Annotated in this window: 41 protein-coding genes (2 of these 41 running past the window's edge); 14 read left to right on the plus strand and 27 right to left on the minus strand. The window is 50.7% G+C overall.

Translation table 11 applies throughout. The features are described from left to right. Positions 1-279, minus strand: partial view of a M28 family metallopeptidase gene (locus AC27IB_RS12265; protein WP_487121179.1) — the 5' portion only. 1,338 nt of this gene lie to the left of the window's left edge; the window shows 279 of its 1,617 coding nt (coding positions 1-279); the start codon lies at positions 277-279; the stop codon falls past the left edge of the window. A gap of 228 nt (positions 280-507) precedes the next feature. Here AC27IB_RS12265 and AC27IB_RS12270 point away from each other — a divergent pair, with 228 nt between their 5' ends. Next, complete coding sequence (locus AC27IB_RS12270; protein ID WP_296047487.1) at positions 508-861, plus strand: hypothetical protein; 354 nt, start codon at positions 508-510, stop codon at positions 859-861. Here the strand turns inward: AC27IB_RS12270 and AC27IB_RS12275 are convergent. From AC27IB_RS12275 to AC27IB_RS12305, 7 genes are all read right to left on the minus strand, one after another. Beyond that, positions 858-1,634, minus strand: coding sequence for an IclR family transcriptional regulator (locus AC27IB_RS12275; protein ID WP_487121181.1), 777 nt, complete (start codon positions 1,632-1,634; stop codon positions 858-860). The genes AC27IB_RS12270 and AC27IB_RS12275 overlap by 4 nt on opposite strands. 55 nt (positions 1,635-1,689) lie before the next feature. Beyond that, positions 1,690-2,538: a 5-dehydro-4-deoxy-D-glucuronate isomerase gene (gene kduI, locus AC27IB_RS12280; protein ID WP_487121183.1), complete on the minus strand. Its 849-nt coding sequence runs from the start codon at positions 2,536-2,538 to the stop codon at positions 1,690-1,692. A 28-nt stretch (positions 2,539-2,566) separates the two neighbouring features. Next, positions 2,567-3,331 carry a 2-dehydro-3-deoxy-D-gluconate 5-dehydrogenase KduD gene (kduD, locus tag AC27IB_RS12285; protein WP_487121185.1) on the minus strand — a complete coding sequence of 255 codons (765 nt, stop codon included), beginning with the start codon at positions 3,329-3,331 and terminating at the stop codon, positions 2,567-2,569. A 185-nt stretch (positions 3,332-3,516) separates the two neighbouring features. Then, the gene (locus tag AC27IB_RS12290) at positions 3,517-4,863 is read right to left on the minus strand and encodes an oligogalacturonate lyase family protein (protein ID WP_487121187.1); all 1,347 of its coding nucleotides are present in this window, start codon (positions 4,861-4,863) and stop codon (positions 3,517-3,519) included. After that, positions 4,864-6,360, minus strand: a complete 1,497-nt coding sequence (locus tag AC27IB_RS12295; RefSeq protein WP_487121189.1) for an MFS transporter — start codon at positions 6,358-6,360, stop codon at positions 4,864-4,866. Positions 6,361-6,394: 34 nt separating this feature from the next. Then, entirely contained in the window at positions 6,395-7,501 is a 1,107-nt protein-coding gene (gene bglB / locus AC27IB_RS12300; RefSeq protein WP_487121191.1) for a beta-galactosidase BglB, read from the minus strand. A 280-nt stretch (positions 7,502-7,781) separates the two neighbouring features. Further along, complete coding sequence (locus tag AC27IB_RS12305; protein ID WP_487121193.1) at positions 7,782-10,502, minus strand: exo-rhamnogalacturonan lyase family protein; 2,721 nt, start codon at positions 10,500-10,502, stop codon at positions 7,782-7,784. A gap of 201 nt (positions 10,503-10,703) precedes the next feature. Here AC27IB_RS12305 and AC27IB_RS12310 point away from each other — a divergent pair, with 201 nt between their 5' ends. Continuing rightward, entirely contained in the window at positions 10,704-11,495 is a 792-nt protein-coding gene (locus AC27IB_RS12310; RefSeq protein ID WP_487121195.1) for a DUF1961 family protein, read from the plus strand. Positions 11,496-11,841: 346 nt separating this feature from the next. Here AC27IB_RS12310 and AC27IB_RS12315 read toward each other — a convergent pair whose 3' ends face one another. From AC27IB_RS12315 to AC27IB_RS12355, 9 genes are all read right to left on the minus strand, one after another. Continuing rightward, positions 11,842-12,480: an RpiB/LacA/LacB family sugar-phosphate isomerase gene (locus AC27IB_RS12315; protein WP_487121197.1), complete on the minus strand. Its 639-nt coding sequence runs from the start codon at positions 12,478-12,480 to the stop codon at positions 11,842-11,844. A gap of 296 nt (positions 12,481-12,776) precedes the next feature. Further along, complete coding sequence (rhaM, locus tag AC27IB_RS12320; RefSeq protein ID WP_296047463.1) at positions 12,777-13,091, minus strand: L-rhamnose mutarotase; 315 nt, start codon at positions 13,089-13,091, stop codon at positions 12,777-12,779. Beyond that, on the minus strand, positions 13,091-15,226 hold the full coding sequence (locus AC27IB_RS12325; RefSeq protein ID WP_487121199.1) for a beta-galactosidase: 2,136 nt from the start codon (positions 15,224-15,226) through the stop codon (positions 13,091-13,093). Before AC27IB_RS12325 ends, rhaM begins: the two co-directional genes overlap by 1 nt. Before the next feature lie 69 nt (positions 15,227-15,295). Next, positions 15,296-18,304, minus strand: coding sequence for a TonB-dependent receptor (locus AC27IB_RS12330; RefSeq protein WP_487121201.1), 3,009 nt, complete (start codon positions 18,302-18,304; stop codon positions 15,296-15,298). 393 nt (positions 18,305-18,697) lie between these two features. Next, on the minus strand, positions 18,698-19,555 hold the full coding sequence (locus tag AC27IB_RS12335) for a sugar phosphate isomerase/epimerase family protein (RefSeq protein ID WP_487121203.1): 858 nt from the start codon (positions 19,553-19,555) through the stop codon (positions 18,698-18,700). Beyond that, positions 19,555-21,162 carry a rhamnogalacturonan acetylesterase gene (locus tag AC27IB_RS12340; RefSeq protein ID WP_487121205.1) on the minus strand — a complete coding sequence of 536 codons (1,608 nt, stop codon included), beginning with the start codon at positions 21,160-21,162 and terminating at the stop codon, positions 19,555-19,557. Before AC27IB_RS12340 ends, AC27IB_RS12335 begins: the two co-directional genes overlap by 1 nt. Positions 21,163-21,198: 36 nt before the next feature. After that, positions 21,199-22,281 carry an SGNH/GDSL hydrolase family protein gene (locus AC27IB_RS12345; protein ID WP_487121207.1) on the minus strand — a complete coding sequence of 361 codons (1,083 nt, stop codon included), beginning with the start codon at positions 22,279-22,281 and terminating at the stop codon, positions 21,199-21,201. A gap of 397 nt (positions 22,282-22,678) precedes the next feature. Further along, positions 22,679-23,665 carry a glycoside hydrolase family 43 protein gene (locus tag AC27IB_RS12350; RefSeq protein WP_487121209.1) on the minus strand — a complete coding sequence of 329 codons (987 nt, stop codon included), beginning with the start codon at positions 23,663-23,665 and terminating at the stop codon, positions 22,679-22,681. 284 nt (positions 23,666-23,949) lie between these two features. Then, positions 23,950-25,101 carry a helix-turn-helix domain-containing protein gene (locus AC27IB_RS12355; RefSeq protein WP_487121211.1) on the minus strand — a complete coding sequence of 384 codons (1,152 nt, stop codon included), beginning with the start codon at positions 25,099-25,101 and terminating at the stop codon, positions 23,950-23,952. Between the two features lie 362 nt (positions 25,102-25,463). On the opposite strand from AC27IB_RS12355, the gene AC27IB_RS12360 reads away from it, so the two are divergent. From AC27IB_RS12360 to AC27IB_RS12395, 8 genes are all read left to right on the plus strand, one after another. Further along, a complete protein-coding gene (locus AC27IB_RS12360; protein WP_487121213.1) occupies positions 25,464-28,019 on the plus strand; it encodes a glycoside hydrolase family 3 protein in 2,556 nt (851 codons plus the stop codon). A 393-nt stretch (positions 28,020-28,412) separates the two neighbouring features. After that, positions 28,413-31,391, plus strand: coding sequence for a TonB-dependent receptor (locus AC27IB_RS12365; protein ID WP_487121215.1), 2,979 nt, complete (start codon positions 28,413-28,415; stop codon positions 31,389-31,391). Positions 31,392-31,510: 119 nt separating this feature from the next. Continuing rightward, a complete protein-coding gene (locus AC27IB_RS12370) occupies positions 31,511-32,239 on the plus strand; it encodes a SapC family protein (protein ID WP_487121217.1) in 729 nt (242 codons plus the stop codon). Then, positions 32,226-33,248, plus strand: a complete 1,023-nt coding sequence (locus AC27IB_RS12375; RefSeq protein ID WP_487121219.1) for a cupin-like domain-containing protein — start codon at positions 32,226-32,228, stop codon at positions 33,246-33,248. Before AC27IB_RS12370 ends, AC27IB_RS12375 begins: the two co-directional genes overlap by 14 nt. Continuing rightward, entirely contained in the window at positions 33,245-34,729 is a 1,485-nt protein-coding gene (locus tag AC27IB_RS12380) for a tryptophan halogenase family protein (RefSeq protein ID WP_487121221.1), read from the plus strand. Before AC27IB_RS12375 ends, AC27IB_RS12380 begins: the two co-directional genes overlap by 4 nt. A 217-nt stretch (positions 34,730-34,946) precedes the next feature. After that, complete coding sequence (locus AC27IB_RS12385; RefSeq protein WP_487121223.1) at positions 34,947-37,499, plus strand: carbohydrate-binding protein; 2,553 nt, start codon at positions 34,947-34,949, stop codon at positions 37,497-37,499. Positions 37,500-37,614: 115 nt separating this feature from the next. Beyond that, entirely contained in the window at positions 37,615-39,126 is a 1,512-nt protein-coding gene (locus AC27IB_RS12390) for a glycoside hydrolase family 30 protein (protein WP_296053621.1), read from the plus strand. Between the two features lie 2 nt (positions 39,127-39,128). Next, a complete protein-coding gene (locus AC27IB_RS12395) occupies positions 39,129-39,860 on the plus strand; it encodes a DUF6445 family protein (protein WP_487121225.1) in 732 nt (243 codons plus the stop codon). 72 nt (positions 39,861-39,932) lie between these two features. On the opposite strand, the gene ybiA is transcribed toward AC27IB_RS12395, so the two are convergent. Beyond that, positions 39,933-40,400, minus strand: coding sequence for a riboflavin biosynthesis intermediates N-glycosidase (gene ybiA, locus AC27IB_RS12400; protein ID WP_487121227.1), 468 nt, complete (start codon positions 40,398-40,400; stop codon positions 39,933-39,935). Between the two features lie 124 nt (positions 40,401-40,524). After that, positions 40,525-42,633, minus strand: a complete 2,109-nt coding sequence (locus AC27IB_RS12405) for an RICIN domain-containing protein (protein WP_487121229.1) — start codon at positions 42,631-42,633, stop codon at positions 40,525-40,527. 386 nt (positions 42,634-43,019) lie between these two features. Between AC27IB_RS12405 and AC27IB_RS12410 the strand changes: the two genes are divergently transcribed. Both AC27IB_RS12410 and AC27IB_RS12415 read left to right on the plus strand, forming a co-directional pair. Beyond that, positions 43,020-44,552, plus strand: a complete 1,533-nt coding sequence (locus AC27IB_RS12410; protein WP_296053261.1) for a tryptophan halogenase family protein — start codon at positions 43,020-43,022, stop codon at positions 44,550-44,552. 9 nt (positions 44,553-44,561) lie between these two features. Further along, positions 44,562-46,031 (plus strand): tryptophan halogenase family protein, encoded by a 1,470-nt coding sequence (locus AC27IB_RS12415; RefSeq protein WP_487121231.1) that lies wholly within the window; start codon positions 44,562-44,564, stop codon positions 46,029-46,031. Here the strand turns inward: AC27IB_RS12415 and nhaC are convergent. The 3 genes from nhaC to AC27IB_RS12430 form a co-directional block, all read right to left on the minus strand. Next, a complete protein-coding gene (gene nhaC / locus AC27IB_RS12420; RefSeq protein ID WP_296053257.1) occupies positions 46,028-47,443 on the minus strand; it encodes a Na+/H+ antiporter NhaC in 1,416 nt (471 codons plus the stop codon). The two genes, AC27IB_RS12415 and nhaC, sit on opposite strands and share 4 nt — an antisense overlap. Before the next feature lie 208 nt (positions 47,444-47,651). Beyond that, entirely contained in the window at positions 47,652-47,900 is a 249-nt protein-coding gene (locus AC27IB_RS12425; protein WP_296053256.1) for a hypothetical protein, read from the minus strand. A gap of 9 nt (positions 47,901-47,909) precedes the next feature. Further along, positions 47,910-48,056, minus strand: coding sequence for a hypothetical protein (locus AC27IB_RS12430; protein WP_487121234.1), 147 nt, complete (start codon positions 48,054-48,056; stop codon positions 47,910-47,912). Positions 48,057-48,316: 260 nt separating this feature from the next. Between AC27IB_RS12430 and AC27IB_RS12435 the strand changes: the two genes are divergently transcribed. Further along, positions 48,317-50,446: a hypothetical protein gene (locus tag AC27IB_RS12435; protein ID WP_487121236.1), complete on the plus strand. Its 2,130-nt coding sequence runs from the start codon at positions 48,317-48,319 to the stop codon at positions 50,444-50,446. 17 nt (positions 50,447-50,463) lie between these two features. On the opposite strand, the gene AC27IB_RS12440 is transcribed toward AC27IB_RS12435, so the two are convergent. The 4 genes from AC27IB_RS12440 to AC27IB_RS12455 all read right to left on the minus strand — a co-directional run bounded on the left by AC27IB_RS12440 (position 50,464) and on the right by AC27IB_RS12455 (position 55,313). Next, entirely contained in the window at positions 50,464-50,832 is a 369-nt protein-coding gene (locus AC27IB_RS12440; RefSeq protein WP_296053792.1) for a hypothetical protein, read from the minus strand. A gap of 133 nt (positions 50,833-50,965) precedes the next feature. Further along, entirely contained in the window at positions 50,966-52,504 is a 1,539-nt protein-coding gene (gene ilvA / locus AC27IB_RS12445; RefSeq protein ID WP_487121238.1) for a threonine ammonia-lyase, biosynthetic, read from the minus strand. Continuing rightward, positions 52,501-54,351, minus strand: a complete 1,851-nt coding sequence (gene ilvD, locus AC27IB_RS12450; protein ID WP_296049283.1) for a dihydroxy-acid dehydratase — start codon at positions 54,349-54,351, stop codon at positions 52,501-52,503. The genes ilvA and ilvD overlap by 4 nt, the downstream gene beginning before the upstream one ends. 29 nt (positions 54,352-54,380) lie before the next feature. Continuing rightward, positions 54,381-55,313 carry a branched-chain amino acid transaminase gene (locus tag AC27IB_RS12455; RefSeq protein ID WP_296049282.1) on the minus strand — a complete coding sequence of 311 codons (933 nt, stop codon included), beginning with the start codon at positions 55,311-55,313 and terminating at the stop codon, positions 54,381-54,383. A 509-nt stretch (positions 55,314-55,822) separates the two neighbouring features. Between AC27IB_RS12455 and AC27IB_RS12460 the strand changes: the two genes are divergently transcribed. Further along, positions 55,823-57,334, plus strand: a complete 1,512-nt coding sequence (locus AC27IB_RS12460) for a YifB family Mg chelatase-like AAA ATPase (RefSeq protein WP_487121241.1) — start codon at positions 55,823-55,825, stop codon at positions 57,332-57,334. Here AC27IB_RS12460 and ilvY read toward each other — a convergent pair. Further along, positions 57,316-57,671, minus strand: the final stretch of a protein-coding gene (ilvY, locus tag AC27IB_RS12465) for an HTH-type transcriptional activator IlvY (RefSeq protein ID WP_487121243.1). The gene runs 508 nt beyond the window's last position; only the last 356 of its 864 coding nucleotides appear in the window; its start codon lies off the right edge, out of view; it ends in the stop codon at positions 57,316-57,318. The genes AC27IB_RS12460 and ilvY overlap by 19 nt on opposite strands.

The raw sequence follows: 57,671 nt of genomic DNA on the forward strand, positions 1-57,671 counted from the left end.
CTGACTGGCGGTAATTTTGGCCAGCGGCACTGGCTGGATATAGCTATCACCAAATGCCGGCCGCAGGCCCATCTCACGAAACTGTTTTACCAGATACGCCACGGTTTTTGTTTCACCGTCGGAAAGCGGCGCACGCCCCTCGAATTCATCACTGGCAAGGGTTTTCACATCCTGCCGGTAATTATCCAGATTGATGCTGTTACCGATATCCGCTGAGATAGCCGCGAGGCTGGCAAACGTACAAAGCAGTGCGCTGCTCAAAATGAGAGTTTTTATCATGCTGTTCATAAGTAAAATTGAATTAACCAGAGACTACCCAATAACGCCGGGTCGCTCAAACCATTAAACTTGCCGTAGCTGTTGTCGCCTGCATAAAAAGCGTATTTTTTGCGCTCGGAATACTGGCGAAATGATCGGGTTTTAGACTATATTTAATCAGCGGCGTGGTTGGCCGCTTTCGGCTCAGGAACGGAGCAACAAGCCTATTAAGCAGTGCAAGGAGGCACTATGATGAACCTGACTATCAGCACCAAAGGGATCAGTACTTTCTTTTTCGCCGCCGGTTTTTTACTTTTCGTGCAGGCGTTTTATGTTTCTTCCATGACCACAGGTACGTCTGATTACCTGTTTAATCTGCACGATATTCAAAACGAGCAATATACCCGCCTCGGCTTAAAGCAAAGTAAAGTAGTGCTGCGCAGTGAAGTGATAAGAGAAGTTACCGAGCGCTTCACCAGCCATAATTTTCATGCGGTAGTCGCCATGAGTATCGCAGGCGTTATCTTCCTGTTGCTCGGATTGTTACTCAGTCGCTACCATGTAAATATCAGCGAGCTGCCAGCGAATGAACGAAAACCCTAAGCACCCAGGCGTTTTTCCGATAACTGATAAGTATCGCGATAAATGCCCCGGGCTGCTTCCTTAGCAAATTCAGCCACTGCCGGAATTTGTGATTTGGGGAAGGTCACCGCAGGTGCGGTAACGCCGACAGAAGCCACCACTACGCCGCGGTTGTCTCTTACCGGTACTGCCAGACAACGTACGTCTTTATTGTATTCACGCTCGTCTACCGCATAACCTAAGGCTTCTACCCGTTTGAGTTCTTCACGAAGTTTATCAATGTCGGTAATGGTGTATTCGGTGTGTTTCTCCATGGGGTGTTCCTGCAGGATCAACTCGAGGTTGTCATAATACAGAAACGCCAGAAACACTTTGCCGCCGGCCGAACAATGCAGCTGAGCCTGCACGCCGGGGCGCTTAGAAACCATCAGCGGGTTAGGACTATCCACCACTTCAACAATCAGAATACTGCCGTTATTGGGCACTGCTAGGTGGGCCGTGTGACCGCTTTTAAGCGCTAGGCGTTGAATGTGCGGGATCGCCAGTTGGTGCATTCGATCGGAGTTGATAATGTGTAACCCCAGCTTCATCAAATCGGTGCCGCAAAAGTAGCGTTTGCCCCGTTTTTCCAGCATCTGTTCATTGCACAGGGTGCGCAGCAACCTGAATAAGGTAGTACGAGGTAACTCCAGCGCCACCTCCATCTCGTGCATGGTCATCCCCTCCGGCGCATTGGCCAGGGTTCTGAAAATCTGACAGGCATGGTTAACACTGGGGATCAGATAACGTTCCATAATCACTTCCGGGTTACATCATTAATCATACTATAGGACTCAGGCGAAATAGCTACTAACGAAGTTGATCCGGCGGGTAGCTGTCCATGTCGCCGTAATCGAGGTTTTCACCTGCCATCCCCCAGATAAAGGCATAGTTTGACGTGCCCACACCGCAGTGAATAGACCAGGGTGGAGACAACACGGCCTGCTCGTTCTGCACAAAGATATGCCGGGTTTCATGAGGTTCTCCCATGATGTGGCACACCGCCTGTCCTTCATCGAGATCGAGATAGAAGTACACTTCATTACGGCGATCGTGCTGATGGGCAGGCATGGTATTCCACACGCTGCCCGGCATAAGACGGGTGAGTCCCATTTGTAACTGGCAGGTTTCCACCACGGTGTTAATCATTAACTGATTAATGTCCCGTTCGTTAGAGGTATCCTGGCCGCCGAGATGTAATACCTTGGCATCACCCTTAGCAATTTTTTTGTTGCTATAGGCATGATGGGCTGGCGCTGAGTTTAAATAAAACTTGGCTGGTTTTTCCGGATCGTTGGAATAAAAGGTTACCGTTTTATTTCCCTTAGCGAGATACAGCGCTTCTTCGCGGGCCAGGTTGAACTCTTCGCCATCGGCGACTACTGTGCCGTCGCCGCCAATGTTAATAATGCCCAGCTCGCGGCGATCAAGAAAATGCTCTGCCTTGAGCGCATCCAGCGTTTCCAGCACCAACGGCGAGTCGGTGGGTACCACGCTGCCCAGCATAAAGCGCTCGTAATGGCTGTACACCCAGTAAACCTTGCCGGGTGTCATCAGTTTGTCGACCAGAAAGGTGTCGCGCAGCTCGGTAGTGTCGTACCCCTTTACCTCGCGCTGCCCTACTGCATACCTGACTTCATATTCAGTTTTGTTAGACATAATAGTAATCCCTTAAATGAATTCGAGACTATCGGGCCAGAAATCCACCATCAACAGCGAGTACATGCCCATTAATGTAGTTACTCGCGGCACTGGCCAAAAATACCGCCGCCCCCTGTAAATCAGAAGTTTCGCCCCAGCGGGCAGCCGGGATACGCTTGAGAATTTCATTACTGCGTTCGGGGTCGTCCTGTAGCGCCTGAGTGTTGTCAGTACGGATATAACCCGGCGCGATGGCATTGACCTGCACGTTGTGCTGGCCCCATTCGTTTGCCAGCGCTTTTGTTAGTCCGGCAACGGCGTGTTTACTGGCGGTGTAGGCGGGTACGGTAATGCCACCGCTGTAGCTCAGCATCGACGCAATATTGATGATTTTGCCGTGGTTACGCGCTACCATTTTTTTACCTATTTGCTGACATAACAAAAAAGTGGCATCCAGATTTACCTGCAACACGTGCTGCCATTGATCTAACGGAAACTCTACTGCCGGGCTGCGATAAATCGTGCCGCCGTTATTGACCAGAATATCAATTTCACCGAACACGCCCTGTGCGCTCTCGGCCAGCGCCATCACAGCGTCGGTATCAGACAGGTCGGCCGCCAGTTCCACCGCTTCACCACCGGCCTGTTTAATTTGGCTAACGGTTTCTTCGCTGCCGCCAATACGGCTGCTGGCACAAACCACTTTGGCGCCAGCCTGAGCTAAACCCATCGCCAATGCCCGGCCAATACCACGACTGGCACCGGTCACCAGCGCAACTTTATCAGCTAAACCAAAATCTGGCTGACTCATAGATGCTGTCTCCTGTTTGTTGATGACTTTGCCTCGCTCGTGCCGCGAGGCTTTAAGTTAAGTAGTGTGGTCACTGTCCCATATATGAACAAGTAATCACCATTACCGCGGCTGAATACCCGCCATTTATTTCATATCTGAAACAAAGTCGAACTGTGCGCTACTTGTAACGCGTAATCTGTGCCTTATTCGATCTCCGGGGCAACGGCAACCGCGTAAACATGCACCGGACCATGCATGTTAGAACGAAATACCACCCACTTGCCGTCCGGCGTAAATGTCACATTGGGTTCAAGCCGGTAATCATGGTTTTGCATATTCACCAAACGTGTTGCCTTTAATACGCCGGGCTTTATGAGATCAGCCGCATTGGGCGCGCTGATCCCGGCTACGTCATTGATAGGTTGCGACTCAAATAAGTAAATCCATTTACCCTCTTGGGCCCGGGCCACCATTTCCGCATCACCGCCGTCGCCAGCAAACAGGTTGCCATCCGGTGAAATATTAAAATGCACCGACCAGTAGTCCCGGGGCATGTGTCGCCAGACCCGTTCTTTGGTCTTCATGTTATAACTGGCGAGCCAGAACACCTCGCCGCGCGGGGTTTGCAAGTCATAAAAAATGCGTTCACCACTGGCGTCAAAAAACTCATGACCGGCAATTTCCATATTCATGGTTCGGTGGTGCACTTTTTGATTGTCACTGCCGTCAACACGCATGGTCCAGATGCGGTCGACCTTATGCCATGGGCCTTCATGGCAATACATCAACTGACCCGGATCGCCAGGTGAGAACTGAATATGATTTAACCAGTCGGTCGCTTCGTGCACTGTTTGTTGCTCACCGGTGGAAATGTTAAAGGTAAACATTTGCATGGGAATGCGGGCTTCCAGACGCTCGTTAATACGCACTTCTTTAGCCTCGGCGAAACTGAGTGGCTTACCGTCCGGTCCAAGGGCTTCATAGCGCGCTTCAAAACGGCTGTTGCGAGGACCGGATTCCAAATTGTGCTCGCGCTCGGCCACTGCGCCGGCTAAAAGCGTTTCATTACTGTTGATGGTGTGAATTTTACCGGCCGGGATCGCGCCAAGCTCTTCAACGGCACCGGTATCTATATTTACCCGTAATAGTTCGGTAGGCTGCTGCAATTCATTTTGCGGATGCACTTTCTGGCCGTTATCACCAGTAATGCGGGTGAGATACACATTGCGGGTTTGTTTACCAACAAACAAAATACCCACATCAGGGTGTTCATACAGGCGCTTTACCGACCAGTCGCTTAAATCTACTACGGCTACCCCATTTGGATTGGTCACCGATATGACCATTTTGTCGCCCTCTGCGGTGTAGGCATTCTGATGGAAATATAGCGACCGTGAACCGGGCTCTTCTGACACCCTAACAATCCGGTGACCGGTGTCCTTGTCGATCCATGATTTGGCGATACCGGCCTCGCTGTTGCTTTGAGTAGATGCTGAACAGGCCGTCAATAAAAGGGTGGCGCCTGCCACTATTGTGATGAGTTCTTTCATTTATCGACCCACCGTGTTATTGCCCCACAGCTTGTCATACGACCAGCCCGACAAATCTTCTACGATGGCACGGTTTTCGTTACTGAGCGGTGCGTCCTGCCCATTTTTAAAGCGCTCAATTTCGGTCATGAGCACCTCATGGGTTTCTTTACTGAGCTTAAACTTGGTGGACACCCAAAAACCAAATAACAACACCACCAGCGGACCCGCGGCCAACATAATTACGATGGTTGAGATGGCTTCATTGCTTTGTAATTCTTCACCCGAGGCAAATCCGCCAGCCTCAAGAATAACCCCCACCGACATTACTGCAATGGCCTGCGTAGCCTTGCGGATAAACGTCATAACACCGGCAAAGCTACCTTCACGACGACGGGCGGTGACAATCTGATCCACGTCGGCCATATAGTTATAGGTATTCCACGGAATGTAATTTAACGCACCGCGACCAAAGCCGGCCACAACCACCCCGGCGCCCAACCATAGCAAGCTGAATTCGTTGGTCATAAAGAACATTGCCAGCAGCAGTAAGATCCCCGCAAAGTAGAATACAATAGCTACCCGGTAGCTGGGTGCAGGGCCAAAGCGCATCACCAGCGGAATGGCCAGGGCCACCGCCACTAATTGTGCTATGTAGGTCACGGCCATCATTTCTGAAGCAATAACCACCGTACCGCCAATCGCAAATACCACAAAATAGGTAAACACGGCATTAAACACATCCTGACTAATATAACCACCCAGGTACATGCCCAAATGTAAGCGGAAGGCACGGATACGCATTGTCGAAGACAGATTTCTAAACAGGGTTTTAAGGGTGCCGGTAACGGTCCAGTTCTCATCTTTGGTGAGCTCCTCTTCGCTCAGCTCGCTGGCGTCACGCTCCCACGTAAAGAACCACACGCCAAAGACCACCAGCATGAAGACAACGGAGAAAATCGACCCCATGATTAAAAACGTTGATGCGGACTCTTTACCGCCGGCAATGCTGACAATCCAGCTGGGCAAAATGCCGGCGAAAATAGCCGACACCTGACCGGTAAGAATGCGCGCGCCAGCCAGTTTGGCCTTTTTTTTGTAGTCATCGGTCATCTCGGCAGCGAGTGTCTCATAAGGGATGAGCACCGAGGCATACACCAGCTCGAAAAACACATAGGTGACTAAGTAGTACCAGTATTCCTGGCCGCTTACCCACATCAGGGCAAAACTGGGCAGGAGCGGAATAGCGCCGATTAAGAACACCCGTCGGCGTCCAAACCTGCGACCAATTTTGGTCCGCCCGAGGCCATCTGAAATATGCCCAATCAGGGGGCTCGCCACGGCATCGAGAATGCGCGCAATGGCAAAAATAGACGCGGCCTGAACGGCTGATAAGCCACAAAATGTGGTATAGAAAAACAGGATCCAGCCGCTGATCACGGCCATCGAGCCTGCACCTAAAATATCGTTAAGCCCGTAAGCAATATAGTTGACCGGCTTGAGTTCACGACGGGTCATAACACACCCTCCCAGTTAACAGATTAAATACTGATTAGATGTAGCTATTCATAAATTCAACGAGGGCAAAAATAGCCATCGATTGCCCGTAGGGCATTGAGGTCAATGGAATATCGCGATAGCCCTGCAAGTCGTCAAAGACCGGCGTGCCAAAGGACACCTGTTGCAATTCACCGCTGTCGTCAATGTTTGCCAGTACCGCTTTGATAGCCTTAATAGCACAGGGCTGGTACTCGGCGCTGATGTAGCCTTTGCGCACCGCTTTTAAGATGCCATAGGCAAATCCGGCGGCAGCCGAGGCTTCCAGATAAGAATCAGGATCATCCAACAAAGTGTGCCACAAGCCATCCTCGTGCTGCGTTTTCACCAACGCTTTTACCTGAGCTTCGAGCGTTTCAATCAGGAACATACGCAGGCCGTCGGTTTCCGGCAGGTCAAGCAATTCAATGAATTCAGGAATGGCAATAGTTACCCAGCAGTTACCGCGGGCCCACAGGGCATCGGCAAAATTATGTCGACCATCGAAGGTCCAGCCGTGAAACCATAAGCCGGTCTTACGGTCAGCCAGGTATTTAATGTGCAGCATAAACTGGCGCTTGGCTTCTTCTACATAGTGCGGGCGATTGAGCAGCAAGCCAATTTTAGCCAGCGGCATAACCGACATCATCAGCGTGTCATCCCACAGCTGCTGATAGTTTTCTGAGTTAAACACAATATGCTGAATGCCATTTTCTTCGGTACGTGGAATACCATCCATGATCCACTCAGCCCATACATCCAGGTATGGCAGGTAGCTGCGATTGCCGCAGCGCTCCTGCATGTAAGCCAGGGTTAAAAACGGCGACATCGTGTTAACGTTTTTAGTAGGCGTGCCTTCGGCGAAGCGATTGGCAAACCACTCCTCAATGATTACCCTGGCTTTTTCGTCACCGGTGATATCCCAGTATTTCAATAAACCGTAAAGGCCAATGCCATGTGTCCATTCCCAGTCGTTCCAGCCTTTGGTATCGATTACCCGGCCATCATCGAGCTTAAGCAGAAATTCACCGGTATCGTCAGTAATGTTGACCAGGTTATCAATAAGCTTATCAATGCTTTGCGTAACGGTGGCGAAGTCAATGTCGTGAGCAATTGCAGGCATGTTAAATCCTTCTACTTGTATTGGTTTCAAAATAAACCGGGCGAGGGTCTTAACCCTTGAAAAAAACGACTGTCGCCAACGGTTTCAAATAAGATTGCGCTGAATAATTGACGTCACTGTACATCAATTTACATAATATTAACGCGATTTAACGTTTTTGTTTCAAATGCGAAATAGACGTTCAAATATGAAATGACGCAAAAAGAATAGAGCGTAAATTCAATACCTTACCTCTATATGATCCGAACCACCTCGCGGCGGTTCGGATCCTTTTTGCAGACTAGTCGAGGGCGTCGGGTACCAACGCCAGGTTTTGAATAGCGGCCAATCCCCACTGTGAGGCATCGTTTGTCGACACCCAGGGCGCTTCATCAATCGGGTTCAGCACAGCCGGTCCGGTGACATGGGTAGTACTGAGACGGTCCTGTTGACCAATGATGCTGGCAAATTCCTGGGTGCGGCCAAACTCCTGCCAGGCCCGGCGGGCCAATTCAGGATCGCCCGTTTGGTATGCCGTATAAGCAGTCAACCGCGAATGCGCCGCAGACAGGTTCGGCCGCTTAGACATCCCCAGCGCCGCTTCCTGGGTGGCTTGATCGGCATTATAAAGCCGGCCGTACTTCAGCCAGGCTGCTTTATAAGCCGGCACATCCAGCAGTTGATTCAATTCGGTATTCACTTCAATTAAGCCAAATACCGCGCTTAAGTGGGAGATCCCCGGCTTAACATTATCGTAGGGCAACAGTTTTTGCTTATCGACGTCGTAACCAAAAGCGCCGGCGAAAAAGCCCAGCGGATGCTCGCCAATGACTCGCATGGCATCGAGCAGACGATCGCGGTATCTGACATCGCCGGTGCGCTCCCAGGCCGTCAGCCAGTTAGCTGCGGTAGCACTCCAATCGGTACCAGCACCAATTTTAGCCATGCCGGGCATGGGATTCTGGCGCGCCACTTTGCGGGTCGGATTGAGCACGCCCAGTGCCTTGTCGGCATCTACCACCTCGTTAAGTACGTCGCCGGTACGATCGTCACCAGTAATATAATAATGGAAACGACGGTAGGCAGCGGTACTGATCCGTAGTTGCTTGGCACTACAGCCCCAGTGTTGCACGTTGTGGCGGGTACCCAGCCCCTTAAAGCGACCGGCATGGTAAATATCCACATCGCGATTATGCCGGGTCATGTTTTCTGCCAGATGAAAAGTGGTGGGATCACCACTGCGCAAAAATGAATACCACAGCCATAAATCCGGTGATAACTCTGAATTATCCCAGGCGTAACCGCCAATATCGTAGCGCCACACATGACGGTCGACATCGTAGGTGTGCATAACATCACCGAAGTTCCAGAAGCCATACCAGTGGCGCTGTTCCACCTGGCTGCAATAATATTTGACCTGAAAATCGAGCCGGTCCTCAATTCCTGCTTTCGCGGGTGTTGAGCGGTCGGGCAGTGTCCATAAACCACCAAATACATTGGTTGCCAGATAATCGGCCGGAGCCGCCACAACCTGAGGCGGCTGCGCGATGCTACTGGCCATCTCCACGGTTTTCTGGCGGCTGGGCGTTGTATCCATAATGCCCAAGGTAAAATCGGTGGTGCGGGCTACGCCATAGGCAGAGCCGAATTCAGGCTCGTAGTCTTCATAGATAATATTCAGTGCATCGAGCTGTTCATCGTAGGTGTCCTGACCCATGCCATCATGGTAAAAGCGAACATCCATGGCGGGCGCTTCAGGCGAATAAAACCAAAGGGTGGCCTCAGCCACCTCTGCACCGGCATTGCGTATGTCGACCTGAACCGGGTGTAACTGCCAGAAATCCCGCATGCCAAACACAATGCCACCCGATGTCCCACCAAGATAACTCACACCTGACGCGCGCTGGCCCTGATCAGAATCAATCCAGGCATGGCCAGGTTTGGTGCGCTTTTTAATGGCAAAGCCATTGGCCGATAATTGCGACAGGGTAAAGTCGTTCCACACCGGTATCCAGTGCATACGATTGCTTACCCTCTCATCCCATTCACTTAACGGCGGGGTTGCCACGCCGGCAATTTGCGCATCGCGTACCGCCTGGCCCGGATCGCGTCGCAGGCCGGTTATGCCTTTAACGCCCTCTCCCCACAGGCCTTCATCCTGCCCCACAAAGCGAATATGACGGTTATACAACTCATCGCGCTGAACCACGTTAAAGCGCAAGCCTAACCCGCGAATGAAGTCGTTTTGATCGTCGCCATCGTAAATAAAAGTATGACTCAACCTGATTGATTCACCGCCCGCATATCCATATACACGCAGTGTGAAGGGTAACCAGCTGCGCCCGTTGGGCAATTTGTGTTTACCGGTTATTTTCACCACACTGCGTACCGGACCACTTTGCTCAACCGTCACGCTCTCAACATTCGACGCAAAAGCAGTTACCTCGGCAGGTTGTTCAGGTTCGTTAACCGGCGCATCCTGCACCAGCCCAACCAGCCGTGCTGACTGACCTATGGTTTTTCCATTGCGACGCATTAACCGGATAATATCCCGGCCCTGCTTACCTATATGAAGCTCTACAACACCGGTATCCAGCACAAAGTGATCCGACTGTTCAGTCACAAACGTGGCGGCCGCTGGTTGCGGGCCATTGCCTGGCAGTATCTTAAAATGGTTGCCTGGCTGAGCTCCGGCGGGGATTGCGTGAGCTGTCCACTTTACGCTGCCGTCGGGCCAGTAGGCCGTTGGCCAGCTTTGCAGTGGAATAGCCGTGCCGTCTTCAGCGATGAGCCTGAGTGCATCCGAAGGTTTACGCTCGCCTTGTTTCCATGGGTAGCCCCAGGTAGCGCCGCTTTGATAATCGGGTGCATTACCATCAACCCAACTTAGTGTGCCCGGAACGCGTTTTACGTGGGGTGTTTCAGCCACCTTACTGACAGTGGTACTACACCCGCTTGCTGATAATGCCAACGGCAATGACGCCGCCATGCTGCCCTGTTTTAAAAAAGTGCGTCTGTCCATTGTGTACTCCAGCGCTGTATTACATCCACTCAAATTATGATTGACATTGAGCGATTTGTTTAACATTTTGTTAATTTATGATTAATTAGTATCATAAAATAATCAAATTGCGATAAATAAGCCGAAGATTATTGGTTTAATTGATTCACATATGAAACTCGCGCAGTAGTTTGGATTTTCAACCCAGAGGAACTCATCGTCATGAACACTCGTTACCCGCGTTGGCTTGTTTGCCTGTTATTGGTGACTGCCGCTGCAGGTTGTTCAAAGCAGCCGGCAACAAGCAGCAACAACACACCCACCGCCACCGAATCAGCGTTAACCGGTACGGTGGAAAAAGGTGCTCTGCTATACAGCAATCCTTTGTCTAGCCCTGCCAGCATTGCCGATTGGGTGATGGAAGGCCCTGGTGAGCTGACCTTTAAGGATGGTTGGATGCAGATGTATTCACCGGATGAAGCCATGCACCATGTGTTTTGGTGCCCGGAAGAGTTTCCGGATAGCTTTATTGCAGAATGGCAGGCACAACCACTAACAACCGATGCCGGCCTGACCATTGTATTTTTCGCCGCCAAAGGGGTCGATGGCGAAAGCATTTTTGACCCGTCGTTACCCGCCCGTGACGGTACCTTTAGCCAGTACACTGAAGGCCGGATCAACAGTTATCACATTTCTTATTACGCTAATGCCGCACATAACCCGGACCGCGGCCATGCCAATTTACGCAAAAACAACACGTTTACCTTGTTACAAGAGGGCAAGGTAGGGATCCCGACCTACTCAGATAAAGTGCATCAGGTTAGATTGGTTAAGCACCATAACCACATTCAGCTCTTTGTTGATGACAACAAAGTGATTGATTACACCGACAACCAACCGGTTATCGACGGAGTCAATACCGGGGCGCCCTATACCAGCGGCCACATTGGTTTCAGACAAATGCAATGGACACACTTTCAGTATCGCAACTTTAGTGTCTGGGCAATTGAATAATAACGAAGGATATGCCGAAAGGGTGGTGATTATACCAATCCGCATAGTAGTTTACCCACTCAGCAAGACTGTCGGGCTTTCTGGCTAGGCTTGGTTGCACAGGTTTGGTGGTTCCAAATCAAGCAAGCGTAACAACGCCAGAAAGTCTGCCAGCTCACCCTCAGGGAATTGCCCAAAGGGAGTGGCCAAAACGACTTACCTCTGTGTTGCGTCCTCTGGACATAGAATGACTATGCCGCAGAGAACGCGTCGTGATCTAAGTCGTTTTGTTTCACTCTGAGAGGGTAAACTACTATGCGGATTGGTATTAGACGTGAGCGGGCGTCACCACGCCCGCTGCAATAGCTTACGCGACCAGACTTTTAACGTATTGATTAAGCTCGTCATCCTGGCTGTTATCAAAAAGACAGCGCTGAAAACGTTCACCGGTGAAGGCAACTTTAACCAGCTCCTGGTCTATTTTACGCAAGGTATCAACATAGCTGTCTGCCGCTAATGCGGTCTTTAACTCGGCAAGAATACCTGCATTCTTAACTTGCGGTTCACGTCTTTCAACAGGATAGCCCTCACCGCGGCCACCGGTCAGTGACTTTTCAAAAATGTACCGAGCGTTAAGTTCAGCACCCCAGCCAAATCCCTTAGCAAAAGGCAGGGCTAATGCATTGCCGTTATTCACCTGATTAAACAAAAAGGCATCAGACGGATCGATACAATAACCACAATACACGCCAGGCTGAGCATTGAGCGACATCAGAGCTCCCTGACCTGTACCGCAACCAGCAAAAACAAAATCGACTGCATTAGCGTTCAGCAACGCGCCGGCCATAATGCCTAAATGGACATAGGTAAGATGATGATCATCTTCGCTGTTCATTCCTACGTTGTAGACTTCATGACCTAACTCATCTGCAACATTTTGCAGCTCGTTTAGCACTATTGAATTTTTTGACGCCTGGCTATTTTCCATCATCAACGCTACTTTCATGGCAACCCTCAAGCTTGTATAACTTTAAAGCACGGACGCTATCATCATTGTTCAGCAAATAATACGCGAACAGGGCTTTAACGCTTTTAATTTTCATATCTGAAATACCGGCAGCGCAAAACGCAAACTTCACTACTCCCGGCGTTGATTGGTACCCGCTTCACCCGCTAGGATGGCAGGCAAACCGAGGAAGGGCGAAAGGATAAAACAGGCTTTACTTCTTGTGCACATTGAGTGTTAATACTAATCCGCATAGAAGTGCGCTGTTCCAGTCACCCATTTTTCAAACCGCTCTGTCAGGGTAAATGAAATACCCGGGTGAGCGGTTGCGTTACCGGGCTGTTATCACTGTTATGAGCCATAATATCGCCCATATACGCCCACCATTTCTGCATTATCCCGGTAGCGGGTAAATCGTCCATACCATGCTCATCACTACGCCACAAAACACCAAACAGCTGTAGTGTTTCGGGGTGCAAAAAAATGGAGTAATCCTCTATACCCGCGGCTTTGAGTTCGGTTACCAGTTCCGGCCAAATCTCATCGTGGCGACGCTCGTACTCTTTTTCACAGCCGGGGTTAAGCTGCATAACAAAAGCAATTTTTTCCATCAGGCCTCCTGATTGGTGTTAATAATTAATCGGGCGTAAGGGCTCAGCAATGTGGAGGGGCCCAGTGTTCGACCACTGAGCATATCGGTAGCCCCAGCGGGTAGCGAAACGGTTTTGCTCTCATTGAGCATATTCAGCACTATCCACAGCAGTTTACCCTGCGAGCTTTTTCGCGGCACTATGACTATGCCCTCAGGTACATCAAAGTGCATTTTCACCCCGGCCTGCTGAGCATAATGCCTAATCAGCCGGTTGAGCATTGCATCGCTGTTATCCCCATGGGGTTGCGCGCCTAACATTACCAGCTTGCCTTTGCCTATTGGGCGCTCGGTGGCAAAGGCGAGTCCTTTGGCACGACCTTTGGTGATGGTACCTACAATACTCGTACCTGCTTTCGCTTTTACCGCGGCGCACCAACCACTCAGCTCACTTTCCACACCCAGCAATTCACCTTGGGCTTTGGTGCCAGTAAGTGGTAGTAAATACTGGGTGCTCACACCGGCCATTTTCTCCAGTAAGCCAAGACCCGCCTCTACCGGCACCGTATGTTCTTTGCCGCGCGTGCCGGTAACAGGTCCGGCAATCCAAATCCCGCCGCGCCGCATAAAGGCCTCAGCACGAATTAAAAATGCCTCACTCACATAGGGCATGGCAGGGGTAATCAGTAGCTTTAATCCGTCTAAGGATGCGCCCTCAAAACGGGCCTCGCGATGCAGGCCTGCATCCAGTAGCTGTTTATGCCACATTTCGACAATGCCACGATAACGATTAGGGAAACCGGCACGCTTATCCAAAGGTTCGGTTTCAAACATAGCGCGGGCATGATCCGAGTAAGTCACCGCCACTTCAGGGGTAATCAGTGTTGAACTGAGCAATGTTGGTTCAAGTTGCTGTTTAGCTTCACTGACTTTTTTCACTTCGTGATAGCCGATAGATGGTGCGTTCCAGGCACTTTTTACGGCGCTATGGGGAAGCTCCGCGCCGCTGCGTTGCTGACGCCATAACCAGTAGCAAAACCCTTCTCCACCAAGGGCATAAATCAAACTGGCCTCTGCGGCCAAGAACCCCGCCGGGTGAATGGGCTGATGATTGCCCAACCAGCCATTGTGGGCCACGCTGGTTTCCATGAGCCAGAATGGCCGGCCGGGAATAGCGGCTCGATACAGGTCAGAACGAAATACCAGTGTCGACCATTGCTCAGCGGTTGGATAGGCATCATAGGCGGCAAAATCCAGCGCCTGCATGGAGCGTTCATGATGAATATTAAATGCCGGGTTGTCGTTGTGCGTAATCGGCAAATCCGAAAACTCGCGGATGACGTTACGCTGCGCCAGCATAAAATCCGCTACACTCTCGCGGCAAAAGAGTTTATACGCGGTGATGAGCGAGGCATTATGCAAAAACGGCGTCGTCACCGGCGCGGGCACCTGGTCAAAATTATTGTAATGCTGACTCCAGATATGGGTGCCCCAGGCTTCGTTAAGTGCCTCAATGGTACCGAAGCGCTGTTGCAACCACTTACGCCAGTTGGCAATAGCGGCATCACTGAAATCTTCTGCCACATGGGCTTTCATTTCGTTATCTAATTGCCAGCCAATCAGCGCCGGGTGGCGGCCGAGTTCATGGGACATGCGGCGAATGATACTAAAGCAGGCTTCGCGGACCGCCGGGTGCTCATAGCTGGCGTGCTGACGCGCGCCATGACTCATGACTGTCCCCTTGGCGTTTTTATGGCATCGTTCGGGATGATTGTGAGTCAGCCATGCGGGAGGTGTTGCGGTTGGTGTACAGAGCACCACATCAATCCCGGCGGCATGCATTTTATCCATCACCGTTTTAAATAACCTAAAGTCATAATCGCCGGGCGTGGTTTCCATGGTCGACCAGGCAAACTCGGCCATGCGTACCAGATTGATGCCTAACGATTGCATTTCGGCAATGTCGGCATCCACATCGGCATCCGGCCATAACTCTGGGTAGTACGCCACACCATGAATGAGCTTGTTGATTTTATACGGGCGCGAAACAGCCGCAGCAGCCGCCAGTGCATTGTGCGATAAAGGCGCCATGAAAGCGCCTAACACAGCACTTTTACCGGCCAGACAAAATAGATCGCGTCGTGAAAATGAAGGCATAGAGAATTCCTTGATTAACCGCAAAAGGGGCATCAATGATGCCCCTGCTTAAATCACTGTTTATGCTGCTTAGAACTGATAAATCACACCTACCGAGTACTCGCGGCCAGCCCATTGCAGGTCGGACAGGCGGCGCGGGCCAGCGTTGTATGATTTCACTTCGCCGGTGAGGTTACGGCCATCTATATAGGCGCGCAAATCATCAGTAATGTTGTAGATAAATTTGGCATCCATATACCCTGAGTCGTCAACAAAAACCGGGTTACCAGAGCGGTCAGCCGGATTAATCAGGTATTCGTCACGGTAGTTATAGGCAACCCGGAAACTCCAGGTATCCGTTTCGTAAAACGCGGTGACGTTGTAGCTGTTTTCAGACTGTGACGGGAAGGGCAGTTCCTTACCGGTTAACTGGTTGAACAAACCCACATCATCGGCGGTCATATGGGTGAAGTTTATCGCGCCCCCGAAGCCATCGAATGGCTCTGGCAACCAACTAAAGATGGTTGAGGCCTGCAGCTCAAAACCTTTGGTGGTGACACCACTGCCATTGATTTTTTGGCGTACATCAAAAGAGCGTCCGTCATTAAAGAAGTCCACATCAAAGCGGGTAGTCGGATCAATAACCCAGCTGTTGATATCTTTAACAAAGTAGGCACCCGAGATAATAGTATCTTCATTGGGATACCAGTTCAGAGCGATATCAAACTGTTTGGCACGGTAGGGTTTTAATGCCGGGTTACCTGCAGTACAGTAGTCCCGCAGGTCATCCAGCTCGTTGCGCGAGGTACGATAAATGGTACAGCTGGCGTTAACGTTGAGGTCGGTAATTTTAGGTCGCGACATCACTTTGGCGGTGCCAAAGTACAGTACCAGTTCGTCCTCAATGAGCGCTAAGTTTACGTTTAAGCTCGGCAGAAAGTCGTTGTACTCTTCTTCAACCGTTTTACGGCCGTTAAAGGTATCCGGGTGATCGGTGTCTTCGATGCCTGGTAAAGGCTCGCCGGTAACCGGATCGGTCAGGACATTGCCGTCGTCATCTACCTGGTCGACGATAATCCGCTCAAACACGTCTCCGTTCGCCGCCGTTTGGGTTTCAACATAACGGGCACCCACGTTACCCCACAGGCGCATCCCGCCAATGTAGGTTTCGAAGTTAGTTTGCAGGTAAATCGCCTGGGTATCGACCTCTACATTGTAGTTACCCGTGCGCACATCTAAGTCCTGACGGGTAGTAAAGTCGTTCGCGACCGCCTGAATATCTTCAATAAAGGGGTATGTGTCCACCGCCTGATAGTTACCAATGGTGTCTACCCCAAGGCTGTAACCATCAAACAGAGTCGGCGACTGAAACGTATTGCCGGTAATCAGGGCTATTTGGTCTTCCATGGTCCATTCCATGGATTCGCCGGTTTCCGGGTTTTCGTAGGTACTGCCTACATCACGAATAATGTTGTACTGGAAGTTAGCATTTTCGTAACCCTGGTTACGCACCTGCACACCGGCTCTGATGAGCGTAAGGAAATCTGAATCGGGGATATAGGTCAGATCCAGCTTGGCCATGGTTTCGTCAGACTCGTCCTGGCTGGGCGCATATTTATATCGTGAGCGAGACACATAGCTGGCCGGATCGTTGACATCAAAGCTATTTGACGTATCGGTAGGATCATCAGGGTTAACAATATAACCGGTGTTAAAATCCCATTCCGGCGCGCCGCGGCTATCCAGGTCAACCTGCACCCCGGCAACACCATTAGCGGTAATATGGGTATCCCGTGAGTCAATATCCTGCTCGGCCAGCGAGTAAGCCACCTGGCCTTCTACTCGCCAGGCATCCTTGCTGTACTCAAAGCCGGTCTCGTACATTTCGGTGGTTTGATCCCAGCCGAACTCCAGCGTCCGGTTGGTCACTGTGGCAGCCGCCGTTTCAAAGTAGGTCACATTGTGCTGATCATCCACTATCACCGAATCCGGGTTGATACGCGCAGCAGATTGCGATTCTAAGTGCAGGTTTAAGTCCAGCGCTTGTTTATCGCGGGTATTGTGAGTGTAGCTTGCGTGAGTTTGCAGATTGTCAGTCAGACGATACTGCACAACCACGTTAGCACTAAGACGGTCTTCCTCACGGCCCCAGATGCCATAGCGAGGCAGACGCGGCGAAAAGTCAAACCACTGCTGCTCACAAGCGGCCTGGTCAGCGGTGTCTGTACAGGCAGCTTTATCGGTTACGTCGGCAAAATTGGCATCTTCAAAGGTCTTTTCCGGTGAGTTGTCGTAGTCGGCAAAACGGGCCCATTCGGTATTACGCAAAGCATGGATCATGGTGTTTTTGGTTGATCCGGTTACATTGACCAGCACACCCAGATCGTCGTTAAACTTATACACGCCGGTGGCATTCCATTTGTTACTTGGATCGTCGATCAGGTCGTTATACTGGCCTTCAGCATTGACCGACAGGAAGTTTTCATCAAACTCATTCGGCTTACGGGTATTAACCTGTACGGTACCGCCGATACCGCCTTCAGTGAGGCGCGCTTCAGACCCCTTTATGACATCAACAGATTTAACCAGCTCAGCCGCCATGTCACGAAAATCTACCGCGCGACTTCCACTAAAGCCCTGCGCCGAAACATTGTTTACCTCAACGCGCAGCAGGCCCGGCTCAACACCACGAATACTGATCCCCTGACCTTCACCAAAATCACGGTCGAGCTGAACACCCGGAATACGTTGTAAGGCTTCACCGACGTTTTTGTCCGGGAACATGCCGATATCTTCGGCCACCAGTGAATCGGTAATAGTGCCAGCCATTTTTTTACGATCTAACGCGCTGCGCTGACTAAAACGAATACCTTTCACTTCGATAATCTCGGTATCTTCGCCCTCGGCGTCTTTATCTTTTAACTCGTCAGCCTGTTGCTGCGCGACAGTCTGATCTGACTCCTGTGCCCATAGCGGCGCGCTGGCAAAACAGGCTCCGGTTAGTAAAATGGTAGAAATACTGGTGGCAATCAGTTTGCGCGATGTATTTATCGTAGCTTGAGTGGCTGTTGTGATGTTGCGTTCCATGACGTTTTCCATAGTAACCTCGTTCGCTTTTCAAAGGCTGGCTTCGGCGCCAGCCAAAGTAAACATTATTTTAATATTTTGTTTACAACTGCATTTATCCTAGTAACCGACAGAGGCCTTCGTCAACACAAAACCATCAAAACCACTCACCAATATGCATAAACAATCATTTAATTTCATATATGAATAAATCGCCCTGAACTGACCGTATATTTTGGGTGGTTCATCTGCTTATACAGCGCGCTTCTACGCCTTAAAGTCAGCAAAAATGAGGGCCACCTGACACCTGTCCAATCTGCCACTAAGACCAACAGAATAAGCCTTTCAGCCTTAATTCAGAAAAGCAAAATACCGCTGCAACGCGAGTTGATACGGATGTTCAATAAGCAGGGGATAACAAAACAATCAAAAGCGGTTTTCGACCACACACTGATTGAGTAAATTGAGTATCTTAGTCACATTGTTTTGATTGGTACTTTCCAAAATTATGTGCACATAAGGTTTATTTTGCTCGATTAGACGAAACAGATGAGCGTGATCCATTTCACCGGTACCTGAAGGTAAATCTCCCGTTTTGCGGCCATCATTGTTAACAAAATCCTTACAATGCACAGCAACAATATGTTCGCCGAACCGCCTGAACGCGTCATCCATCAACTGCTGTTGCTGTTCGCATTGGTCTGGCGGAAAGAAATTCACCGGGTCGTAGATCACTTTTACATTCGGCGAGTTAACCCTAATCAATAGCTGCTCCATTCGCTCGTAGGTATTCACTGTATGGTGATGTGCCACACCTTCGATGCCCACAAAGACTCCGTGTCGCTCTGCCACACCGGCGAGCCGCCTGACACTAACGACCAGCTCTTCAAAGGCTTGCTCCGACTGGTTATCCGGATGATAGGTACAATCGGCATTGCGGGAGCCGGTTTCGGTGCCCACGATGGCACAACCAAAATCCCGGGCAAAAGTGAGGTGCTCTTCAAAGCGTTGCAGAGAGAGTTCGCGCAGCACCGGGTCAGGATGAATCGGGTTGATATAACAACCCAACACGGCAATGTTGATATTTTGCCGGGCAAATTCATCACGCACGTGATTAGCAAACCCCGGGGTAAGTTGCCCCGGGTTTTCACTTATAAACGGGAAAGACTTAGCGGGCGCCAATTGCACACAACTTACCGGATACTGGCCGATGATACCGGCGATTTCTGCCGGTGTACCCTCACCATAATCGTGGGCACGAACCCCTAGATTAAGTGCATTCATTATTCCACTCCCTGAATATCTTCTGCCAGACTGTCTACAACGGCTATTCCCAACATCGGCGCAAGCTGTTGGGCAACTATCTCAGCCGTGAGTTTAGCGCCTGCCAGGCTGGTATGGGTACGTGCGTCAGCAAACAAGGCATTGACCTGCTCTTGTCCCAGACTGTCATAGTGACTGGCAACATATTGATGCAGATCTATCAGGGGCACCTGAGCTTGTCGGGCCACCAGAGTTGCCCATGTTGGATAGCTGTTTGTGGCGCGGGCAATGCGTAGCCCGTCCGTCTCCCACACCTTGCGCGGCACAGGTGTGCAGATTACCGGCAGCATGCCCCGAGCACGCGCCTCACCGATCATTTTGCGTAAATACCAACCATAGCTGTGTACAGTTTCGGTTTTGCCTGTGAGCAGGTTATCGATGACCACCTGTTCATGGCCAATGCCCCTGATGGTGCCCCGGGCCCGGCTGTCATCATTTAGTGCGCCAGCATCATTGTGGCCAAACTGAATCAATACGATGTCGCCTGGGCTCATCATGTTCAGTGCCCGCGCCCAATGGCCTTGCGTAACATAGGTTCTTGAACTCAGGCCGCCTACCGCACGATTGACAATGTTAAGTGGCGGGTTACCTAACCAGTCGGCAATAAAATCACCCCATCCCCACTGACCATCACGGCCGTCGCCCCAGCCGTTACGTACGGTTGAATCACCCACCAAAAATACACTCTTGCGATCTTTGACCGCTTTTACCGGCAACCGAACAAAGCTCCAGTCGTAGGCTGCAACGGCTTGTCCCTGCGCTGAAAAATACGATTTGTCGAGACCCGGGCGCAATCCCTTTAGCGCTGCAACAATGTGCCTGGCATGCAGCTCTGCCCCCGCATCGTTATAATGGGTATGATCTTTAGGGTACAGCGCGGCAGTAGCCTCACTCCCTAACAATTCCAGCTCATCAGCCACGGCATTAGTTAAATCGATGTAGGGCGTATCCAGTTCCCAGGCTAACTGATACATCCAATAGCCATACTGACCCGAACCACGCTCAATGCGATGCCCCTGCCAGATATTACGTACGGTCAGTGACATCAACACCGGCTTAGCGCCTTTAGCCTTAACGTCGCTGACCATTTTACGTATGTAATAACCAAACGAGAATACACGTTCTTGCTTTCCGGTAAGCTGGTTGTCGATATCAACAAAGTCGTCACTGATACCACCGATGGTTCCGCGGGCACGACGCTCATCGTTAATGGGGCTGGCATCGTTATGACCAAATTGAATAATCACTACATCGTTTGCTTTAACGTCAGCAAGTAAATCATCCCACAGCCCTTCGTTAATAAAAGTACGGGTACTGCGTCCACCACGAGCGCGGTTATCGATGTTCACTTTGTCGCTAAAAAACTGATCAAACATCGCCCCCCAACCCTGATGCTCCGCATTTTTATAGGTGGCTGCTGTGGAGTCTCCGGCAATAAATATCGTGGCCGGAGCCAGCACATCGGCTTCGTTGGCCTGGGCGCCCAACGAGCTAATCAGTAAAAATGCACAGACACAATGAACACTGCTACGCAGTGCATAAAGAAATTTATAAGATAACCATTTCATGGCAACAGAGTCCTATCCTTCCGGGTATAGCAAATTTCAACGAGAGATAACGTATTCGGCCAGCGGCAACTGCCGGCGAGTAATGTCTTCTACCAGCATGCTGGCAAAGAGATGTGCCCCGGCCTCATTGGAATGAGTACGATCCTTTGGCACAAAAAACTGTTGAGCAGCCATCTGGCCTAGCTCGGTCACCCACGCATCTGAGAGCGCCATAAGGTCGATCAAGGGGATGTCCTGTAACTGACTGATCTTTTGTAGCGACCGTCGTACGTCGAGCTGCGGCCACTGGTGCTGTTGAGCCAGGTTGATCCCCTGGTTGCGGATCATCGGCGACACCAGTATGGGTAGCGCGCCACGAGCTTTAATAAATAGCAACAAGTCACTAAGGCGCTGCTCATACACGGCTGCTGAGGTGGTTTTATCGTTGTGACCGAGCTGAATCAGGACGATGTCCTTTTCTCGTAGTTGTTCGGCAATGGGCGCGAATAACTCGCCGTCTTCGATATTAAAGGCCTGGGTACCTTCGCCGGAATCAGCATAATTGACCACTGATACCTGCTGGCTCAGATAAGCCGGTAATACCTGACCCCAGCCGCTGTATCGGGCGATAGCAGGCTTCTCCCACTGCGGATTTTGATCGCAAACCGTAGAGTCACCAAGAATAAACAGTCTTTTATCAGGCGTTGTCGCTGTAATAGCGATCTGTTCGATTTCGTGTAATTCACCGGGTAACCATAACGTTAGCCCAGGTGAACCCTGGTAGGTATCCTGCTGCAATGGCTGACCATCAGGATGACGGGTATTGACTAAAAATGACAGGTTTTGTTGTTCAATTGCTATGGCAGATGAATGCATTAACCGACGGGATTCTGCATACACCCAGGGCGTGCTTGCTGGTTTAATGATCATTTCCACCCGATAATGGCGGGCATCACCGATGAGTGCCGGCGCAAAATCACAACGCGCAGGTGTAGCGCCATTAGCGGGCTGGCACTGCCTTACCAGAGCGGCCTCGTCGAAGACCCGAACATCGTGCTGAGTAACCTGACTCGCACACCCAGCCAATACAATGGCGGTTGTGCACAACAAAACCGAGCGGATAAACCAGTTGAGCCACATATTGTAAAACCTGAATTAAACTAATGTAAAAAACATTAACACTCAGATTCAATCACGAAAACAATCGATGACTACGTCGTATCAGATATCAATAAAATATCCCGTATATGAAACTAGGGGCTGTTGATCTTTGCTGTACACTTTTGCAGCAGTCTGTGTATCATTTAGACAAGGCGACTGTTTGCAGGTCTAGTGGGCTAAATCAAAAACAGTCAACACAGTATAAATGATACACAGGCGCTGCCCGAAGGGGTCGTCATGAAAGCATTTTACTCATTGTCACAGCCCTTTGACGTAGAACAACTATGCCTTCAGGACTGCTCCGCGATTAAAATGCTTTCATATAGACCAAAAATCGTACAGCAAAGATCAACAGCCCCTAATTATAGCTATCGACTTACCTTAATACCGACAGTTCCTCGCGGGTAATCTTCACTATCGAACCATGACGACTCCCCTGGGGCATATTTAATTGCTCGGTCAGGTCTTCCCATTCCTTAAAGTCGCGGGTGCGCATTACCCCAAAACTATGCTCTGTATACTGATCAAAATACACGTAATACCAACCATCCAGTTCAATAATGGCGGGGCCTTCAACCCATACATCAGCTGGCGAAAAAGGCGCTTGCTGTAACTGCCAGGGGCCGTGAATAGTGTTGGCGGTTGCGACCAGCAAGTGTTTGGCCGGCGGATAGCGTGTTTCATCTTTGACCAACATGGTGTAGTTCTCCCCGGTATTCACAATCGCCGCATCAATGACATTAAAACCGGGCTGGTAGAATAACTCAGTTGGTGTGAAGGTAGTGAAATCTTTAGTAGTGGTGGCAAATATGCGGTGATCCCAGCCTTTGTCGGCTTGCTTTTCGGTGTCCGGGTAGGTGCCCGGGATCGTCGATGCCCAATAGATCCAGTATTGCTGAGTAGCGTCATCCCAGTAAATTTCTGGTGCCCAGGCATTCTTTGCAGTCGGAAAGTCTTTCATTACCGGTACTAATACCTGTTCGCTCCAGTCACGCAGATTATCAGAGTGGGCAAAGCCTATGGCGGCGTCTTCCCAGCCAGACGTCCACACCATGTGAAAACGATTATCCGGCCCGCGGATAATCACCGGGTCACGCATTAATTTTGTGCCAACCTGTGGGGCCAAAACGCTTTCGTCATTATTCAGGACGGTCCAGTTAAGGCCATCTTCGCTATATGATAAGTGCAGTCCGTCCTCACCATTACCCCGAAACGAAGCAAACAATAAAATGTCGCTTCTTTCGCTATTGCCAGGTTGCTGGGCTGTGATTACTTCGCTGGCGGCTTGTTCAGCTCTGTTTTGTGGCTGGCAGCCGGTTAACAGCAGGCTGAAAATGAGACTAATAAACAGTATTCTGACCATAATGAAGACGTCCTTGATGCCGGTTATCCGGCAAATTCTTACTGAAATCGGCCGATTGTCAAAACCTAACCCCGGATTGTTTCACATAAGAACCTTCCTGACAGCTTTACAACGGCTTAATTCAGGGATTGTATTAAAGCCAATTGCAACCAGCGGCCAATCAAACGTTATCAAGTCCACATGACAACGCCGTAGCGATTAACCAGTTGGTATCAGTGAAACAAGCTACCGGCAATTTCGTTGTTATGCGTATTATCGGTGGGCTTGTGTTGAAGCTTATTATGTTAAGCGGTTTGTTTCGCCAGTTGCTGTTTAAAGTCTTTGCGATACTGACTGGGCGTTTTATTAAAACGTTTTTTAAACAAAGTGTTGTACACCGATTTACTATTAAAACCGGCATCATAAAACACGTCAGTAATACTTTTATCAAACTGCTCCGGATCCTCCAGCAGGCGCTTTGCCTCCAGGATCCGGTAGTTATTAATAAACTCGTAGAAATTGACTTCGTAATAACGGTTGATGGTGTTGGAAAGCTCTTTGACCGGAATATCCAGCTTTTCGGCCAGCCGTTCAAAGGATAAATTTTGATTGAGATAGGGCTGTTCCGCTTTCATGGTTGCCTCCAGCTTTTCCACAATCGCCATGTTGACCGGCTCTTTTTCTGCCGGTTTAGGCTTGATGGTCCCGGCACTTAAAAAGTGCGAAGCCGCCATAAACAATACCGCATTGATCAGGGCAAACTGCATGTAGTAGGAAGCAAGCCCTACATACTCAACAATGTCGTAATTAGGTAAAACGTAGAGCGAGTGATACACCTTCAGCATACTTAACAGCATTTCCCAAATCAGAATACCGGTAAAGGCCATCAATACTTTGGGCAGCCATTGGGGCACGTTGAATTTTTGAGTGACCTGCGGTTCGGCCTTGTGTAAATAATAAACTGACAGACCAGCAAAAACGACCCGGGTCATTTTGGCGATAAAATCGACCAGCACATAATTAAAATCAGCGAAGGTGTAGTCTTTTATCAGGGCGTATTTTTGCTCAAAGGACAACGCGTAGAAATGAAAATAAATAAACACGGCAAACATTAGCACCGGCGCGGCCAGCGCCGCATGCCAGCGCTGCCACCGGAAATGATTGCGGGAAATCGCGCCAATAAACAAAAACAACAGCGGGCCGTCCAGCCAGTAAGTAAAATCGAGTATGAAGAAAAAGTTAGGGGAGGCTTCCAGCACCCAGTAACGGAACGTACTGCCCCACAACACCAGCTCATTCAGGGCGATCCCGGCATGCACAGCAAAAAACGCAATCAGCAGGGTAGTGGGTATACTTTGTTTAGGACGATTAAAGCCAATATAAACAGACACAGCCAGGCATTCAAAAGCAATTAGCAGCAACACTAAGTCATGTAGATTGAACAGGGTTTTATCCATTCTGTGCAGCGCCCGAAGCTTGTTATTATTGTGTTAAGAGATCGGAATATTATCGACTCTCCCTGCTGAAATCAAACACAGAAAACAGCCAAAATCGCCGAGACGAACGTTCGCCTAAGCGCTAACTGCGCTATTGTGGCATAACCGGCTCTAACCAAAGGCACTTTCAACGCCCGCACCCAACACCAAAAAGTTCATAATATTCATAGCATTACCAGTTCTCCCCAAAAAAGAACGTTCGAGTTACGCCAACCGCTCCCCTGTAAACGACTTCCCGTGCGCGACCCCCTACACTGCTTAGCCTCTTTTAACGCTGTGAGCGCAGCATCCACATTTAAATGATAAAACTTAAGGAGCATATTTTGGCAACAGCATCGCTTACACAAGGTGTTATCGCCGCGAGCCTGATACTGGTAATATCGGCTTGTTCGCCGTCTTCCTCACCTCCGGAGAATCCCTCTGTAGGGATTCTTCATCCGCACAAGTGGCCAAAAGTTACCAGCCCGGTTAGCCAGGATCCGCACACCGAAGCGCAAATCAATACCTTGCTCACTACCATGACCATTGAGCAAAAAGTGGCGCAGATGATACAACCAGAGATCCGCGACTTTACCGTAGCTGAGATGCGCGAGTATGGGTTTGGCTCCTACCTGAATGGCGGCGGCGCATTTCCTAATAATGACAAGTACGCCAGCATGGAAGACTGGGTGACATTAGCCGATAAGATGTATGCGGCTTCGGTAGACGACACGCTCGATGGCAGTACCATTCCCACCATGTGGGGAACAGACGCGGTTCACGGCCACAATAACGTAATTGGCGCGACCATTTTTCCGCACAATATTGGCCTTGGCGCCATGCATGATGCTGAACTGATGGAACAAATCGGTGCTGCTACCGCAACCGCAGTGCGCGTAACCGGCATTGACTGGCTGTTTGCGCCCACCGTGGCGGTTGTTCGCGACGACCGCTGGGGGCGCACCTATGAGGGCTACTCAGAAGATCCGGCCTTAGTACGTGACTATGCCTCTGCTATGGTCCGAGGTATTCAGGGCGTGCCCGGCGAGAGCTTTTTAAATGATCACAAGGCGATTGCTACCGCAAAGCATTTTCTCGGTGACGGTGGCACTCAGCACGGCATTGATCAGGGCAACAACCTTGCTTCGGAACAGGCGCTCATCAACATCCACGCTCAGGGTTATATAGCCGCCATCGAAGCGGGCGTACAAACCATTATGGCGTCGTTCAACAGTTGGCACGGCACTAAGATGCATGGCAACCAGACCATGCTCACTGATATATTGAAAAACCAGATGGGATTCGATGGCTTAGTGGTTGGCGACTGGGATGGTCACGGCCAGGTTCCCGGTTGCAGTAACAGTAGTTGTGCACAGGCAATTAACGCCGGAGTAGACATCATCATGGTTCCCACCAACTGGCAAGCCATGTTTCACAATACCGTGGCCCAGGTGAACAGCGGTGAAATTAGCATGAGCCGTCTCGACGATGCGGTTCGACGCATATTACGGGTGAAGTTTCGCGCGGGTTTATTTGATGGTGTCGCACCGAAAGCCCGCGGTCTGGCCGGTAAACAAGCACTGATCGGCAGTGATACACATCGTAAGATTGCCCGTGAGGCAGTGCGCAAATCACTGGTATTACTCAAAAACCATCAACAATTACTGCCTCTTGCTCCGGCTCAGCACGTGCTGGTTGCCGGGTCAGGCGCCAACAACATTGGTAAACAATCCGGTGGCTGGACGATTACATGGCAAGGCACCGGCAATGAAAACGCTGATTTTCCGGGTGGCAGTTCAATATTCGACGGTATTCAGGCTCAGGTTGAGAAGGCCGGCGGCCGCGCCGAGTTGGCACCTGACGGTACCTTTCAGCAAGCACCCGATGTGGCTATTGTGGTCTTTGGCGAAAACCCTTATGCGGAAGGTGCCGGCGACATTGAAAGTATTGAATACCAACGCGGTAATAAGCGCGACCTGGCATTACTCAAACGCCTTAAAGCGCAGGGGATCCCGGTAGTTTCAGTATTTTTAACCGGCCGCCCGTTATGGGTTAATGCCGAATTAAATGCTTCTGATGCCTTTGTAGTGGCCTGGCTACCCGGCTCAGAAGGCAGTGGAGTTGCCGATGTGTTATTTACAGATAACAAAGGCAATATGCAGCATGACTTTACCGGCAGACTTTCCTACTCGTGGCCAGCGCTGGACGATCAGGGGGTGTTAAATAAAGGCGATAAGCACTACGCTCCCTTATTTGAATACGGTTTTGGCCTGTCTTACGGTGATAGAAGTACGGTCAGTCTGACCCTAAACGAAGTGGCCGCCAACCCTCTGGTGAAAGACTACAGCCAACCAATGGCACTCTTTCGCACCGTTGCACAAGCTGATCTGGCATTCTTTTTAGGCGATAAGGCGAGCTGGGCTGTACCGGTTGCCACCAGCGTGGTTACCACTCAGGGTTCTGATAATCTGACGCTCAGAACCGAAAATATGGCGGTTCAGGAAGATGCCCGCGAACTGACCTGGCAGGGGAATAGTCTTGCCCGGGCTTATCTGGGATGGAGTGAACCAAAAACCCTTGCCGAGTACCTTGCAAGCCACAGCGCGCTGACGCTTGATATTAAGGTATCACAGGCTCCCGATAGTTCTGTGGCCCTTGGCATGCTTTGTGGTGATAACTGTCGCGGCAGTGTGGATATTCAATCGACGCTGACAGGCCTTACTAGCAATGAATGGCATGAGCTATCGGTTGATTTACAGTGCCTGGTGAATGCTGGCGCCGAGTTAACCAATATCACCGCACCGTTTATGCTGGAGTCTGCAGGTGCAGTTAAGCTGTCGGTAGCCAATGTCAGGCTACAGCCCGAAGCGGCAACGTCTGCCACGATTCACTGTCAGTAAGCCTCTTTTCACAGGTTGCCGGATTACCGGTAACCTGGCATGCAAACTGCCCGCGAATATTCCCCTTTCTTTAACATTGTTATCGCAACCGCGCCCACTCGCTGTCAATATCCCACTGATTCAAGCCTCTGCTTGCCCAGGCAATCCACTTTCAGGCCACTTTACCCTGCCACCTTCAAATAAGTATAACTCTTTTAATATCAACAGATTGAAAAGTTCAGAACGTTCGCATCGAGAATCAGAACGTTCGTATTTACGGATCCAGAGTGATTAAAACGACATCCGCTCAGCCCGGCGTTAGGCTTCGCCATACTTTTCAAAGATGTTAATGAAAAGTTGAGCAGTTGCATACAACACGAGCACAACAACCAAGCTAGCGCAAGGGAGAAAATAATGAAAACTCGCCCCTTTACCAAAAGCCAGGTCGCCCTATCGGTGTCGCTGGTATTAAGTTCGGCGATGATCTCTACCACTCAGGCACAACAACAAACCACTGACGATACCGTTGAAATAATCGAGGTCAGTGGTATCCGCGGCAGTATGATCCGCGCTATGGATATTAAACGGTCTGGTGATGGGGTTGTCGAAGCTATTTCGGCTGAAGATATTGGTAAGTTTCCGGATACTAACTTAGCTGAGTCCTTACAACGGATCACCGGTGTATCCATCGACCGTTCAGACGGCGAGGGTAGTCGCGTGACCATCCGCGGCTTTGGCGCCGACAGAAACCTGGTACTGCTAAATGGCCGCCAGATGCCAACACCTACCCGCTCCTTTGACTTTGCCGACCTCGCCTCGGAAGGCGTCAGTGCGGTAGAAGTCTATAAAACCGGGCGTGCCTCCATCGCTACCGGCGGCCTGGGCGGCACCATCAATATTATTACTCCGCGACCGTTGGCTACCCCTGGTCGCCAGGCCAGTATTGGCTTTAAGGCCGTCAACGATGACTCAACCCAACGCGGCGACACCTGGACGCCAGAACTTTCGGGCCTTTATTCAGAGACTTTCCTGGATGATAAGTTTGGCGTGTCGTTAACCGGCAGTTACCAAAAACGCGATAGCGGTAACAGCAATGCTTCGGTAGGGGCTGGCTGGCGTTCGTTTATTGCCGGTCAGGATGAAGGCGGCTGGGGAAATCTGCCCGCCGAAGATCCGGATAATTCCTATTTAAACAAGCCCGCCGACGGGGTGACGTATGCGGTCCCACAAAACCTGGTTTATCAGTTTAACGAAGCTTACCGAACCCGTATCAATGGCCAGCTAACCCTGGAATATCAGGCCACCGACAAACTCAAAGCCCGGCTGGACTATACCTACTCAGAGCGCAGTATCGACCGTGAACTAACCGACATGTCGACCTGGTTCTCGTTCAATTATAACAACGCCACCATGGTGTGGTCGGAACCCAATAGCGAAGGGGTGGCTTATCCTATCCAGTATCAGGATACCGATAACTACAGTGACGACGTGCAGCGCGGTGAAGGCATCGGTATTAACTCCGGTCGTGGTTTCTCGGCCACCAAAAATACCAACAACTCCCTTGGTCTGAACCTTCAATACCAGCTCAGCGACAATCTGTTCCTGGAATTCGACTACCATACAGCTTCAGCCAGGCACGAACCTAACAGCCCCTATGGCAGCTGGGGCTCACTGGCGATGATCTCCAACAACCGTATTCGTACTACCGTGGATTTCTCGCAAGTCCTGCCTGTTCTTAGTATTGAGTACCCGGAAGGGGTAGACGGTTTTGAGCCAGCCGATATGATTGGTGCCGGCAGTAACTTTGGTAATAACCATGAGCGTACTGATTTGGAACAATTCCAGGCTAGCGGTACCTATACCTTTGACACCGGCTTTATTGAAAGTATCGATTTCGGGATTGCCCGTACCGAAGCCAATAACCACTCCAAATATGCCAGCGCCACGCGGGGTACCTGGAGCGGTGTTGGTGAGCCGGAAGACTGGCAAGACAGCTGGTTTACCCAGCGTTCACTGTCTGCCATGTTCGACAACATTCCCGGTCATAGTGATCCGGATCTTGAACCGTATTTTATCGACTGGGATTTCGTCCAGATAGCCGACTTCACGGCGGCAAATTTCTACAATGAAAACGCCGTAGAATGGCCTTGCGGACCGCGCTTCTGTGGCGGCACCAACTATACTACCGACCGCTACACCGACGAAGAAATGACCTCGGCCTATGTCCAGGCAAACCTGGTATTTGATATTGGCGATATGCCAGCCAACATTGTTACTGGCTTACGCTACGAGAAAACCGATACCCATGCCTCAGCACTGGTGCCCAGTTACGACGGCATTTCCTGGAGCAGTACGAATGAACTGGTTTTACAGCCTACCGGCGACTCGGTATTTACCGACGAATACGGCGACTACGACAATTTGTTGCCAAGCATCGACTTTAAGGTTGAGCTGACCGACGATATTGTTGCCCGCGCTTCCTACAGCAAAACCATTTCTCGACCCAGCTACGGTGATATGCAGGGCGGTAAGACCCTGGGCGGCCAGATCACAACCATTCAGGGTTCCGGCTCACGGGGTAACCCGGCCTTATTGCCACTGGAGTCAACCAACTACGACCTGTCGCTTGAGTGGTACTACGAAGAAGCAAGTTATGCGGCCATTGGCTGGTTTAACAAAGACGTAGAAAACTTTGTAGGTCGACGCACCATCACCGAAACGGCCTTTGGCCTGCGTAACCCGGCCCAGGGCCCAAGAGCAGATGCTGCGCGCGCTGCAGGCTTTACCGGTAACGGCGAAATTCGTCAGTACATTCTGGACAACTACCTGGACAGCGATCCCAACGTCTATCTTAACGAGCATGGCGATGTGGTAATTGATGCCAGCCCGGAAGACGAACTGGCTCAGTTCGAGATCACCATTCCCTACAACCAGCGAGATAACAACGTGCATGGCTGGGAGTTGGCGGTTCAGCATATGTTCTGGGATTCCGGTTTTGGCGTAAACGTGAACGGCACCCTGGTAGACGGTGATTTGTATTACGACAACGCCTCGCTGGAGCCGCAGTACGCGCTAACCGGTTTATCTGACTCCGCCAACTTTATCGCCTTCTATGAGAACGATGAGTTATCGGTACGGATTGCCTACAACTGGCGCGACAAGTTTCTGGCCTGGATTGGTGATGGCTCCGGCGACAACCCGGTTTACACCGAAGCCTATGGTCAGTGGGATGTCAACGTCAGTTATAACGTAACCGAAAACCTGGCGGTGTTCGCCGAAGGCATTAATCTGACCAATGAGTATCAGCGTCAGCATGGTCGGCACGAGCAAATGCTGATTAACTTAAGGCAGTCTTCGCCGCGGTATAACCTGGGTATGCGTTATACATTTTAAGCCGTAATCATTACCCGTAGCTACACCTTGAGTAACTCGCGTTTTATGCTTTTTACGCGTCTTACTCCTGGTGTGGTTTTTTCGGTATAGTGTCTTATCAATAACAACAAGGAGCATATATGGCTAACCCGGTCGCTCTGAATAATATTGCCCACAAAGATTTACGGATTATCCGTCAGCACACGCCGGCGCTCAATGAATCGCTCATGATCACACTGGCGCTGCCTTTTGAGTTTCGCCGTCTGCAGCACGAATATCCCATCGTGTTCTATAAGGATGAACAAAAACAAACGTTTCATGCCGTGGCACTGCTCGGCCTTGAACAGAACGAAAACCTGTATCTCACCGAAGCAGGTTGGGATGCCAACTATATACCTTTGATGATCGAGCGCCAGCCATTTTTAATTGGCATGCGCGGCCCGAGTGAACAGCGCGAGTCACAGCCGGTACTGCTGGTTGACCTTGATAGTCCGAAGGTTAGTGAGGTCCAAGGAGAACCATTATTCTTACCCCATGGCGGTCACAGCGAGTATTTACAGCAGGTTACCGATATATTGAACGCCATTCGCGAACGGGAAGCAGAAACTGCGGCTTTTCACCGAGCATTGATTGAGCATGATTTGTTGGAGAGCTTCTTTCTGGATGTCAGCCTGGATGGCGCAGATAAGCACCGCCTCGCTGGCTACTACACCATTAATGAAGATAAACTGCGCGAGCTAGACGATAGCGTAGTACTTCAACTGCATAAAAGCGGCATATTACAGCTGATCCATTTTGTGCTTGCCAGCCAGTCTAATTTCGCGGGTTTAATTGAACGCAAAAGAGTACAAGCCGGTGTCGGTAGTTGATTCAGCACGTCGCTGTCGAAGCGTTACTCTAGCGCCCGGCAGCGATCTGCCTGACTGGCTGTTAACCAGTCAGCAACCGGTCAGGCTCAGCGGATATATCAGTCATTGGCAGGCAGTGCAGCACGGCAAGTACAGTGCAGATCGCCTTTGCCAGCACCTGCTTGAACATTACAGCGGTGAACCCCTGGGCTTTTTCTTCGGCGCCCCCGACATTAACGGGCGCTTTTTTTACAATGAGGATATGAGCGGCTTTAATTTTGAGAAGGTAGCCGCCGACCTGGGCCTGATTTTGCGCAAGTTACTCGATACCCAAACGATGACTGCGCCCCCCTCTATTTTTATCGGGGGTACCCATTTACAGCAGTACCTGCCTGGCTTTGAAACGCAAAACCCCAGGGTACCAGTGCCCCACGAGCAACCGCGAAATGGCTTATGGGTAGGTAACAAGACCCGCGTAGCCATTCATCAGGACCTGCCCCTGAACATCGCTTGCTGCGTAGCAGGTCGTCGTCGCTTTACGCTGTTTCCACCGGATCAGACACCCAATCTTTATATCGGCCCGCTCGAGAACACCCCCTCCGGCCAGCCGGTCAGTCTGGTAGATTTGCACGCTATTGATGAACAACGCTTTCCGCGCTTTCGCCAGGCAATGGACCACATGCAGATTGCCGAGCTGGAAGCAGGTGATGCGCTGTTTATTCCCAGTATGTGGTGGCACGAGGTAGAAGCTCTTGCTCCTTTTAACATGTTGGTCAACTACTGGTGGCGCACCACACCTGACTTTATGGATGCGCCCATCAATGCGCTGCAACATGCTTTATTGAGCATTGCCGGACTCCCGCCCGAGGAAAAACAAATCTGGCAGGATATGTTTAATCACTACGTTTTTAATCAACATGGTACGCAGCACGACCATATTCCCGAACAGGCCAGAGGCATTCTGAGCCAGCCCGGTGAAGAGACTGCCCGTCGTTTGCGCAGCCTGTTACTACAAGCACTAAACCGATGACAGACACGCCTGATAGAATACAACGAATCGTCATTGCCGGTGGCGGTACCGCCGGCTGGATGACCGCCGCGGCCCTGAGCCAGACACTGGGCAAGCAACTCAATATTACTCTGGTGGAATCCGATGCTATCGGTACAGTAGGAGTGGGTGAAGCCACCATTCCCACACTACAGTATTTTCATCGCCTGCTTGGTATTGACGAGCAGGAGTTCATGGCCGCCACCCAGGCGACCTTTAAACTCGGCATCGAATTTGTGAACTGGCGTCACACGGGCCATAAGTATATCCATGCTTTTGGCCACACAGGGCAGGACTGCTGGGCCTGCGGATTCCAGCATTTCTGGCTCAAAGGCCAGCAACTTGGCATCGCTCATGACTACGGCGACTACTGCCCGGAGCATCAGGCTGCGGCGGCTGAACGCTTCGCTCATACCCAACCCAGTAATCTGAATTATGCCTACCACCTGGATGCCGGCAATTACGCACGCTACCTGCGCCATTTCAGTGAACAACGTGGTGTAAAACGTATCGAAGGCACCATTAGCGATGTAGCTATCAACCCGGGCACCGGCAACATAGACTCTCTCACACTCAGCCAGGGTGAAATTGTTCGTGGCGACTTATTTATCGACTGTACCGGCTTTCGCGGACGCCTGATAGAGCAGGCGCTGCATACCGGTTTTGAGGATTGGTCGCACTGGCTGCCCTGCGATCGTGCCATAGCAGTGCAATCTGAACATAGTCATCAGCCGCTTCCTTATACTCGTTCAATCGCGCAACCTCATGGCTGGCAATGGCAAATCCCGCTTACGGGTCGCCAGGGCAATGGTGTCGTTTATGCGAGTAATACCATCAGCGATGCTGATGCCGAGGACCAATTACTTTCCGGTTTACAGGCAGCGCCCCTCACCGAGCCGAAAAGGATTTCATTCAGAACCGGCAAGCGGCGCAAGCAATGGCATAAAAACTGTGTAGCTATCGGGTTGTCATCGGGTTTCCTGGAACCGCTGGAGTCCACCAGCATCCATCTGATCTCTTCAGCGATTTTACGTTTGCTGGACTTTTTTCCGCTAAACGGCATAAAGCGCAGCGAAATCCATGAGTTCAACAAGCAGGCAGAGCTGGAACTGATTGGCATCCGCGACTTCGTGATCCTCCATTACAAGGTCACCCAACGTCGGGACAGCCCATTGTGGCAATACTGTCAGCAGATGACAGTGCCCGACACATTGCAGGAAAAACTCGAACTGTTTGCGCAAACCGGCCGGGTACTCAAAGAACGTAACGAGCTTTTTGAAGACTCCTGGCAGCAGGTAATGCTCGGGCAAGGTTTGCAGCCAGAGGCCTACCATCCCATTGTGAACAATATGAGTGACGATGAACTGAGCCGGTTTCTGACCCAGATCCGCCAGCAGATTGCCAACAGGGTTGCGCAATTACCTCACCATCTGGACTATTTACGCCATTATGTAAATCGGTAAGCGCCGCTTAAGTGATATTAAGCCGCCCGGCCCTATGGCCGGGCTTTTTTATGCCCAAGCCAGTGAAAACATACGTTCTGACGCTTATTCGAACGTTCTGATTGGCGTTTTCGCGCTGACTCGGAATCGTCTTAAGCCAAAATTTGGTTAACTGATTGTTGCAAACTTGTTGGTTCACGCGCACCGACAAACCCTTGGAGCAACTCGGAGAAAACCGGTGAAAATAACAGATAACAAAAATAAGTTTACGCTGACAAAACTGGCTCAACTTATTGCCTTGAGTGGTCTGGCACTCAATATGGCCGGCTGCGGCCTCGATGAAGCAAGCGACGCCAATAGTAATAACGGCGAAACCGTTTATGACTTTGCCCCGCCAGAGCCTAAAGCTGGTGACGAGCAATACAGCATGCTCAAGCAGGACCGCGAGCGCTGGATGAACGAACAAGGCGAAATCGTCTCGCTGCGCGGCGTTAACCTGGGCAACTGGCTGATGCTGGAAATGTGGATGCTCAACAATGGTGACAATCCGGTTGGCGAGGGCATTGTCGATCAGTGTACCTTTGAAGGCACACTGGAAGAGCGTTTCGGCGCCGACGAGCGCGCGCGCCTGATGGACGTTTATCGCGACAACTTTATTACCGAGCGTGACTGGGACATTCTTCAGGACGCCGAATTCAATCTTATTCGCCTGCCTTTCCCCTATCAGCTGATTGAAGACGACGCTAACCCTATGACATTGCGAGATGACGCCTGGCAATATCTCGACTACGCGATTGAAGAGGCCAAAGCCCGTAATATGTGGGTGGTACTCGACTTACATGGTGCCGCCGGCGCGCAAGGCTGGGAACATCACAGCGGCTGCGAAGGTAAAAACGAATATTGGGAAGGCGATAACGTTGCCGAAAACCAGGAGCGTACCCGCTGGTTATGGCAGCAGATTGCCGGGCGCTACAAAGATGAGCCCGCCGTAGCCGGCTATGGGGTGCTAAATGAACCCTGGGGCACCGATGCTGAAACCCTGGCCGAAAACGTCACCGGCCTGTATCACGCCATCCGCGAAGTGGATCAGGAGCACATTGTTATCCTGCCGGGGCACAACAGTGGTATTGATGCCTATGGCGATCCGGACGAAGCGGGCATGACCAATGTGGCTTTTGAGATGCACTTTTATCCGGGCATCTTTGGCTGGGGCGAAATTGGCTACGATGTTCATCGTGAATGGTTAACCTGTGGCCAGAATGGCACCACCGGAGTCTGTGAATGGGACGAACGCATCCGCGAACTGGACACGCCATTCCTAATTGGTGAAATGCAGCCCTGGACAGGCCTTGGCGAACAAGGCGGTCCGATTACCCGGGCTACATTTGACCGCTACAATGAACTTAGCTGGGCGGCTACTGCGTGGTCGTACAAAGTACTGACCACTAACGGCGGCCAGGGCAATGGCACCTGGGGTTATGTCACCAATAAAGGGGAGCGCCTGCTGGCTAAGGCCAGTACCTGGAGCTGCGCTGGCTGGGACAGCCCATTAGCCGAAGCGTGTGAAAATCCTACTAAAGTTGTTACGCCTACCGAAGATGATCAGACTTTCTACCTTATTGTAAAGTCTGGATCACTGGGTGGTGTACAGGATATTCGGATAGACGACCTACAGTTTACAGCCCAGTCGAGCGGCGAAAACATTCTGCAAAACAGTACCTTTGATACCGCGAGCAACTGGATTGAATGGAGCGCCACCAACAGCTCTGCGGCCGATGATAACCTTATCGCTGATGTCGGTTACGCCGATGGCGACGAAAATATCCTGCGTATCAGCGCCCAGAATGGCTTTGCCAACGGCGGGGTTTATCAGGAAGTGCAGCTCACCGGCGGCGAGTCTTACCTTCTCTCTGGTAGCTTCCGCGACGCAGGTTCTGCCGATACCTGGGCGGAGTTCTATTTGCTACCTGCATCACCTCAGAACGGTCAGGATGTCAGCGGCGCAGCGATGGCTGGCATCGATCTGAATAATGCGTCGATTGAAGAGATAGAAGCCTATTTCGCCAACATGTCGGCCATCGAATATGAGGTCAACGAAAGCGTGTATGAGGCACTGAGTGCTGATCAACCTGCCGATATATTCAACTTTCCAGACGCGCCACAAAACCTGACGCTGGAAAATACTGCAGAAGGCATGAGCCTGGTCTGGATGGGCGTGGCCAATGCTACCTATAACGTGTACCGCACCACATCATCGGGCAGTAACTATCAGCTGCTAGCCGCAGAGATGGACAGCGAAATATACCTCGATACCACAACGGCCGAGGGCGTCACCTACTTCTATATCGTCACTGCCAACAACGGTGAGGAAAGCTATGCCTCAAACGAGGTGGCAACAGAGATTTTCTACGCCACCATTCCGGGTCGCATTGAGGCCGAGCACTTCAGCGGACAGTCGGGCTTCCAGGTTGAGGATACGCAGGACGAGGGCGGCGGCCAGAACCTGGGTTATACCGATCCGGGCGATACGCTGACCTACAACGTAGAAGTCGCCGAAGCCGGTGATTATACCCTGACCCTGCGAATTGCCAGCTCTGGCGGCTCAGAAGGGATCAGTTTCGCCATGAACGGCGCCAGTGTTGGCAGCATCGCGGTGCCGGATACCGGTGACTGGCAGAACTGGCAAACCATCTCCACTACGGTGACATTGCAAGCCGGTGAACAGGAACTCCTGCTGACCGCACTGGGCGGTGCCTGGAATCTGAACTGGATGGAGTTTACTAAAAACTAAAAAAGTGTGTTGACCCAACCTTTGCCAGCAAACCTTTGTTTGCTGGCTTTTTTATTCATCTGGTGGTCGGCCTTTCGCTTTCACCGCCATATTTATTATCCGAGATACCATCACCATGACGCTACGTCTGATTACTTTTATGACTTTTTCTTTCGTACTGTTTAGCGCCACAGCGAAAGTGAATGAACTACCACAAGCCTGGACTTCCACAGAGCTTCACCCCAATGATAAACGCTGGTATTCAGCCCCCTGGCCGGAGTCTGACATCAGCTACCGATTAACCCCGCTCACCGTCGCAGCTTCAGCGACAGCCGCTGAAAATGCTATCGTGATAAACCCGACCGAGCGTTTTCAGCGCATTATCGGTTTAGGCGCTTCGCTTGAGCATTCCACAGTCTATGCCATCCGCAAAAATAAAGACCGCCAGCAACAGCGGGCCTTATTGGATGCCCTGATCGATCCGGTTAACGGCATCGGTATGAACCTGTTTCGCATTAGCATAGGTACCTCTGATTTTTCTGACGGCACTTACGCCCGCACGCCCACTGATAATGACATGGGCTGGTACAGCTTTCAGGATACCCCCGACAGTGCATTCAGCATTCAGCGCAATATTGAACTGGGTATTGTAGATACCTTACAAATGGCCCTTGAAGCCGGCCGGCAAAGCAATAACCCGGTGCGCTATGTAGCCAGCCCCTGGAGCCCTCCGCGCTGGATGCGCGAGCACAACAATATGGTGCAGGGTGGCACGCTAAAGCGTAAGTATTACAAGGCCTACGCAGCGTATTTACGCGACTTTATTGAAGCTTATGCCGGACAAGGCATACCGGTTTACGCTCTCACACTTCAAAATGAGCGACAGTTTGAACCGCCAGCTTATCCAGGCATGGTAATGAGTTGGCAACAAGAGCGCGATTTACTGATAGCGGTGTACGAGAACTTTCACAACATTGGTGGTCATTTTGGTAACGAGCTTAATGTAAAACTGTGGACGCTGGATCATAACTTCAACTACTGGCAACAGGCCGTTGCGCAGATTGATTCACTCAAGCAGATGGATAAAGCCCATTACCTGGATGGTACGGCTTTTCATCACTATGCCGGCGACTCCTCTGCCATGGCAAAAGTGCACCATGCTCACCCGGAAAAAGACGTTATTTTTACCGAAGGCAGCGTATGGGGCGCGGGAGATAAAGACCTGAACCGGGGCTTTCAGGCCGTGATCCGCCATCTTCGGCACTGGTCTACGGCGTACCTTTCGTGGGTGACCATGTTGCCCCAGCAAGTGGATGAAGCCAACAAAGGGCCTTACAACCAACTGGGGGTCGTTGGTCCTACTATGCTAATTCAGGAAAAGGGTAGCAGCGATAACTGGTACAAGACGCCGGAATACTGGTTAATGGGGCAGTTTTCCCGCTTTATTCAACAAGGCGCCGTACGTATAGCCACAACACCCGTTAGCCTTGGCAAAATTGAAAACGTCGCATTTGAAAATCCCGACGGTTCCGTTGTCTGTGTGCTGTCCAATGCCGCCGAGACAACCCAACAGATCACTCTGGCGCTGGGTAATCAGCAATGGCAGGTAGAGGTACCGGCCAAATCAATCACAACGGTAAAATGGTAGTCATGCAAGACCCACACGACCCGACCTTAGCATTAAACCCTGATGCCCGTTGGCATGTGTTGAAAATTGGCCATGAGCAAACCCGGGTTTTACTAGTGGATAACGTGTTTGCCAGGGTGTCTGATGTGCAGCAACTCGCTGCGCGGCAAACCTTTACGCGGGAAGAAGCTACCTATTATCCCGGCGTTCGGGCGCGCTGCCCGGATGTGCTGCGTGACACTCTACTCAGCGCTTCTGCCGGTATGATTATCCAGGCGTATGGCTTGCCTCAGAACACGCGGTTCAGCGATCAGGGCTCCTGGCTTAGTCTTGCTGCCACCCCAGAGAAGGCACTGCACCCGCTGCAGTGTCTGCCTCACTTTGACTCACAGCTACCGACAGATTTTGCGGTGATGCTGTACGCCAGCAATCCGCCTTTCAGCGGAACAGGATTTTACCGTCATCGGCCCACCGGGTTCGAAAACATTACCCAATCTCGTTGGCCGGCTTTCGAACAAGCCAGAAAGGACTGGGCACACCGGATGACCAAACGCCCACAGAGTTATTTTAACCACAGTACCGACGAGTATCAGCGCCTCGGCACTATCGACTACAAACCGAATAGAATGGTGGTGTACCCAGGCACCTTGCTACATTCGGGCTTAATTGACCCAGATAAAGACCTTAGTGAGTCGCCAGAGACTGGCCGGTTGACGGTGAATGTTTTTGTGAGCGCAGAGGCAAAATCCGGCTAAACGAAAAAGACAGTTCCTTAAGCTAAATCAGCCCTAGGCTCACTCTTAACCAAAATGCGACTGTAGATAAGTTTAATTCCCTTGCCCGCATAACTTGTCGCGAATATCCATCCACGCTTTGCCAATATGATTCAGGCCTCGCTGATCACGACCAATCCCCCAAAAATAATCGTATTGGGAGGTTTCGACAATAAGCCGGTCTTCGGTGGCAAACAAGGCTTCGCGCACCTCTTCATACATTTGCACTTTAGTGTACAAAGCACGCTTCATCAGGATCGGCGCTGTGGTTTTATAATCGGCTATTTTGGCCCGATACCAGGCTTTACCATAAGCATGGGCTCTTTCGCCACTGGGCAGCGACTCAACCTTCATGGCTTGCTTCAGGTTGCGTAAGGTTTTCGCCTGGACATAATGTTCACAGGTCAGCCAGTTCTGCTCATCCAGAAAAATGGGATGCTCAGAACAGGTGGAAAGTGGGTTAGCGCGATCAAAGCGGGAAAACTGATACGCTTTCTCCATAACGAGGTTGGCAGTAAACAAAATAAGTCCGTTAGCAAAATGGCATTCTGAGCAGTATAAAGAAATATCCAGGCATTGTAATTCGATCGTAGCAATGGTCTGAAGTAGCGGTATAGCCTGCTTGCTATACCGCCTTAAGATTGCGTTATTGTACCGGCGAAAACCACCAGGACTGGGCATCAGCCCCGTTGGCCCCCGCGGTGCGAACATTGGTGCCATTAGCCGTTGCGCCATACTGAGCTTCGAGTATATCGCCGGATGCCTGCGAACTAACCCGATAGGCCCCATTGGGTAAACCTTCTATTAACCAGCGTTGATTATTGCTGCCAAAGCAGCTCCACTGATGCACATTATCGGAGCCGTTATCGGCATCAAGGCAGGCACTGCTGTGCTGACTGACCAGTTCAAAAACATTTTCGCCCACCGCTGTGGCATGCCAGCGTTGATTAGCGGCATCAAAGTTATCCCATAGATGAACATTAGCCCCGTCGGCTGCAGATACACCATCCACGTCTATCACCCGGCCACTCGCCACATTGCTGATAATATACGTACCTGCCTGCAGGCTCTGGGATGCATTAACCAGGTTAAACCAGTTTAAATTAAACCCACCATACGGGTAGGCAAGGCGCAAAGAATGATTGCCTGCGGGCAAATAAACCGAAGTCTCGATAGTGGTAAAGCTTTGCCAGCCGCCGGTTACCGGCGTCGCAAGAGAAGCCACCGAACTGCCATTTAGCTGAATATTTATCTGCCCGGCAGTGTTCAGCGAAGCCACTCGCGCTTGAAAGGTATACTGGCCAGCCGTTGCCACACTGATGTTGTATTGCGTATAGTCACCGGCGTCAATATAGCCAATATTTTGCCCGCCGTTGGCATCTGAGGTGGTTTCCAGCTCTACCCCCTGCGATTCGCAAAACCGTTCGGCTTCTATTTGGCCAGGTAAAGAAAAACGCGCAGCATTCTGGCAGGTGGAGAGTTGAGGGTCGGGTTTAACCCCCTCGTAAAACCCCTGGTGCCAGGTGTGGCTACTGTGCCCGTTACGCACATTGTTTTGCGCAAAACTGATCATGGCATCATACAAATGAGTGGGCGGGTTACCACCGTGGTTAATATAAACCTTCACCTGCTCGTAATCACTATTGGTTGGAATCGTCCAGAGCGTTCTGTCGTGCGACATCTTTTTAAAAGACCAGGGGAAATAGCCGGCCAGTTCCTGCTTTGCCCAGTTGGTAATGGCCAGTAAATTAGCCTCGTCGGTTTCGCCATACTCGCCAATAATCAAGGGAATGTTCAGGTTATTGGTGATGTTCTCACGCCCCATGGTTCCGGCCACCGGACCATAATGGTGAATTTGGTACACCAGTTTGCTGTCCCACTGATAGTTAATGCCAGTTTGTGCCTGGGTTTGTCCATTGCTCCAGTCAATTTTCGATAAGTCAGACCCCCACCAGTTGCCCTCAGCGACGATAATGTGGTTATTGTCCACTTCCCGAATGGCGTTGCGCAGGGTGATAAGGGAGGGTAACAGTTCGTATTCCCGGCCGTCCTGTGGCACGGGCTCATTGATGAGGTCGTAGCCCCACACCACGGGTTCGTCTTTGTAACGGTTAGCAATATGTCGCCAGATCGTGGCCGCTATCTGGACGTTGTTGCCATCCCAGAAAGTCACGCTGTCGCGGGGTTGGCTGGCATTGGAATTAACATTGTCGGCGTGATCCCCGGGGTTTTGATAACCGGGCGCACCGTGCATATCAAGCAACACGTACATATCGTATTTGCGACACCACTCAATCACGCGATCAAAGTACTCAAAACCGTTGTCGCGCAGTTGATTGTTCCACCAGAATAAATTGTAATTAAAGGGCACCCTGACAGAGTTAAACCCGAGGGCTTTAAGATCGGCAATAGCCTGCTCATCCACATAATTTAGTCGCCATTGATACTCGAATTCGGCAGCCCGATCAGAACTGCCCAGAGCCGAGGATAGCTCATTAAAAAATTGTGTATGAGTCCGATAATTAAAGTCACCCATCATGAGATAACCCTCCCACACCAGCCAGTTGCCTAAATTGATGCCACTCAGGAACAGTTCATTACCCTGCTCATCAACGATTTTAGTGCCATCAGTGCTAACGAAGTCTGCATAGGCAGATTGCGCTCCGGTTATGGCCAGTAACGAGGAACAGGCAACAGCCTGAGTAAATTTTGCCAGTCGGCTAAGGGGACTCAATTTGACGTTGGTTATCTTCATGGGAAGGCCTTATTGTTTGATTGTCAGTTTCTTATGAATCGCTGCACCCTCTATGGAAGGTATTCAGCAATCACAAATTAACAAACACGTAACAACAATGAGTTCTACTGCAGCCCCTTACCGCTAATTAAAACGTTCGGATTCAGGCCCGCGGGCAGTCAAACCAGGATTTATCGCCAAAAGCCAAAAAACCTAAACAACCAATACCTTTCAACAACTTAATGAAAATCACTCAACTGAAAAACGTTCGTTTGCGCAAAAGAACTTGTCAAAGCAATGGGTTAACGGTTTTATTGGTAGCGGTATAAAAGCAGCGTATCAAACAGACATTAACATTTTGCTTACGTTCGCACTGATGTAGTTATGTAGGCCTTCAAGCCATTGTTATGAAAACACCAAATTCTGCTGTAAAAAAGGTCATCATTGTTGGCGGTGGCGCTGCCGGCTGGTTAACTGCTGCCATACTGGCAAGCGCCAGGCCCGACCTGACCATTACCCTGATTGAATCGCCGGACGTCAAAATCCTGGGGGTAGGCGAAGGCACCTGGCCTACTATGCGCAATACTCTGCAGCAAATCGGCATTAGCGAGCTGCAATTTGTTACCGCTTGTGATGCCAGCTTTAAACAGGGCACCAGTTTTCATAACTGGCTTGATGACATCTCGCCGCACCAGTATTACCACCCATTCAGTTTACCCCTGGATTATCCCAACCCCGCGCTGGGTAGTTGGTGGCAACACTATCAGGGCCAGCAAAGCTTTGCCCACTCCACCACTTCTCAGGCAATACTGTGCGACCATTCCCGCGCCCCGAAGCAACCGCAGACGCCGCCTTTCGCGGGGGTGGTAAATTATGGTTACCATCTGGATGCCCATAAATTCGCCATGCTCCTGCAAAACCACGCCACACAGTATCTTGGCGTAACCCATTTAAGTGACCATATTCAGGCGATTAGTGGCAGTACTGACGGGCCTATTGAGAGTGTTACCGGACGTTCGCAGGGAGAAATTTATGGCGACCTGTTTATTGACTGCTCCGGCTTTGCCGCCCGCCTGATTGGCCAACATTACGGCACCGAACTGCGTTCCTGTGAGCAAACGCTTGCCAACAACAGCGCGGTGGCGATGCCGGTTAACTACCAGCAGGCGAATAGCGATATTGCTTCGGTCACCCGCTCTACCGCTCAGGATTATGGCTGGATTTGGGATATTGGCCTACCCACTCGTAAGGGGGTGGGCTATGTCTTCAGCGATGAACACTGTAGTCGGGAAGAGGCACTCAGCACCCTGGGTGAGTATATCAGGCACGATGTGACATCCGAGGATGACCCGGATCTGAGTCAGGCACGTTTTTTTAACTTTAAGCCAGGTTATCGTGAAACTCTCTGGCGCCATAATTGTGTGGCCATTGGCACCTCAGCCGGCTTTTTGGAGCCTCTGGAAGCGTCAGCGTTAGTGATGATTGAAATGGCCGCTGGTCACCTGGCTGAGCAAATGCCAGCTACTTCTGAGCAGTTTGAGCCGGCTGCACGTCAGTTTAATCAGCTATTTACTCAGCGCTGGCAACGGGCAGTCGATTTTCTAAAGCTGCACTATGTGCTGAGCCATCGGCGGCACAACACCTACTGGCGGCAGATGACCGCTTTGGAAACCACTTCTCAGCAACTGCGCGACTGGCTTAGCTTATGGCAATCACGGATGCCGCTGGGCTCAGACTTCCCGCTGCGGGAAGAACTGTTTCCGGCGGCCAGCTTCCAGTATGTTCTGTATGGCATGGGTCAATCAACGCAAACAGCATTGAATGGTAACCCACACTCCCTTCACCAGGCGTATGAACAACTCCGCCACCTTTGCCACCAGCAACTTAACGGCCTGCCCTCTAATCGTGAGTTGCTTAGCGCGTTATCCGTTCTGAATTAGGGGTTAGATATGAAATCAAAACAGCGAGTAGTGATAGCCGGGGGAGGCACCGCAGGCTGGATGGCCGGTGCGGCGCTCACCCGGTTATTACCTCAACAGGTTGAGGTGACACTTATTGAAAGCAGCGATATTGGCACGGTAGGTGTAGGAGAAGCGACCATTCCAACACTGGCTTATTTTCATAAACTACTCGGCATTGATGAACGTCAGTTTATGGCGGCTACCCAGGCAACCTTTAAACTGGGCATTCAGTTTGAGAACTGGCGTCAACAGCAGCATAAGTACCTGCATGCTTTCGGACAAACCGGGCAAACGAGTTTTGCCTGTGACTTTCAGCATTTCTGGTTACGGGGACGTGAGTTGGGCATCGCCGATGAATTTGGCGATTACTGCCTGGAAAGCGTGGCCGCCAGAGCCGGCAAGTTTGCCCATTTACCTAACAATGGCCTTAACTACGCATACCACCTGGATGCCTCCCGCTATGCGTTGTTTTTACGGGATATCGCCGAACAGGCAGGCCTTACGCGCATCGACGGGACTATCAGTGCCATTGCCACTGACCCTGATAATGGCTTTATAGACAGCATCACGCTCGCCGATGGTCAAACAATTTCAGGCGATCTGTTTATCGACTGCACCGGATTTCGGGCATTATTGATAGAGCAAACACTCCGCGTCGGTTTTGAAGACTGGTCGCACTGGTTGCTCTGCGACCGCGCCGTAGCCATGCAATCCCAGCGTGAAGGTGAGTTAGCGCCCTTCACCCGCAGCATCGCTCACCCTGCTGGCTGGCAATGGTGCATTCCGCTACAAGAACGCATGGGCAACGGCCTGGTATATAGTAGTCAGTACATGAGTGATAATGACGCCATGGCCACATTAAGTGGCTCAATAAGTGGTGACGCCTTGCACGAGCCACGCTTCATTCGTTTCACTCCCGGTCGTCGACGCAAGCAATGGCATAAAAACTGTGTTGCGTTAGGGCTGGCAAGTGGCTTTTTAGAGCCGCTGGAATCAACCAGCATTCACCTTATTCAACAAGGCATTATTAAACTCATCCGCCTGTTTCCCCAACAGCAGATTTTGCAAAGTGCAGTGGATGAATACAACCAGCAATGCGCGGCCGAACTAGAGCACATTCGCGACTTTTTAATTTTGCATTATTGCGTCACCGAGCGCCGCGACAGTGCATTCTGGCGACATTGCCAAAGTATGCCAATACCAGATTCACTGCAGCATAGAATCGACCTGTTTAAACAAACGGGCAGCATATTTCACCCTGGCAAAGCCTTATTCGAAGACTCCTGGCAGCAGGTGATGCTCGGACAGGGGCTGACACCCGAACGCTATCACCCCTTTGCAGATACCCTGCAACAAGCGGAGCTGGAGAATTTTCTGGGTCATGTCAGCGGCACAATTCAACGAACAGTTTCAGGTTTACCTCTGCATGCTAATTATCTGACCAGCCGGCACCATTAGCTTGCTGACTGCGGTTGCGGCGTGCCCTCTGCATCATACTCAACGGGGGCAAAGTGATACCAGCCTGCATAGCTGTATAGCAGGGCAATGCCGAGTACAAGCCAGTGGTACCACAAAAACGGCAGGTAACTCAGCGTACTTACCCCTAGCGTAGTCGCCATAAAGATACCGCCGTCGGTCCAGGGGATCATAGGAGTAGTTACCGTACCGCCGGATTCAACGTTGCGCGAAAGTACCCGTTTATCAATGCCCATTTGTTCATAGTTACGGGATGTTATGGTGCTGGCGGTCATTATCGATACATAGGCCGCGCCGCCGAGCGCATTACCTAAAATACCGCTTAGCATAGTGGAAAGCCCCAAACGGCCGGTGGTAGTGGCCCAGTGTTGCAAGGCATTACATACCGCCGTGAGCACACCGATGGACTCCATCAGTCCGCCCAGTCCCAGCGCCAGAATAACCAGCAGGATCACCGACAGCATCGACGTAATGCCGCCCCGATTGAGCAGGATCTGCAAAAACTCTACATCGGTATCAATAAAGTTGCCGTTATACAGGCTGTCGAAAGCACTGACCAGAGAGGCCTGTTCGAACAGCATTGCCCAAATCACGCCAAGCAGCGCTCCCAGGCAGATAACCGGAAACGAGGGCAGGCGCATCATCAGTAAACCAATCACAATCAACGCCGGTAACAACATATACCAGCCAATAGTGTAATGAACGGCAATGGCATCCATTACCTGTTGAGCGGTACCGGTACCACCATCATGATCAAACCCAAGGCCGACCAGCAAAAATGCAATACAGGCAATGATGCAGGCAGGCACACTGACATACAGCATGGATTTAATGTGCGCAATAAGGTTTACCTGACACATGGAGGCTGTCATAACCGTGGTATCAGAAAGCGGTGAGAGCTTATCGCCAACGTAAGCCCCCGATATGGCTGCTCCCGCCACCAGCGCCGGCGGTAAATCAAAGCCTGCACCAATGCCCATCATGGCGATACCCGCCGTACCGGCGGTACCAAACGAGGTACCGGTTGCCAGTGAGGTAATGGCACAAATGATAAACGCGGCCGGTAGAAACAGCGCCGGGTCCATCACCGAGAGACCAAGATAAATAATATTGGGCACAATACCGCCAGCCATCCAGCTACCAATAAGGGCACCCACAGCGATCAAAATCATAATCGCATCCATGCCCTGAGTAACGCCTGCAATCACCCCTTTTTGCAAATGATGATAGTGATAGCCGAGGTACTTACCAAAGCCCATCACCAGGAACCAGCAGCCAATAAAGGCCAGTTGAATAGGCAGGCCAAGTTGATGTACCGCCACAAAGATAATGGCTAGCAGCAGAAGGGTGAGAATGAGAATTTCGGTTAGAGAAGGCAATCGCGTTTTGTGCATGAAGATCCCGTGGCTGTGCTGCCGTAACGCCGCCGCAGCGGTAGTTACTACGCCCCAAATATTATTCTGTATACTTTTTATCCCATATAAGATTATGAATGTAAAGGAGATCGTCGGGTGACTATAAAAAAGTGGCGGGGGAAACGTCCCGCCATAGCTTAAAGGGCAAGCAAGGATTGGGATAACACAATTAAAGGGTTAACAAAAATCAGTCAGACTGATTGAGGAATGCCAGCACCTGTTGGTGGTTGTGCTGTCTGGCAACTGATAGCGCGGCGTTTCTTTCGTGTGCCTGCAGCGCTAAATCGTTGCCCGTGTAGCGAAAGTATCGGAGCATCGCAACGTCACCCCGCCGGGCGGCCTCCTGATATAACCGGGCCCGGGTTTTACTGGTCATAAACACCGATAAGCACAGTGGAATGCAACACAGCGTAGCAGTGAGTAATAACAGTAACATCGCCGCCTCCTATTGCGCCTCAGGCGCCTGTTCAGTCACAATCTCTTTGCATAACTGATCGCCGTAATAGTTATCGCGAAAATTACAGTCCCGTTGGGATTGCTCACCATTGGTGGTGGGCTTGCGGTTTAGGAGGTGATTAATAATTTGCTGCATCAGACTCTTCTCTACGTTAAATCGATAAGGGGAGTATGGCTGCCCGCATAAAATTATAAAAATGATTAAAACCAATTAATACGATTTATTTTTATGATTAGTAAAACGGCATGACTTGCAATTTGTCTGTTGATAATCCGTTTAACAGGATTATCAGCTCGGGCAGCAAAACCATGCCGAGCCATTTACCGCTTTGCAAAATCCTGTAATGTAATATAACGTTGAGGTTGAATGCTATTTAACCACATCACAGGATGTCCATGTCTTTTATCACGGAGTTGAAACGTCGCAACGTTGTGAAAGTCGCCAGTGTGTATCTGGTGACGGCGTGGTTAATTCTGCAGGTCATTGCTGTGGTCTCTCCCTACCTTAACCTACCAAAAGTATTCGGCACCTACGTTACCGTTGCATTGATTATCGGTTTCCCTATCGTATGTATTTTTGCCTGGGCCTTTGAGCTTACTCCCGAGGGTATTAAAGCCACCAGTGAAGTCAGTAAGAATGAATCCATCGCCAAACAAACCGGCCACAAAATTAACCATATACTGGTGGCGCTGATTGTTGTGCTGGTGGTGTATGTGGCAGTAGACAAACTGTGGCTATCCTCGGCACCCACAGTTATAGAAACAGCAGAAGCCGTCGATGTTGAAGAAGAAAAATCGGTAAAAACCCTCGCGGTTTTACCCTTTTTAAATTTAAGCACCGAGCCGGACCAGGAGATCTTCGTAGACGGTTTAACCGAAGAGTTACTCAATACGCTGGTGCGTATTCCAGAGCTCAAAGTGCTCGGCCGTACCTCCAGCTTTGCCTATAAAGGCGTCCAAAAAGACATTAAAGTGATCGCCGAAGAATTAGGCGCTGACTACATCATCGAAGGCAGTGTACGTAAAAACCAGCAGGATTTACGCATTACCGTACAGCTCATCGACGCGGCCACCGGCGCGCACCTATTTTCCGACAATTTTGATCGCCAATTAGAAAACGTGTTTGCTCTACAGGAAGAGGTTAGCGATCAGGTAGCGGCAGCGTTAAAACTGAATGTGGTACACCAAAATGACCGTTATACGGCGGCATTGAACCAATTAACTTATGTAGAAGTGGAGCAGCTCGTCAGGGCGAGGGCACTAACACATAAGCTCACCACAGATTCTATTAATCAGGCCAAGCTTATATTGGATCCTTTGCTAGCAAAATATCCCGATATCTCTGCAATTCTGGGCTTAAGCGCCTATGTTGCCACGGCGGAAGTCTCAATTACTGAAAATGTTAGTCTGAATGAAGCAGAAACTATTGCGTTAGCTGAGGCGGCATTGGAGCTGGACGCGCTCAACCGTGACGCTTTATACACACTTGCTGTAATTTACGATGACTATTCACAATTAACTGATAAGGCAATAAAAATTTATCAAAAAGCGATTCGCGCTTACCCTTATGATTTCAATTTTATTCATGCATATTTTATTAACCTGATAGTGAAAAAAACGCCTTGTGAAGAGCTTGATAACTTTTATAACAGTCTGGAACTTGAAGGCCTGGAAGACAAATACAAAAACCGCCTTCGTTACTTTACGCTGGCCTGCTCCGCCCCAAAAGAAGCTGAGCGTTTTAAGTCGACTGTTACCACGGATAATGTTGAGCGATATATAGAGTTCGTCGATCCTCTACAAGATTATATAATAGTTGAGAAAAATTACCGTGAAATTCCAAACCAGCGACGTGCGTTTTGGTACTATTATTACCTTCAGTTACTCGGCGCTACGAATGACAGCAAGGCGGTGCTTGACGATATTGACTTGTCCAGCCAGGGCTATTGGGCAACTTATACATACACCGCCAGCTACTTTACTGACATCACACTACCTGAAAAAAGCTGGGATGAACTGTGGCAGGCATTGGTGCACAATAAGTATTTTTCTATTTATATCGACGATGCACTTGTGCTTTTTGATATGGCGCAAAAACAGGAACAACTGGCTCAATTTCGCCAACGCATCGCAGGGCTGACACCGCCCGACGTGTCATTTGCACAGTTAGATAATGTAACCAGTTATGTAGCAATCTTAGATAAGTTGGGTGAACACCAAAAAGCAACTTCAATCGCCAACGAGGCTTTGCGGGTAGTGGAAGAATATAAAAGCCTGTATCCGCGAGAGTATGTATTTTATGAGCTATTGTTTTACGAACTTGTGCTGAATCTGACATCCAGGCAGTTTGCTATCGCAGAGCGAATACTAAATAACTATCCTGATAAATCCAACTTTGGCTGGTGGCATCTTGAACCAACACGCTACCTATATAAAGACATCGCAGATCAACCCGTTGTGCAACAACTACTTACCACCATCGAACAGGAAAAAGCCAAACTGCGTGAAGAACTGGGTTTGCACTAGCTTTGCGAACACCGATGCTAGAGGCGTTTTACCAATGCTTCGTACGCCGCTTTATCCTGTACCTTTAATTTAGCTAAGTCCGCTTCGATACTATCGGCCAGTGTTTTGCTTTTTAATTCTTCGATTTCCTTAGCCATTGCTCTGAGTGATTCTACCGCTTGTCCGGGTTCGCCGTCGGCGATTTCCAGTACGGCATTGGTGAGTTTACCCAGCTGCTTACCGTAGCTGGCGACTTTGGTGATCACTTGCTTTTCCAGCGCCGCATTACCCGCGATATTGAATTCATACTGAGGCGAGAACCAACTCGTCACCGGCGAAATATCTTTCACATCACCGCTTAAGGGCATATTCCAGGCAAATGGGGGAAGGGCGAAAGGGTTAAACATGTCACACTCCTTATGAACACTAATTGATCTTAGTATAGAGCGGTTAGCGCAACCTGACTATTTTTTAACCAGAACTATTTCATCAGACAAAAAAATACCCGGCTGGTGCCGGGTACTTGAGATTATCTCGGAGTTACTTGGGTTCTGATAAAAAGAACCGGTAAGCCGGGTTATCTGTCACATCCTGGCACGTATAGTTGAGCGCAGTCACGTGCTCATCAAAGGCTTCGCGGCTTTCTGGCGGAATATCAAATCCGGCCAGCACCAGGCCTTCTGCCGCCCCGTGGTTACGATAATGGAACAAGGTAATGTTCCAGCGTTCACCCAGGGTGTTCAGGAAGTTAAGCAAAGCGCCCGGGTACTCAGGAAATTCAAAGCTGAATACCACTTCGTTTAGGATAGTGGGCGGACGACCACCCACCATATGGCGCACGTGCAGTTTGGCTAATTCGTTATCAGACAGATCAAAGCATTCGTAGCCTTTGTCTCCCAGCTCTGCGGTGAGGGCTTCAAATTCGGCCTTGCCACCGCGCAGTTTAATGCCAACAAAGATGTGCGCTTCAGTCTGCGAGGCATAACGGTAGTTAAACTCGGTGATCGTACGGCCACCCAAACATTCGCAAAACTGTTTAAAAGCGCCCTGACGCTCAGGGATCTTAACGGCGAATACGGCTTCTTTTTGCTCACCGAGCTCACAACGTTCAGACACATAACGCAGGGTATGGAAGTTAGTGTTGGAGCCACACAAAATACCGCCCAGCTTTTTGCCCTGAATGTCATTTTGTTTTACGTACTTGCGGATCGCCGCTACCGACATCGCACCGGCAGGCTCGGCAATCACACGGGTATCGTCGAAAATGTCTTTAATGGCACCACAGATTTCGTCGTTAGTGACCGTCATGATCTCATCGACGTACTGATTACACAGGCGGAAGGTCTCACTGCCCATCAGTTTAACTGCCACACCGTCGGCAAAAATGCCCACTGAACTTAAGCTGGTGGGTGCACCCGCCTCTTTAGCTGCCGCAAAACAGGCCGATTCTTCCGACTCGACGGCAATAATTTTAATCTCTGGCTTTAACTGTTTGAGGTATACCGAGATACCCGCCGCTAAACCACCACCGCCAACCGCAATAAACAGAATATCCAGGTTAGGATTTTGCTCTAATAACTCGCGGGCAATGGTGCCCTGACCAGCAATCACATCCGGGTCGTCAAAAGGTGGGATCAGCGTGTAACCATGCTCTGCGCTAAGTTCCCGGGCATGGGCACTGGCGGTGTCGAAGTTGGTGCCATGCAGCACCACGCTAGCATGCTGACCACCAAACCGGCGCACCGCTTCTATTTTAATGTCTGGCGTGGTTTCCGGCATCACGATGGTAGCGTTAATACCTTTCATATTGGCACTGTACGCCACACCCTGGGCATGGTTGCCCGCAGAGGCAGCAATTACGCCAGCATTTAACTGTTGGGCCGAGAGACTGGCGATGCGATTATAGGCACCGCGCAGTTTGAATGACTTAACCGGCTGCTGATCTTCGCGTTTTAGGTAAACGTCGTTGCCCAGCTCGGCGGTTAAGCGCGATAACAATACCAAATCACTGTTAACCGCCACGTCATAAACCGGCGCCAGCAGGATTTTTTTCAGGTATTCGTGATCGGTAACGGTCATAGATCTTCCAGTTTGGATGGGTCTCTTACTGCGCCTTTATCGGCACTGGTCGCCAGCATGGCAAAGGTTTTCAGCGACAGCGATACTTCACGCTGACGGTTAACCGGGCGCCACGGGCGTTCACTGGCTTCCATCGCGGCGCGACGGGCCTGTAACTCGGCATCAGTAATGGCAATATTGATGGTACGGTTAGGAATATCGATTTCGATGGTATCGCCTTCCTGCACCAGGCCAATCCCACCGCCACTAGCGGCTTCAGGTGAGCAGTGACCAATCGACAGACCAGAGGTACCACCTGAGAAGCGGCCATCAGTGATCAGCGCACAGTCTTTCCCTAAACCTTTTGATTTCAAATAAGACGTTGGATAAAGCATTTCCTGCATACCCGGGCCGCCTTTGGGGCCTTCGTAGCGAATGATCACCGCATCACCGGCAACCACCTGATCATTCAGGATTGCCGCGACGGCTTCGTCCTGGCTTTCATAAATTCGGGCACGTCCGGTGAATTTAAGAATAGACTCATCCACACCGGCCGTTTTTACGATACAGCCGTTTTCAGCGAGGTTACCGTACAACACGGCCAGACCACCTTCCTGACTGTAGGCATGAGCTAAATCACGGATACAACCTTCGTTGCGATCGGCGTCGGCTTCATCCCAGCGACAGTCCTGGCTAAAGGCTTTAGTGGTGCGGATCCCAGCAGGGCCGGCACGGAAAAATTCGATGGCAGCGGCATTTTCGGGGTTAGTAATATCCCACTCTCTGATCACATCGGTGATGGTTTTACCTAACACATGAGCGCAGTCGCCATGCAGCAGACCGCCTTTGTTTAACTCGTTTAAGATACCCAGAACGCCACCGGCACGGTGCACGTCTTCCATATGGTACTTCGGCGTAGATGGCGCCACCTTACACAGGTGCGGCACTTTACGGGATAAGCGGTCGATATCGGCCATGGTAAATGGCACTTCGCCTTCCATTGCCGCAGCCAGTAAGTGCAGGATAGTATTGGTAGAACCGCCCATGGCGATATCCAGACTCATGGCATTTTCAAACGCATTGAAGTTAGCAATATTGCGCGGCAATGCCGAGGCATCATCGTTCTTGTACCAACGCTCACACAGTTCTACGACTAACTCGCCCGCTTTCTTGAACAGGTTTTCACGGTCGGCGTGAGTGGCCAGCATGGAGCCATTACCCGGCAGCGATAAGCCCAGCGCTTCGGTTAAACAGTTCATCGAGTTGGCGGTAAACATCCCTGAGCACGAGCCACAGGTAGGGCAGGCCGAACGCTCGATTTCGTTAGTGTCATCGTCCGACACTTTATCATCTGCAGCAGCGACCATGGCATCAACCAAATCCAGTTTAATGATTTGATCAGACAATTTGGTTTTACCCGCTTCCATCGGGCCACCGGAAACAAACACCACCGGAATGTTCAGACGCATCGACGCCATCAGCATTCCCGGGGTAATTTTGTCGCAGTTAGAGATACACACAATGGCATCGGCGCAATGCGCGTTAACCATATACTCTACTGAATCGGCGATAATCTCACGGGACGGCAGGCTGTACAGCATCCCGCTGTGACCCATAGCAATACCGTCGTCTACCGCGATGGTATTGAATTCTTTTGCCACACCACCTGCAGCCTCAACACTACGCGCCACGAGCTGGCCCATGTCTTTTAAATGTACGTGACCCGGCACGAACTGGGTAAAGGAGTTAGCAATGGCAATAATGGGCTTACCAAAATCACCGTCTTTCATACCGGTAGCTCGCCATAAAGCGCGCGCACCGGCCATGTTGCGTCCCTGTGTTGTGGTTGCAGATCTTAACTTAGGCATAAAAAACTCTCGTCCCGTCAGGGTATATCTTATTTATAAACCGGGGTTAACCAGTTCCATTTATCTTCGGTTTTGCCGTTAAACAAGCCGAAGAACATGTCTTGAATTTCTTTAGTAATCGGGCCACGGCCGCCTTTACCTACGGTAATACCGTCTACGCTGTTCACCGGGGTGACTTCAGCGGCAGTACCACACATCAGGATTTCATCGGCCAGGTACATAGCTTCACGCGGAATGTTTTCTTCGCGAATTTCATAGCCCAGCTCTTTGGCCAGCGTCATAACCGTGTCGCGGGTAATACCCGGCAGGATTGCCGCCGTTTTAGGCGTAGTGCTGATAACACCATCGCGGATCACGAAGATGTTTTCGCCGGCGCCTTCACTGATGTAACCGTTACGGTCGAGCGCAATGCCTTCGCCGTAGCCATGGCGACGCGCTTCCATAGAGATCAGCTGTGAAGACAGGTAGTTACCACCAGCTTTCGCGCCAGTCGGCATAGTGTTAGCTGCCAGACGGTTCCAGGAAGAGATACCGGCATCAACACCATTTTTCAGCGCTTCTTCACCCAGGTAAGCGCCCCATTCAAAGGCCGCAATCGATACTTCTGCTTCAGCATCCAAGGGCACTTTAATGCCCATACCAATATCACCAAAGAAAGCAATCGGACGGATGTAAGCGGATTTAAGATCGTTTTTAACAATGATATCTATTAGCGCCTGATTCAATTCATCCATAGTGTAAGGGATGTTCATGCGATAGATTTTGGCCGAGTCGAACAAGCGACGGGTGTGTTCCTGTAAACGGAATACACAGGTACCCTGATCCGGTGTGTTGTAAGCACGCACACCTTCAAAGACTGATGAACCGTAGTGAATAGCGTGAGTCATTACATGAACGGTAGCCTCTTTCCAGGGGATAATTTTACCGTTAAACCAGATATAATCAGCAAGTTGCTTAGCCATGTCGTTTCCTTAAGAACTAGCGGGCTTTATGTTACCCGTAAAGTGTAGTCAGTAAGTGACTGACCACTATAATTAATACCGCGTCAAATGATACATGACGCGGGCTCGCGACCCAATGCACAGTGGCATTTTTCGCAGATAAACAGTGTAAACTCGTACAATTAGGTGTGCACAGACCAATGCGACACACACAGTTCGATTTGCACGGAATAAATAATACCGTTGTCGCCAATAGTTTATTGGCTGACAATAACGAGATACAGACACAGATTCGGAAGTTTTTGGCTGGCTTTTGAAAAGGTCAATGACGTCTGGCTATAACGACACGCCTTTCAGGGGCGTAGAAATACCACGGATCCCGTGACGTGATCAAGGGCAGGGCTTAAAAATTAACCTTTTGACCGACCAAATCAGCAAATCTTTCGACGAATCTGCACCAAGGCTCAGTATGCGCCAACGTTCATCCTCACTACACTGCAGGTTAAATCGCCGACACAGTGCAGAACATCATGGGAATGGGAATCGTATATACTCGCGGCGCAGCGGGCATAAGCGCGCCGACAGTCAAAGTGGAAGTACACTTATCCAATGGCCTGCCTTCCTTTAAATTGGTTGGTCTGGCTGAAACCGCCGTTCAGGAAGCCAAAGAGCGGGTACGCAGCGCCTTAATTAACAGCGGCTTTGAGTATCCGGCACGGCGCATTACGGTAAACCTGGCGCCCGCGGATATCCCGAAAAGTGGTGGCCGCTACGATTTAGCCATTGCCCTGGGCATTTTGATCGCCATGGGATTAATCGACCAACCTCCTCTGAATACAGTAGAGGTTGCCGGTGAGCTCAGTTTGAACGGCGACATTCGTCCTGTACCAGGCTTATTGCCAGTGGCCATGCGCTGTGCAGAAGACAACCATACGTTGCTGGTACCTGCAGGTAATGAAGCGGAAATTCAGTTGGTCAGCAACCTCGAATACAGGGTTCCGGCAACGTTACTTAGCGCATTCCTGCATTTTACCCGACAACACACACTCGCCATAAAGCACACCTGTAATGACGTATCTCTCCCCCCACCCCGTCCGCGCTGGGATGACATCATTGGTCAGCAACAGGCCAAACGAGCACTGTGTATTGCAGCGGCAGGCTCGCATAATCTTTTAATGGTAGGCCCGGCAGGCACGGGCAAAAGTTTACTTGCCAGTCGGCTGGTGAGCTTACTACCACAGCTTAATCACCAACAGGCTCTGGCCACTGCCGCGCTGTATTCGGTAAAAGGAGAACAGCGTGATACCCAAGATTGGCTGACGCCGCCTTTTCGCTCTCCCCATCATACCTCATCGGCCATTGCCTTAACGGGCGGTGGCGCACATCCGCAACCGGGCGAAGTGTCGCTGGCGCATAATGGGGTATTGTTTTTAGACGAACTGCCCGAATTTGGCCGTCAGGCGCTGGATGTCCTTCGCGAACCGCTGGAGACCGGTGATATATGCCTGTCACGCGCTTCCGGGCAGGCCAGGTATCCCGCCCGGTTTCAATTACTGGCCGCTATGAACCCCAGTCCGACAGGGGATATAGACGACGGTCGCAGTACTACGCAGCAAATCCAGCGCTATTTAAGTAAGCTTTCAGGCCCGTTGCTCGACCGTATTGATATCCAGATTGAAGTGCGCCGGCCGGGTTCTTATGCTTTTGCGCCCCCGGTTAGCGGCAAAGACACTGCCATTGAGGCCAGGGAGCAGATCATGGCAGCTCACGAAATTCAGCAACTGCGCCAGGGTAAGAGTAACGCAGCACTGAGCGTAGCCGAACTTGGCACACATTGTTCAATGCCTCCAGAAACGGAAGAGTTTCTGCAGCGTGCGGCAACCAAATTAAAACTGTCTATGCGGGTGTTTCATCGCACCATAAAAGTAGCCCGAACCATTGCCGACCTGGAAGCGCAAGCCCATATCACCACCGAGCATATTGGTGAGGCATTGGGTTACCGGGCGCTGGATAATTTAATCCGTCAGTTTAATTCCAATTGAAACAGGGCGTTAATCAGCGGCTCGTGACGACGTTCCTGCAAACAGGCGAGGCCCAATTCGTAGGAACCAATATCGTCTACCTGAATTCGGGTAACACTGGAAGACATACTGGAGTGATCGAGCACCACCTGCGGCACAAAACCAATACCGCAGCCTAAGGCCACCATCGACACAATGGCCTCGTTTCCGCCCACTGAGGCATACACATTGGGGCGAATGCCGTGTTCGGCAAACCAATGGTAAACAATGCGGCGGCTTGGCCCCTGTTCTGGCAGTATCACCTGATTGACCCGCCAGTCGACCTGGGCAAGCTGGGTTAAACGCCGGTCGCGGGGCG

The organism is Alteromonas sp. 4NH20-0104 (assembly GCF_057547795.1).

Coding starts and splice junctions, on each gene's coding strand:
- AC27IB_RS12270 (WP_296047487.1), top strand. CDS start 508: ATGATGAACCTGACTATCAGCACCAAAGGGATCAGTACTTTCTTTTTC.
- AC27IB_RS12275 (WP_487121181.1), bottom strand. CDS start 1,634: ATGGAACGTTATCTGATCCCCAGTGTTAACCATGCCTGTCAGATTTTC.
- kduI (WP_487121183.1), bottom strand. CDS start 2,538: ATGTCTAACAAAACTGAATATGAAGTCAGGTATGCAGTAGGGCAGCGC.
- kduD (WP_487121185.1), bottom strand. CDS start 3,331: ATGAGTCAGCCAGATTTTGGTTTAGCTGATAAAGTTGCGCTGGTGACC.
- AC27IB_RS12290 (WP_487121187.1), bottom strand. CDS start 4,863: ATGAAAGAACTCATCACAATAGTGGCAGGCGCCACCCTTTTATTGACG.
- AC27IB_RS12295 (WP_487121189.1), bottom strand. CDS start 6,360: ATGACCCGTCGTGAACTCAAGCCGGTCAACTATATTGCTTACGGGCTT.
- bglB (WP_487121191.1), bottom strand. CDS start 7,501: ATGCCTGCAATTGCTCACGACATTGACTTCGCCACCGTTACGCAAAGC.
- AC27IB_RS12305 (WP_487121193.1), bottom strand. CDS start 10,502: ATGGACAGACGCACTTTTTTAAAACAGGGCAGCATGGCGGCGTCATTG.
- AC27IB_RS12310 (WP_487121195.1), top strand. CDS start 10,704: ATGAACACTCGTTACCCGCGTTGGCTTGTTTGCCTGTTATTGGTGACT.
- AC27IB_RS12315 (WP_487121197.1), bottom strand. CDS start 12,480: ATGAAAGTAGCGTTGATGATGGAAAATAGCCAGGCGTCAAAAAATTCA.
- rhaM (WP_296047463.1), bottom strand. CDS start 13,091: ATGGAAAAAATTGCTTTTGTTATGCAGCTTAACCCCGGCTGTGAAAAA.
- AC27IB_RS12325 (WP_487121199.1), bottom strand. CDS start 15,226: ATGCCTTCATTTTCACGACGCGATCTATTTTGTCTGGCCGGTAAAAGT.
- AC27IB_RS12330 (WP_487121201.1), bottom strand. CDS start 18,304: ATGGAAAACGTCATGGAACGCAACATCACAACAGCCACTCAAGCTACG.
- AC27IB_RS12335 (WP_487121203.1), bottom strand. CDS start 19,555: ATGAATGCACTTAATCTAGGGGTTCGTGCCCACGATTATGGTGAGGGT.
- AC27IB_RS12340 (WP_487121205.1), bottom strand. CDS start 21,162: ATGAAATGGTTATCTTATAAATTTCTTTATGCACTGCGTAGCAGTGTT.
- AC27IB_RS12345 (WP_487121207.1), bottom strand. CDS start 22,281: ATGTGGCTCAACTGGTTTATCCGCTCGGTTTTGTTGTGCACAACCGCC.
- AC27IB_RS12350 (WP_487121209.1), bottom strand. CDS start 23,665: ATGGTCAGAATACTGTTTATTAGTCTCATTTTCAGCCTGCTGTTAACC.
- AC27IB_RS12355 (WP_487121211.1), bottom strand. CDS start 25,101: ATGGATAAAACCCTGTTCAATCTACATGACTTAGTGTTGCTGCTAATT.
- AC27IB_RS12365 (WP_487121215.1), top strand. CDS start 28,413: ATGAAAACTCGCCCCTTTACCAAAAGCCAGGTCGCCCTATCGGTGTCG.
- AC27IB_RS12370 (WP_487121217.1), top strand. CDS start 31,511: ATGGCTAACCCGGTCGCTCTGAATAATATTGCCCACAAAGATTTACGG.
- AC27IB_RS12380 (WP_487121221.1), top strand. CDS start 33,245: ATGACAGACACGCCTGATAGAATACAACGAATCGTCATTGCCGGTGGC.
- AC27IB_RS12390 (WP_296053621.1), top strand. CDS start 37,615: ATGACGCTACGTCTGATTACTTTTATGACTTTTTCTTTCGTACTGTTT.
- AC27IB_RS12395 (WP_487121225.1), top strand. CDS start 39,129: ATGCAAGACCCACACGACCCGACCTTAGCATTAAACCCTGATGCCCGT.
- AC27IB_RS12405 (WP_487121229.1), bottom strand. CDS start 42,633: ATGAAGATAACCAACGTCAAATTGAGTCCCCTTAGCCGACTGGCAAAA.
- AC27IB_RS12410 (WP_296053261.1), top strand. CDS start 43,020: ATGAAAACACCAAATTCTGCTGTAAAAAAGGTCATCATTGTTGGCGGT.
- AC27IB_RS12415 (WP_487121231.1), top strand. CDS start 44,562: ATGAAATCAAAACAGCGAGTAGTGATAGCCGGGGGAGGCACCGCAGGC.
- nhaC (WP_296053257.1), bottom strand. CDS start 47,443: ATGCACAAAACGCGATTGCCTTCTCTAACCGAAATTCTCATTCTCACC.
- AC27IB_RS12425 (WP_296053256.1), bottom strand. CDS start 47,900: ATGTTACTGTTATTACTCACTGCTACGCTGTGTTGCATTCCACTGTGC.
- AC27IB_RS12430 (WP_487121234.1), bottom strand. CDS start 48,056: ATGCAGCAAATTATTAATCACCTCCTAAACCGCAAGCCCACCACCAAT.
- AC27IB_RS12435 (WP_487121236.1), top strand. CDS start 48,317: ATGTCTTTTATCACGGAGTTGAAACGTCGCAACGTTGTGAAAGTCGCC.
- AC27IB_RS12440 (WP_296053792.1), bottom strand. CDS start 50,832: ATGTTTAACCCTTTCGCCCTTCCCCCATTTGCCTGGAATATGCCCTTA.
- ilvA (WP_487121238.1), bottom strand. CDS start 52,504: ATGACCGTTACCGATCACGAATACCTGAAAAAAATCCTGCTGGCGCCG.
- ilvD (WP_296049283.1), bottom strand. CDS start 54,351: ATGCCTAAGTTAAGATCTGCAACCACAACACAGGGACGCAACATGGCC.
- AC27IB_RS12455 (WP_296049282.1), bottom strand. CDS start 55,313: ATGGCTAAGCAACTTGCTGATTATATCTGGTTTAACGGTAAAATTATC.
- AC27IB_RS12460 (WP_487121241.1), top strand. CDS start 55,823: ATGGGAATGGGAATCGTATATACTCGCGGCGCAGCGGGCATAAGCGCG.